Source organism: Dorea amylophila, from assembly GCF_025567265.1.
Lineage (GTDB): Bacteria > Bacillota > Clostridia > Lachnospirales > Lachnospiraceae > Dorea_A > Dorea_A amylophila.
Genome location: NZ_JAOQJW010000009.1, coordinates 60,026 through 117,696, shown reverse-complemented (window position 1 = coordinate 117,696; position 57,671 = coordinate 60,026). Strand labels below are relative to the sequence as shown.

Annotated in this window: 54 protein-coding genes (1 of these 54 cut by a window edge); 50 read left to right on the top strand and 4 right to left on the bottom strand. The window is 39.2% G+C overall.

Translation table 11 applies throughout. The features are described 5' to 3' along the window. From OCV72_RS07460 to OCV72_RS07240, 45 genes are all read left to right on the top strand, one after another. Positions 1-5,121, top strand: partial view of a SpaA isopeptide-forming pilin-related protein gene (locus OCV72_RS07460; protein WP_172677213.1) — the 3' portion only. The gene continues 318 nt to the left of window position 1, outside the view; 5,121 of the gene's 5,439 nt are visible here — the last part of the coding sequence; its start codon lies off the left edge, out of view; it ends in the stop codon at positions 5,119-5,121. Positions 5,122-5,197: 76 nt separating this feature from the next. Next, a complete protein-coding gene (locus tag OCV72_RS07455) occupies positions 5,198-5,506 on the top strand; it encodes a hypothetical protein (RefSeq protein ID WP_070098922.1) in 309 nt (102 codons plus the stop codon). Beyond that, entirely contained in the window at positions 5,503-6,627 is a 1,125-nt protein-coding gene (locus tag OCV72_RS07450; RefSeq protein ID WP_029676832.1) for a radical SAM protein, read from the top strand. The genes OCV72_RS07455 and OCV72_RS07450 overlap by 4 nt, the downstream gene beginning before the upstream one ends. Then, complete coding sequence (locus tag OCV72_RS07445) at positions 6,608-7,669, top strand: DUF3991 domain-containing protein (RefSeq protein WP_025577440.1); 1,062 nt, start codon at positions 6,608-6,610, stop codon at positions 7,667-7,669. Before OCV72_RS07450 ends, OCV72_RS07445 begins: the two co-directional genes overlap by 20 nt. Positions 7,670-7,681: 12 nt before the next feature. After that, positions 7,682-7,906, top strand: coding sequence for a hypothetical protein (locus OCV72_RS07440; RefSeq protein ID WP_025577443.1), 225 nt, complete (start codon positions 7,682-7,684; stop codon positions 7,904-7,906). A gap of 249 nt (positions 7,907-8,155) precedes the next feature. Beyond that, entirely contained in the window at positions 8,156-9,679 is a 1,524-nt protein-coding gene (gene dcm / locus OCV72_RS07435; RefSeq protein ID WP_025577444.1) for a DNA (cytosine-5-)-methyltransferase, read from the top strand. A gap of 511 nt (positions 9,680-10,190) precedes the next feature. Continuing rightward, positions 10,191-10,514 carry a plasmid mobilization protein gene (locus OCV72_RS07430; protein ID WP_025577448.1) on the top strand — a complete coding sequence of 108 codons (324 nt, stop codon included), beginning with the start codon at positions 10,191-10,193 and terminating at the stop codon, positions 10,512-10,514. Positions 10,515-10,517: 3 nt separating this feature from the next. After that, positions 10,518-11,933 (top strand): relaxase/mobilization nuclease domain-containing protein, encoded by a 1,416-nt coding sequence (locus tag OCV72_RS07425; protein WP_025577449.1) that lies wholly within the window; start codon positions 10,518-10,520, stop codon positions 11,931-11,933. Further along, the gene (locus OCV72_RS07420) at positions 11,934-12,887 is read left to right on the top strand and encodes a hypothetical protein (protein ID WP_025577451.1); all 954 of its coding nucleotides are present in this window, start codon (positions 11,934-11,936) and stop codon (positions 12,885-12,887) included. It abuts the gene before it with no gap. After that, positions 12,888-13,307: a hypothetical protein gene (locus tag OCV72_RS07415; RefSeq protein ID WP_025577453.1), complete on the top strand. Its 420-nt coding sequence runs from the start codon at positions 12,888-12,890 to the stop codon at positions 13,305-13,307. 10 nt (positions 13,308-13,317) lie between these two features. Then, a complete protein-coding gene (locus tag OCV72_RS07410) occupies positions 13,318-14,481 on the top strand; it encodes a PcfB family protein (protein WP_025577455.1) in 1,164 nt (387 codons plus the stop codon). A 42-nt stretch (positions 14,482-14,523) separates the two neighbouring features. Next, positions 14,524-16,605, top strand: coding sequence for a VirD4-like conjugal transfer protein, CD1115 family (locus tag OCV72_RS07405; protein ID WP_070100864.1), 2,082 nt, complete (start codon positions 14,524-14,526; stop codon positions 16,603-16,605). Between the two features lie 111 nt (positions 16,606-16,716). Further along, positions 16,717-17,055 carry a hypothetical protein gene (locus OCV72_RS07400; protein ID WP_021651237.1) on the top strand — a complete coding sequence of 113 codons (339 nt, stop codon included), beginning with the start codon at positions 16,717-16,719 and terminating at the stop codon, positions 17,053-17,055. A 47-nt stretch (positions 17,056-17,102) separates the two neighbouring features. After that, positions 17,103-17,939, top strand: coding sequence for a VirB6/TrbL-like conjugal transfer protein, CD1112 family (locus tag OCV72_RS07395; RefSeq protein ID WP_025577460.1), 837 nt, complete (start codon positions 17,103-17,105; stop codon positions 17,937-17,939). Between the two features lie 12 nt (positions 17,940-17,951). Beyond that, a complete protein-coding gene (locus tag OCV72_RS07390; RefSeq protein ID WP_242856463.1) occupies positions 17,952-18,896 on the top strand; it encodes a DNA-methyltransferase in 945 nt (314 codons plus the stop codon). A 17-nt stretch (positions 18,897-18,913) separates the two neighbouring features. Further along, positions 18,914-19,726 (top strand): DUF4313 domain-containing protein, encoded by an 813-nt coding sequence (locus tag OCV72_RS07385; RefSeq protein WP_081019432.1) that lies wholly within the window; start codon positions 18,914-18,916, stop codon positions 19,724-19,726. Between the two features lie 23 nt (positions 19,727-19,749). Continuing rightward, on the top strand, positions 19,750-20,250 hold the full coding sequence (locus OCV72_RS07380) for a PrgI family protein (RefSeq protein ID WP_055056111.1): 501 nt from the start codon (positions 19,750-19,752) through the stop codon (positions 20,248-20,250). Positions 20,251-20,380: 130 nt separating this feature from the next. Beyond that, a complete protein-coding gene (locus OCV72_RS07375) occupies positions 20,381-22,747 on the top strand; it encodes a VirB4-like conjugal transfer ATPase, CD1110 family (protein ID WP_025577466.1) in 2,367 nt (788 codons plus the stop codon). Positions 22,748-22,921: 174 nt separating this feature from the next. Next, complete coding sequence (locus tag OCV72_RS07370; RefSeq protein ID WP_255610470.1) at positions 22,922-23,044, top strand: hypothetical protein; 123 nt, start codon at positions 22,922-22,924, stop codon at positions 23,042-23,044. After that, the gene (locus OCV72_RS07365; RefSeq protein ID WP_055056110.1) at positions 23,028-23,549 is read left to right on the top strand and encodes a JAB domain-containing protein; all 522 of its coding nucleotides are present in this window, start codon (positions 23,028-23,030) and stop codon (positions 23,547-23,549) included. The genes OCV72_RS07370 and OCV72_RS07365 overlap by 17 nt, the downstream gene beginning before the upstream one ends. A gap of 134 nt (positions 23,550-23,683) precedes the next feature. Then, a complete protein-coding gene (locus tag OCV72_RS07360; RefSeq protein ID WP_025577469.1) occupies positions 23,684-24,280 on the top strand; it encodes a DarT ssDNA thymidine ADP-ribosyltransferase family protein in 597 nt (198 codons plus the stop codon). Positions 24,281-24,295: 15 nt separating this feature from the next. Then, on the top strand, positions 24,296-25,336 hold the full coding sequence (gene darG, locus OCV72_RS07355) for a type II toxin-antitoxin system antitoxin DNA ADP-ribosyl glycohydrolase DarG (RefSeq protein WP_207642806.1): 1,041 nt from the start codon (positions 24,296-24,298) through the stop codon (positions 25,334-25,336). Positions 25,337-25,431: 95 nt separating this feature from the next. After that, the gene (locus OCV72_RS07350; RefSeq protein ID WP_055056109.1) at positions 25,432-26,772 is read left to right on the top strand and encodes an LPD25 domain-containing protein; all 1,341 of its coding nucleotides are present in this window, start codon (positions 25,432-25,434) and stop codon (positions 26,770-26,772) included. 59 nt (positions 26,773-26,831) lie between these two features. Continuing rightward, positions 26,832-27,653 carry a phosphoadenosine phosphosulfate reductase family protein gene (locus OCV72_RS07345; protein ID WP_172704712.1) on the top strand — a complete coding sequence of 274 codons (822 nt, stop codon included), beginning with the start codon at positions 26,832-26,834 and terminating at the stop codon, positions 27,651-27,653. A gap of 147 nt (positions 27,654-27,800) precedes the next feature. Continuing rightward, entirely contained in the window at positions 27,801-28,262 is a 462-nt protein-coding gene (locus OCV72_RS07340) for a hypothetical protein (RefSeq protein ID WP_025577477.1), read from the top strand. Further along, the gene (locus tag OCV72_RS07335; RefSeq protein WP_055056108.1) at positions 28,252-30,348 is read left to right on the top strand and encodes a C40 family peptidase; all 2,097 of its coding nucleotides are present in this window, start codon (positions 28,252-28,254) and stop codon (positions 30,346-30,348) included. Before OCV72_RS07340 ends, OCV72_RS07335 begins: the two co-directional genes overlap by 11 nt. Before the next feature lie 12 nt (positions 30,349-30,360). Further along, entirely contained in the window at positions 30,361-30,567 is a 207-nt protein-coding gene (locus OCV72_RS07330) for a DpnD/PcfM family protein (RefSeq protein WP_055056107.1), read from the top strand. Continuing rightward, positions 30,564-37,451, top strand: coding sequence for an N-6 DNA methylase (locus tag OCV72_RS07325; protein WP_055056106.1), 6,888 nt, complete (start codon positions 30,564-30,566; stop codon positions 37,449-37,451). Before OCV72_RS07330 ends, OCV72_RS07325 begins: the two co-directional genes overlap by 4 nt. Positions 37,452-37,482: 31 nt before the next feature. Beyond that, positions 37,483-38,091 (top strand): septation protein SpoVG family protein, encoded by a 609-nt coding sequence (locus tag OCV72_RS07320; protein ID WP_055056105.1) that lies wholly within the window; start codon positions 37,483-37,485, stop codon positions 38,089-38,091. Positions 38,092-38,169: 78 nt separating this feature from the next. After that, entirely contained in the window at positions 38,170-38,409 is a 240-nt protein-coding gene (locus tag OCV72_RS07315; RefSeq protein ID WP_055056124.1) for a hypothetical protein, read from the top strand. A gap of 290 nt (positions 38,410-38,699) precedes the next feature. Continuing rightward, entirely contained in the window at positions 38,700-38,849 is a 150-nt protein-coding gene (locus tag OCV72_RS07310) for a hypothetical protein (RefSeq protein ID WP_155512671.1), read from the top strand. Positions 38,850-38,882: 33 nt separating this feature from the next. Then, positions 38,883-39,032 carry a hypothetical protein gene (locus OCV72_RS07305; protein WP_155512670.1) on the top strand — a complete coding sequence of 50 codons (150 nt, stop codon included), beginning with the start codon at positions 38,883-38,885 and terminating at the stop codon, positions 39,030-39,032. Between the two features lie 106 nt (positions 39,033-39,138). After that, positions 39,139-39,768 carry an ATP-binding cassette domain-containing protein gene (locus OCV72_RS07300; RefSeq protein ID WP_055221587.1) on the top strand — a complete coding sequence of 210 codons (630 nt, stop codon included), beginning with the start codon at positions 39,139-39,141 and terminating at the stop codon, positions 39,766-39,768. A gap of 1 nt (position 39,769) precedes the next feature. Next, positions 39,770-40,477: an ABC transporter permease gene (locus OCV72_RS07295; protein WP_055056103.1), complete on the top strand. Its 708-nt coding sequence runs from the start codon at positions 39,770-39,772 to the stop codon at positions 40,475-40,477. Then, positions 40,467-41,399, top strand: a complete 933-nt coding sequence (locus tag OCV72_RS07290) for a radical SAM protein (RefSeq protein WP_055056102.1) — start codon at positions 40,467-40,469, stop codon at positions 41,397-41,399. Before OCV72_RS07295 ends, OCV72_RS07290 begins: the two co-directional genes overlap by 11 nt. Further along, entirely contained in the window at positions 41,386-42,093 is a 708-nt protein-coding gene (locus OCV72_RS07285; RefSeq protein WP_055056101.1) for a zinc metalloprotease, read from the top strand. The genes OCV72_RS07290 and OCV72_RS07285 overlap by 14 nt, the downstream gene beginning before the upstream one ends. An 11-nt stretch (positions 42,094-42,104) precedes the next feature. Next, entirely contained in the window at positions 42,105-43,316 is a 1,212-nt protein-coding gene (gene metK / locus OCV72_RS07280; RefSeq protein WP_055056100.1) for a methionine adenosyltransferase, read from the top strand. Between the two features lie 125 nt (positions 43,317-43,441). Then, entirely contained in the window at positions 43,442-44,038 is a 597-nt protein-coding gene (locus OCV72_RS07275; protein WP_055056099.1) for an accessory gene regulator ArgB-like protein, read from the top strand. A gap of 195 nt (positions 44,039-44,233) precedes the next feature. After that, positions 44,234-44,770, top strand: a complete 537-nt coding sequence (locus OCV72_RS07270; protein WP_055056098.1) for a hypothetical protein — start codon at positions 44,234-44,236, stop codon at positions 44,768-44,770. Between the two features lie 52 nt (positions 44,771-44,822). After that, entirely contained in the window at positions 44,823-45,542 is a 720-nt protein-coding gene (locus OCV72_RS07265; RefSeq protein ID WP_055056097.1) for a LytR/AlgR family response regulator transcription factor, read from the top strand. Then, on the top strand, positions 45,539-46,849 hold the full coding sequence (locus OCV72_RS07260; RefSeq protein ID WP_055056096.1) for a sensor histidine kinase: 1,311 nt from the start codon (positions 45,539-45,541) through the stop codon (positions 46,847-46,849). The genes OCV72_RS07265 and OCV72_RS07260 overlap by 4 nt, the downstream gene beginning before the upstream one ends. Before the next feature lie 246 nt (positions 46,850-47,095). Then, complete coding sequence (locus OCV72_RS07255) at positions 47,096-47,656, top strand: RNA polymerase sigma factor (protein WP_055056095.1); 561 nt, start codon at positions 47,096-47,098, stop codon at positions 47,654-47,656. Further along, the gene (locus OCV72_RS07250; RefSeq protein ID WP_155512669.1) at positions 47,637-48,380 is read left to right on the top strand and encodes a hypothetical protein; all 744 of its coding nucleotides are present in this window, start codon (positions 47,637-47,639) and stop codon (positions 48,378-48,380) included. Before OCV72_RS07255 ends, OCV72_RS07250 begins: the two co-directional genes overlap by 20 nt. A 3-nt stretch (positions 48,381-48,383) precedes the next feature. Beyond that, positions 48,384-48,827, top strand: coding sequence for a hypothetical protein (locus OCV72_RS07245; RefSeq protein ID WP_055056093.1), 444 nt, complete (start codon positions 48,384-48,386; stop codon positions 48,825-48,827). Next, positions 48,811-49,800: an alpha/beta hydrolase gene (locus tag OCV72_RS07240; RefSeq protein ID WP_242856464.1), complete on the top strand. Its 990-nt coding sequence runs from the start codon at positions 48,811-48,813 to the stop codon at positions 49,798-49,800. The genes OCV72_RS07245 and OCV72_RS07240 overlap by 17 nt, the downstream gene beginning before the upstream one ends. A gap of 141 nt (positions 49,801-49,941) precedes the next feature. Here OCV72_RS07240 and OCV72_RS07235 read toward each other — a convergent pair whose 3' ends face one another. Genes OCV72_RS07235 through OCV72_RS07220 form a run of 4 tightly spaced genes read right to left on the bottom strand, consistent with a single transcriptional unit; the run spans position 49,942 to position 51,979 of the window. Further along, positions 49,942-50,085: a hypothetical protein gene (locus OCV72_RS07235; RefSeq protein ID WP_155512668.1), complete on the bottom strand. Its 144-nt coding sequence runs from the start codon at positions 50,083-50,085 to the stop codon at positions 49,942-49,944. 14 nt (positions 50,086-50,099) lie between these two features. Beyond that, positions 50,100-50,726 (bottom strand): ABC-2 transporter permease, encoded by a 627-nt coding sequence (locus tag OCV72_RS07230; protein ID WP_055056091.1) that lies wholly within the window; start codon positions 50,724-50,726, stop codon positions 50,100-50,102. Continuing rightward, a complete protein-coding gene (locus OCV72_RS07225; RefSeq protein WP_055056090.1) occupies positions 50,719-51,576 on the bottom strand; it encodes an ABC transporter ATP-binding protein in 858 nt (285 codons plus the stop codon). The genes OCV72_RS07230 and OCV72_RS07225 overlap by 8 nt, the downstream gene beginning before the upstream one ends. Before the next feature lies 1 nt (position 51,577). Continuing rightward, positions 51,578-51,979, bottom strand: a complete 402-nt coding sequence (locus OCV72_RS07220; RefSeq protein WP_055056089.1) for a GntR family transcriptional regulator — start codon at positions 51,977-51,979, stop codon at positions 51,578-51,580. 281 nt (positions 51,980-52,260) lie between these two features. Between OCV72_RS07220 and OCV72_RS07215 the strand changes: the two genes are divergently transcribed. From OCV72_RS07215 to OCV72_RS07195, 5 genes are all read left to right on the top strand, one after another. Beyond that, complete coding sequence (locus OCV72_RS07215; RefSeq protein WP_055056088.1) at positions 52,261-53,925, top strand: ABC transporter ATP-binding protein; 1,665 nt, start codon at positions 52,261-52,263, stop codon at positions 53,923-53,925. Beyond that, positions 53,897-55,387: a radical SAM protein gene (locus tag OCV72_RS07210; protein ID WP_055056087.1), complete on the top strand. Its 1,491-nt coding sequence runs from the start codon at positions 53,897-53,899 to the stop codon at positions 55,385-55,387. The genes OCV72_RS07215 and OCV72_RS07210 overlap by 29 nt, the downstream gene beginning before the upstream one ends. A 464-nt stretch (positions 55,388-55,851) precedes the next feature. After that, positions 55,852-57,174 carry a radical SAM protein gene (locus OCV72_RS07205; protein ID WP_055056086.1) on the top strand — a complete coding sequence of 441 codons (1,323 nt, stop codon included), beginning with the start codon at positions 55,852-55,854 and terminating at the stop codon, positions 57,172-57,174. Between the two features lie 58 nt (positions 57,175-57,232). Beyond that, positions 57,233-57,400 (top strand): hypothetical protein, encoded by a 168-nt coding sequence (locus OCV72_RS07200; protein ID WP_155512666.1) that lies wholly within the window; start codon positions 57,233-57,235, stop codon positions 57,398-57,400. A 44-nt stretch (positions 57,401-57,444) separates the two neighbouring features. Next, positions 57,445-57,612 (top strand): hypothetical protein, encoded by a 168-nt coding sequence (locus OCV72_RS07195; RefSeq protein WP_155512667.1) that lies wholly within the window; start codon positions 57,445-57,447, stop codon positions 57,610-57,612. Positions 57,613-57,671: the final 59 nt, after the last annotated feature.

Below are 57,671 nucleotides of genomic sequence, written 5' to 3'. Positions count from 1 at the left end.
GCAGAAGGGGACTCCGGCAATTCTTTTGATTTCAATACCCCAGGTTCTTACCAGGCATTTTATCGTGTTGATCCGTTAAGCGGAAACCCTTCCTATCAGATTATGAGAAGAATTGTGGTAGAAGCAAGGGAAAACAGTACACAGGAACCCCAGGGAGAAGTAAGCCAGCATACCGAAGATGGCTCCGGTGAGGACGGTGAGGCGGACCCTGACCCGGAGATACCGGAGGTACTGACGGAAGAACCGGAAATGCCAGATGCAGGGGCAGAGTTGATTGATCTGACACCAAAAGAGGATAAGGGAATGTTCTTATCGGTTGTTCCGGCAGCAATGGAGCAGCAAAAAGGAAGCAATGTACATCTGGTACAGGGAGAGAAAATCCCATACCCTTCTAACGTGGGGAACTATTCTACTTCCTATTTCACCGTAAATGGCCATGTGGCATATTGTCTGGAGTCTATGAAGGCTTCCCCGCCGACCTCGGATTATGTAGCCAATGAATTTGAAAGCAACCCGGAATTACAGAAAGTCCTTTATTATGGATATGGCGGTCCCGGGGACATTACTGGGGAGTATATGCCCTCTTTTGACTGGAAGACAAAGTATATTTTTACGCATTTAGCTGCCGCTTATTCTTATTGTGGCATGGACGGTTTTTATGGCTGTACCTTTGAAGATATTAAGGCAAGCGGTGTGTGGGGATATATCCAGCATATTTACAGCCTGGAAGCACCTCCGACAGCAGCAATCACGTTGTCCCCAAAGGAAGCAAAGGGTTATGAAAGTGGAAAGGAACAGCGTACCGGAGAATTTACTTTAAAAGGTGACCATAGAAACTATATTACTTTAAAAATGCCAGAGAATGTGACTTATCACAGTGGAAGTACAAAACAGACAGGAACCGTAAAGATCAATGGAAATACCACATTCTATTTCAGTGCTCCCAAAACTGTAACTGGTACATGGAACAGTGGTAAGCTGAAAGGACAAATGGGAACTCAGTGGAAGACCTTAGTATTGTCTACGGGTTCTGGTTCTCAGGATATTGGGTATGGGGCATTTTTTGAAGAAGAAAGTGCTTCTGTGGAATTTACGGTGAAGTGGCTAGACCTGGCAAGGGTAAAGGTAACAAAAAAAGATAAGAACAGTAAAGTAAATCTGTCCGGCGCTGTTTTTGGTATTTATTCAGACAGTGCATGTAAAAACCTTCTTGTACAGATGCCGGCCACAGACAGCAATGGTACTTCTGAGGTGGAACTTCCGAAAACCCAGGATACGGTATATTTAAAAGAAATTTCTGTTCCAGAAGGATATAAGCTGAATACAGAGTCTTTTAACGTGAAGCTGGAAACAGGAAAAACAACTTCTGTTGCAGTGACGAATGAGGAACAGAAAGGAAAAATCACAATCCGTAAAAAAGGTGAGGTTCTGACCGGAGTAACCGGAGAAGAGGGAAACCTGACTTTTGTATATGGAAATGCGGACTTTGCAGGGGCAGAATATAACATTTATGCGGCAGAGGATATTTACAGCCAGGATAAAGTGACGAAGGTGCATAAAGCAGGGGATTTGGTAGAAAGTCTGACAACAGGGGAAGATGGAAGCGCTGTTTCCAAAGAATTGTATCTTGGAAAATATAAGGTTGTAGAACAGAAAGCACCGGAAAATCTGGTGATTGGGAAAACAGAACAGGAACGTACCCAGTTTGTAACCTTGTCCTATGCAGGACAGAATGTAGAGCTATCCCAGGGGGAAACCGTTTTTACCAATGCAAGACCGGAGATTTCCGTAAATGTAGTGAAAAAATCGAAACATGATGATGTTACCCTGGAAGGTGCGACGTTTGGCTTGTATGTAGAAGAAGACCTGACAGCAGCAGACGGAAAGGTCCTTGTAGAAAAAGGAAGCCTGGTGGAACGTGCTGTTTCCGACAGGGAAGGAATGGCTGTGTTCCATGCAGATATTCCTTTGAATTTCCATTACAGTGTAAAGGAAATCCAGGCACCGGATAAGTACTATATGACAGATGAGGTGTATCGTTTCTTCTATGAATATAAAGACGACAGCACCTACACATATACTTTTTCCCATGATTTTAAAAATGAGGAAGTACGGGGAGAAGTTCATGTAAGTAAGATTGACCAGGATTCCCAGGGATTTATTTCCCAGGGTGACGCAACCTTAGTAGGGGCAAAATACGGATTATATGCTGCACAAGATATTGAACACCCAAATAAGAAAGATGGGATTGTCCATAAAAAAGGGGAACTTGTAGCGCAGGGTACGATTTCCAGTGAAGGAACCGTAGATTTCAAAAACCTGTATCTTGGAAATTATTTCGTAAAAGAAATAGAGCCGGCAGAAGGGTATCTGTTAGATGAAACAGAGTATCCCGTAGAGGTTTCGTATGAGGGACAGGAAGTACAGATTGTACACCGGGAGGTGACTGTAAAGGAAACTGTAAAGAAACAGGCCTTTCAGCTTATCAAGATCTCAGAAGACGGGGAGCAGACAGAAACAGAACTGGTAGAAGGAGCTGGATTTAAGGTATTCCTCATCAGTGAGCTGTCTGGTGTAAAAGACGGAAGTTTGAAGCCGGGAAATGGTTCTTATTATACCCCGGAAGATTTTATCACCTATGATTACAGCAAAGACGAAACAGCTTCTTATTGGGAGAATGGTAAAAAGATTACGGTACCAGAGCTGTTTACGGATAAGAAAGGATATTTAAAGAGTCCAGAACTTCCTTATGGAACCTATGTGGTGTTTGAGTCTACGGTTCCGGAAAATTTAAAAGGGATTCGTCCATTTATTGTACAGATTTCGGAAGACAGCCGGGAACCCCAGGTATGGCGTGTGTTTGATGACCGTCCTTTGCAGTATTACTTCAAGATTGTGAAAAAAGATGCCCAGACGCAGAAGCCGGTGCTGGATAACAGTGCAGCTTATAAGATTTATGATGTGGAAGCAGAAAAATATGTGGAAATGATCGTAAGATATCCAAAAAAAGAAGTGGTATCTGTGTTCAGGACCAACGAAGAGGGATACCTGATTACACCGGAGCAGTTAAAATGTGGCACTTACCGGATTGAAGAAGTGGAAGCACCGGAAAATTATGTACAGGTAGGATTTGAAAATGTCCTCTTAAAAGACGGGAAGGAAGTTCCGCTGAATGAAGTTGCAGACGGGGGAGCTTACCAGGAGGCAAAGAAAGCGCCGATCACCATTACCGTAGATTCTGATACCGTACACCAGGTAGAGGAGGAAACTGGTAAATTTATTGTTGTCATTGAACAGTATAATGATGAAGCAGTAGGAAGTCTTACAATCCATAAAAAAGGAGAAAAACTTTCTGGTGCTTCTAAAGTAGAAGAAAAGTTCCTGACAAAGATGAAAAACGGTGTAGCAGGTTTCGTAAATCAGGTAAGCAGTTTCTTCACTGGGGAAGAGGTCATGGAAAAAGAGAAAGGTTATGAATTTGACTATGAAGAGGGAAATATGGAAGGTGCAGAATTTGCCATTCATGCAAAGGAAACCATTTATACCCCGGACGGACAGAAAGACGAAGCAGGAAACCGCATTGTAAAATATGAAAAAGATGCCCTGGTAGCTCGTATGGTGACAGATAAAGAAGGAAAGGCAGTCCTGAATAATCTTCCTATCGGAAAATACTATGTAGTGGAAGAAAAAGCAGGTCAGAACTGCGTGCTTGACTCGGAAGCAAAAGAATTTGAAATTGCATATAAGGGACAGGAAGTAGCAGTGGATTATGTAACAATGGAACTTACCAATCAGCGACAGAAAGTTTCCCTGAGTCTTCTGAAGAAAGACGCAGAAACCGGAAAACCGCTGGAAGGAGTGGTATTCGGGCTGTATGCGCAGGAGGATATCAAAAATGCTGCCGGGGAAGTAGTTGTAGAAAAAGATGCCCTGATTGAACTGGGAACAACAGATGAAGAGGGCAAGCTGGTATTTCAGGCAGATCTTCCTCATGGAAAATACTATATTCAGGAAGTAGAGCATAAGCCGGGATACCTGCCAAATGATGAGGTGTATTCCTTTGATGCGTCTTATACAGACCAGACCCTTGAACTGCTCGCTTTTTCAGAAGAAATTTCTAATCAGCCTACCATTACGGAATTTACAAAAGTAGATTTAACCGGTGGACAGGAAATTGAAGGTGCAAAAATGCAGATTTTAGATCAGGACGGAAAGGTGGTAGAAGAGTGGGTATCTAAGAAAGAACCCCATGTAGTCTATGCACTGGAACCAGGAGAATATGTACTGCATGAAGAGCAAGCGCCTACGGAACAGGGATATGTCCGGGCAGAAGATGTGAAATTTGTTGTGGAAGAAACAGGGGACATACAAAAAGTGAAAATGGAGGACGACCATACCAAAGTTTCAATTTCCAAAACAGATATTACAGATGGAAAAGAAATTGAGGGAGCGAAGCTGCAGATTCTGGATCAGGACGGGGAAGTGGTAGAGTCCTGGACCACAGGAGAGGAACACCTGATTGAGTACCTTCCGATAGGTACTTATACTCTGCATGAAGAAGCGGCAGTTGACGGATATATTGTGGCCAATGACGTGGAGTTTACAGTAGAAGAAACGGGAGAAATCCAGAAAGTAAAGATGGAAGATGAGCGTGCTATGGGACAACTGGTTATCGTAAAAACGGATGCAGACAGCAAAGCGGCTCTGGAAGGAGTAGAATTTGTTCTGCTGGAAAAGGAAACCGGAAAAGAAGTAGGACGTTTGAAGACTGGAAAAGATGGAAAAGCAGTTTCAGAACTACTTCCAATTGGAACTTATGAAAATGGTGTTTTCAAAGAACCGATCACCTATGTGCTGAAAGAAACTGCCACCTTAAAGGGATATGAGAAGACGGAAGAAGAGTGGGAAATCGTATTTACCTATCAGAATGATAAAACACCAGTCATTGAAGTGGTAAAAGAGATCCAGAATAAAAAAATACCAGAAACACCAGGTACCGTAAAACCAGGACCAAAAACGGGTGATGATACAAACTGGTTCCTGCCTTTGCTGGCTCTTGGTGTAAGTGCAGGTATGGTAGCAGGCCTACTTTATTACAGAAAAAGACATAAAAAGGCATAGAAAATAAAAATCAGTTTTTAAACTTGGGAAAGGGCGGCTGCGGCTGTCCTTTCTTTGGCAATATGAGGTGAGAAGCATGGAAGAGAAAAAAAGAATACGGTTTATTGACAGCCATTATCATACCCTGTTCAGCATAGCAGACGGGGACTCCATAGAGATTGTATATCCAGATGGAAAAAGGGAAGAACGGGTTTGTACCTATATTGATGAATACCACACACAGGTAGGGGCAAGGGTGTTCCATATTTGTGAATTTGCAGAAATCATGGAAGCAAATGGAAAATCATATTGCCCGGCAGAATGCAAGGAAAAGGAAGAAAGAAAAGAGGCAGTCAAAGGGGAGAAGAAAACCGGAACTATCCGTATGGAAAGGAGCAGGCGTTGAGGATAGGGATTATAGATGCAGATCTTTTATACCGGAAAAGACACCGGTTTCCTAACTTGGCATGTATGAAACTTTCCGCTTATTGGAAGGAGCAGGGATTTGAAACAGAGCTTCTTTTGGATTACAGCCAGGCAGGGGAATATGACCGGCTCTATGTATCAAAAGTGTTTACGGATACCTTTGTGCCGGAACATATTTTGACGAGGGAAACAACCGTTTATGGAGGGACTGGATTTTTTTACGATAAAGCACCGGTACTTCCAGAAGCGATTGAACACCATACACCGGACTATCATTTGTATGACCAGATGGTAAAAGAACATAGCGAAGGAGAGAAAAAGAAGAAAGAGTTCCAATTTTATACGGAGTATTCCATTGGTTTCCTCACCAGGGGGTGTTTTCGGAAGTGCAGTTTCTGTGTAAACAAAAACAGCACCGGTGCAGCACCAGCAAGCCCATTGGAAGAATTTTATGACCCGTCCAGAAAGAAGTTATGCTTTTTGGACGATAACTTTTTTGCCTGTGCAGGGTGGGAAAAAATCTTTTCCAGTGTCCTGGAAACAGGCAGGCGGTTTCAATTCCGGCAGGGGCTGGATCTGAGGATTATGCAGAAAAGGCAGATGGAACTTCTGGCATCTGGAAAATTGGATAATGGTATGATTTTTGCCTTTGACCATATCAAAGATCAGGAACTTATTGTAAGAAAATTGGAACTTTTGCGGGAAGTGATCCCAGTTTCTTACCAGAAAATTAAGCTGTATGTACTGTGCGGTTATGACTGGGAAGGGACCTGGAAAGCAGATTTTTGGGCAAAGGATATTCGGGACGTTTTCATACGGATTGAGATTTTGATGCGGTATAAGTGCCTGGCTTATCTGATGCGCTATGCAGCATGGGAACAGGCACCGGAGGTTTATAAGGGAATGTATATCAACCTAAGTCGTTGGTGTAACCAGCCGGCCCAGTATTCGAAAAAGAGCCTACGGGAATTTTGTACCGGACAGGGAGAGTATAGTTCCTGTTTCCGCTACCTGACTGCTTTTGAAGCTCTGCACCCGGAAATGGCACATTATCTGGATATGAAATATGAAGAGGTGCAGTATGGGAAAATTTACGGCTGAAGAAATTCAGATTGCAAAGGCAGTGGATTTAGTGGATTTGGCGGAGCAGATAGGGATTCCATTGAAAAGGAAAGGCAGGTTCTATCAGGCAGTGGGTATGGACTCTGTGATGATCTTCAACCGGTCTTCCTGGTGCCGGTTTAGCCAAGGGGTAGGTGGCAGCACCATTGACTTTCTGGAATATTTCAGAAACATGGATTTTGTGGAGGCAGTCAAATATCTGCTGGAGTTTGCCGGATATATCCGTACTGAAACCATGCAAAAATTTCAACCGGAAAGACAGACTGAAAAAATAGAAGAAACAAAACAGAGAAAAGACATACCGAAAGAACCTTTTGTACTTCCTTCAAAATCAGAAACCAGCCGCCGGTTATATGGCTATCTGATAAAACAGCGGAAGCTGTCAAAGCAGATGATTGATTTTTGGGTAAAAAAGGGGATTTTGTATGAGAGCGGAACGTACCATAACCTGGTTTTTGTGGGAAAAGATACGGAAGGTATCCCACGTTTTGCCAGCCAGAGGGGAACCCTGGATAAATATGGAAAACCCTTTAAAGGAGATGTTACGGGGAATGACAAAACTTATGGGGTTAATCTGGTAGACCAAAACAGTGATACGCTCTATGTATATGAGGCGGCCATTGATGCCATGTCCGATATGGAACTGCGGGAAGACTATCAGAACAATATCCTGGTACTTGGAATGCTTTCCGATGGTCCTTTGGAAAAGTTCTTAAAAGATTATCCTCATATCAGGAAGATACAGTTCTGTTTGGATAATGACCTGCCGGGAAGACAAGCGGCAAAAAAATTGGCAAGAAAATATACCCTTATGGAGTATGAGGTTTTTGTACGTCTTCCACCTATGGGAAAAGACTATAATGCTTTTTTGCAGTATAAAAAGGAAAACCAAGAGCTTTCCAGCCTGGTAGAAAAGGAAAGGCCGCTTCTTACTGAAACAAAAGGGACAAACATACAAAAGATAGAAAAAATGGTAGGACACAGGAACATAGTACCATACCAGATAGCACAGGCAAGATAGGAGGGTATTCTTTTGGAAAATAGCTATGATGAGGAATGTTTCAAAAAATGGGAGATCGACGAATGCGAAGCGGAGATGGAAAAAGTAGTGCAGTGGATAGGAAAGAGGAAACTGCATGGACGTGTACGGGTTGCGTTTATCGAAGAGAGCTATGAGCGGCAGGGATACCGCATGGGGATACCCAAGCAGGCGTATGTGTCCAGGGTGCTGGCAAACATCAGGAAAGAAGAGCGGTGAGAAAGAAATAACCAATCCGAAAGTGGGGGTGTTAGGAAAGGAGGTGGTGCAGACCAACAGAATTTTTGACAGAAGGATAAACTCTGGATACGGGAAGGGGTGATTCTATGATTGTAAGGTAATGCCAGATGGATATTTCGTTTGTAGCTGTGGATTTCTCATGAAGACTATAAAAAATTTAGGAGACAGGAGGAAATAAGTGAGTAATCCTAGGTAAAATGTGTAGCTACACCTCATGAAATATGAGGAATGAAATATAGTTTGGTGAATTTTTGTGAGTTTGATAAATATGCAGCAAAGAGTTATTGTGCGATTCATGGTACAAGTGAAACATTGAATCTGGGAGATATTACAAAAGTGGACGAAAGGGAGATTGAACCGTTTAACATGATTTGTGGCGGAAGCCCCTGTCAGGATTTTTCCCTGGCAGGCAAGCAGGCAGGCGCAGTTTGGAAATGCCGAAGCTGCGGGTATGAGTATAACCCTCTGCAGGTACATTATTCCAAAAGGGACGCCTGCGGCATGTGTGGTTCCCATGATATTGATAAAACACGTTCTTCCCTTCTGGTGGAGTGGCTCCGTATGATACGGGGTGTCAAACCAATATGGGGAATTTATGAAAATGTAAAAAATATTGTAGGAAAAAAATTCCGGGATACCACATTCCGGTTGTTTGAAGAAGAACTGCATGAATACGGATACCACACCTATTGGAGTGTTCTTAATGCAAAGCATTACGGAATACCCCAGAACAGGGAACGGGTATATCTGATTTTGATACAGAAGGAAATGGATAATGGAACATTCCAGTTTCCAGAACCGCTGGAGTCCTTCCAGTGCCTTATGGATATTCTGGAGGATACGGTAGAGGAAAGATACTACTTATCCCAGGAAAAAGTACGCCGCTTGATTGAAGATATGGAAGAGAGAAAAGCGCTTTTGTTTGAGCCGGACGAAAAAAGCCTGAAGGCTTTTCGGGAAAACCGGGTAAAACGGGCCGGAAATATCAAAGGGGTGTTTGAACAGACTGGACGGGTTTATCTGCCAGACGGGTGCTGCCCTACGGTAACTGCCTGTGGTGGTGGCGGACATCAGCCCAAAATTCTTCAAGTGGGAGATATTCATACCGGCTATGGTTCAAGCGGGGTTATTTATTCCCCTTTAGGAAGCAGCGGTGCGGTTTTAGCAGGGCATGACCAGCCAAAGATTGTAGAAAAATGTCCAGGAGCAATCCGGGGCAGGTATGACCCGGAAGGCCGGATTGTGCAGACTTTGGAACTGGGAGAAAAAGAAGTCTGCCATACCCTTACTTCTGTACAAAAAGATAATATCATTCTGGTACGTCAAAAGACACAGAAAGGTTATGAGGAATGTTTGGAAAATGGTGTTGTAAATCTTAGTTATCCGTCTGTGGAAAAACGGGGAAGGGTACAGGAGCATGGGGAACTCTGCCCTACGCTTACGACATCAAATGGGATACACCGTTTAGAGTCTTTGATCCGTATCCGGAGGCTGACACCTTTAGAATGCTTCCGGCTTATGGGCTTTTCCGATGCGGATTTTTGGAAAGCAAAAGAAGCAGGCATAAGCAACAGCCAGCTTTACAAACAGGCAGGAAATTCCATTGTTGTTGATGTGCTGTACTATATTTTTCTGGAACTATACAAAGCCATGCCATATCTGTTTGAGGATATTCGGCTTTCTTCCTTTTTCAGTGGGATTGGAGCTTTTGAAAAGGCATTGGAGCGTTTGGAAGAACAGGTAAACCAATAATTTCATAAGAGAAACCCAAAGCGGCAAATGGTCCATAGAGAGTCTTCCCATACTTGTTGGAAAGAGAGAAATTGCGGAAGAAGAAGCAGCCAGCAGGGAGTCTGTGCAAAAGCGTTGATAGCAGAATGGAAGAACTGCTGCCACATCAGACACAGGAGGCTGGCAGATTTGCTAACAGAACTGGGGTTTTGTTAGCAGAAATAGAAGTAGGAAGTGGAAAAACCGATAGCAGATGTTTGGAACTGCTATCGGTTTTTCCCTATATGGAACGCAGGTCTGCTATCAGTATCTGCGTTTTGCTATCTATGTTATCCGGGGTATTAGGGGGTGCCCCCTAACAAGATGGGATTTTGTACGGTAAAATCCGTATCTTGCAGAGGACTGGCATAGCCAGTCCGGACGCCGGGAAGTTATACGGTGACCGATAGCAGGTCTTAGGAGTTGACTGCAGATAGCGTTGGAGTAGAAATCGGTAGATGAAATATGTGATAAAGATAAGGAAAGGGGGAGCATGAAAAAAGAAACAATGAAATGCAGAAAAGAAATCCGGCTGTACTCATGGGAGTTGGAAGAGTTACAAAAACAGGCAGAAAAGATGGGGCTTTCCGATTCCCAGTACCTTCGTATGCTGATTACCAACCGTCCCAGGGATTACCCGGAAATCCGTCAGGAACTGGAACGCATGAACCAGGAAATCAACCGGATTGGTGTAAACATCAACCAGATTACCCATAACAATAACAGCGCCCTTTATTCCAGGGAAGATAAACACCGTCTGTATGTGTTTTTGAAGCAGATAAAAACACTGGTAAGCCAGGTGCAGGAAAGGCTGTAGGTTATGGCAATTACAAAGTGCCTGCACATGAAACAGGCAAAAACGGGTTATCCGGCAAAACATCTGGCAAATGGTCTTCGCTATATTATGAACCCGGAGAAAACAGAACATGGCCGCTATGTCTGTGGACATAACTGTATTCCTGAACAGGCATTATCCCAGATGGTAGATACCAAACGTCATTTTGGAAAGCTGGATAAAAGGCAGGGCTACCATTTCATTCTTTCATTTGAGGAAGATGAGGTTTCGGAAGAAGAAGCCTTCCAAATGGTAGGAGAGTTTGTGACAGAATTTCTTGGGAAGGATTTTGAAGCGGTTTATGCAGTCCATAATGATACGGACCATATTCATGGGCACATTATTTTTAATTCAGTACGCTGTACTACGGGATATAAATACGATTATAGAAATGGGGATTGGGAAAACATTATCCAGCCTCTGACCAACCGGATATGCAGGGAGCATGGTTTATCTGTGCTGGATCTGGAAGAAGCCAAGGAAAAACGCAAACAAAAAGGACAGGAAGAAAAATCTCTTTCTGAACGGGACAGGCGGATCAGAAGAGATGTGGACCAGGCATTACAGGACGCAGGTTCTTATGAGGAATTTCTTGAAAATCTTTCCAGCATGGGATATGAGTTGCGGGGAAGAAAGCGCCTTTCTGTTCGGGAACCCGGAGCAGGAAGGGCAAGGCGGCTTGACCAGCTAGGGGAAGAATATACAGAGGAAAAGCTTCGGCAGCGTTTTGGACGCCTTCCAATCCCGGAAATGACCGGAGAGGAGATACCGGTAGAATGGACGTATGTGTTTATCCCATACCGGGAGCGGCATTTGACCAGATACCAGAAGGAATGTTTTCTTCGCAGGTATCGGCAGGGGAAACCAATGGCAAACTCTAAAACCTGGAAATACAGGGCAGCAATCCATGAATTGAAAAAATTGCAGGAGGAATTTGATTTTCTGGCAGCTTATCGCATACAGGATAAGGCGCAGTTGAAAGCCATTTCTGATGCAACAAAGGAACAGCTTTGGGAAAACAGCAGGGCAAGAAAGCAGCTACGAAAAGAAATGGTTCCTTATGAGGAAATGCTTCTGCTTCTCAATAAGCTGCAGGAAAAACAGATGGAAGCAGAACTTTATCAGGAAGGGTATCAGGAATTTTTTCAAGACCACCAGACATACCAAAACCTTCTTGGGCAGTTAAAAGAAATGGGATATTCCTTGTCTGATGCAGAACAGACAGACGCTTATTTCTTTGAGAAAGAGGAGCGTTTGCGGATCGAACGGAAAAAAATCTTAAAAGAAAAAAGGATTGCAGAGCGTCTGCGTGAAAAAGCAGAAGAAAAAGAAAAGTTGGAAGCACAGCAGAAGGAAAAGAATAGGAAACCGTCTGCGAGGGGCAGAGGAAAAGGAGGGTAAATGACAGTAGAAGGACAACGGTATCTGGAAGAATGCCGGAAAGTTTTAAAAGAAGAACAGATGGACGCAGTTTCTATGGGGCTGGATTTTGGTCTTCCTGTTTCAGATATTCAGAAAGTAGTTAAGAGCAACCAGGAAGCCCCGGTGATGAAAGCAATCATCATAGGGCTTATGGAAGGGATTGGGGAAATCGACTTTTTATGCGAAGGAAATTATAACCAGTTCCAGGTACGGGAAATCGTAGAGGGCTTAAAAAACGGGCTGGATCTGGAAGAGGTGAAAACCTATGCCGGAAATGAACTGCCGGCCAGCCGTATGCGGACCATGCGGATACAACTGGAAGAGTCAAAGGCAAAAAAAGAAGTTCCGAAAGATGAAGAAATGCGTTCTTATATGAAAAATCTTATGGGGATCATGGAACAATCCATTCAGCAGTTCCGGGAAAGCAATGACCGTTTTACAGCCTTGTCCTCTCTGGTAAAGGAGCATGTTGTTGAAGAGAAAAACCAGGAGATTAAAGACCTGTATGAGAACCTGCAATATAAAGATAAAAACATACAGGAATTAAAAGAAAAGCTGGCAAAGAAAGAGCAGGAAATTCAGGAGCTGAAAAAAGAAGCAGAAAAATACAGGGAAAAAACAGAAGCTGCTTCCAGGGAAACAAAAGTGGTATTGGAAGAAAAAAGCATACAAACAGCGGAAGGGCTGCAAAAAAGTAAGCGCCGGCTGCTTGGGATTGCCATGCTTGGAAAAAAAGTACCCAAAAGTGTTGTGGAGAAAATTCTGGAATATAACTTGTCCGCAGAACAGTTGGAAGAAATTCGCCAGTGTGTAGAAAGTGGGCTGGCAGATGCAGAAATTCTTCAGGTGATGGAGAACAGTCCTTCACCGGAGAGAATGAAAAAAATGCGGGAAATTATCCTTTTGATGCGGAAACGGAAGGCGGGTGTGTAAATGGCAGAACTTGAACATGTGGTAAAAATATTTTCCCTTTTGGAAGCTGCCGAAAAGGAACAGCCCTTTCTTACTAGGGAGCAGAAACAGGATTTGTACCGTATTGCTTTTCATAAGGAGTCTATGGAAGAGGTAGAAAAAATTATTTTGCAGTTACAGGCGCCTCATGCAGGAAAGGAAGAAAAAGAGCGTATTCTTTATCATTACCTTGAACCGTTTTCTCAGGTTCCGGAAAATATTTTGCAGATTGAGAATTATATTTTTCAGCTTCAGTATATGACCTATGAAAAGGAAAAAGCAAACCACATGCTGGAGGCTCTCTTAAAACAGGAAAATATCCAGTATGACCTGGAAGCCATGCTTGCAGAAGGAAAAACAAAGGCGGCTGTTTTAGCAAAAAAAGACAGGGCAATGGGATAGGAGGGAGAGCATGAGTGAAATACAAGATGCGGCGCAAATCATTAAAGTTTCCTTTGAAGGCGCAGAAATCATTCTGAAAATGGGAAATACAGGCTGGCAGTTTGTAAAAGATATTTGTGCGGTATTTAAAAAAGTTCTGGACCAGGAAAAATTGTCAGGGAAAACTTCTGTACAAAAGCTCCTGAAAATGGGAGGCGATTTGCAGGTTTTCCGTTTTGAAACAAAAGACCTGGAACGGGTAAAAGCCCTGGCAAATAAGTATGGGATTTTATATTCCATTTTGCCGGATTTGAATGAGAAGGACGGTATGAGTGAAATTTTGTTCCATTCCCAGGCAGCGCCCCGTATTCAGTCCATGATGGCAAAAATTGAACATTCCAATATTGGGACGTTAGATGAATACTATGAAAATGCAGAGCCGGATAAGGTAGAGCAGTTGGTAGAAGAAGTAAAAAAGCCTGTCCTGCCGGAGCCGAAGGAGTGTGAACTGGTTGCGCGGGAACTGGCGAAAAACCAGGTGGAGAAGATCAGTGATGTCCGTTCCCGTCTGAATATGACCTGGCTTCAGATCTGGCCGATTATCTGCTACATGGAAGAACAGGGGATTTTGGAGAAAGGGAAGGAAGGTACGGTGACACTGACCAGGACACCGGAACAGATCGAAGAATTGGTAGATTCCCAGCAGTGGAAACAGTTGTTTGGGGAAGAGGAAGCCCAAAGACGCAGCACTGGAAACAGCCAGGAAACAGAAGAAAAGATGCAGGTCATTCAGCGTATCCAAAAGGAAAAGCGGAACAATCCAGGTGTGAATGCCATTACCATAGACCAGAAGCTGGTATATGAAGAAACAGAGCATCATATCAAAACCAGGATTCCGTACCGTAAGAATGAATTTATCTGGCTGGACAAATCGGAAATTAGCTGGATTAATGACCATAAGACTATTTTTGCAGGATTGGAAAAGAAGAAGGAGTATGCAATTTTAGACCTGGAGGACCGTTTTCTTAGAAAAACTTCGGGGGAAGATTTATATAGGGAAAGCTATGATCCGGTACGCAGGGAACGTGCCAGACAGGAGCAGGAAAAGATACGCAGAAGAAGGGAACATAATTACAGGAAGACACAACAGAACCTGGAAGCAGGGAGAAGAAGCATACAGGGGCAAAGGAGGTAGAGAACCGGAGCAATTCAGAAAAAGAAGAAACAGTCCTGGGGTATGTATTTCATTGGAGGCGTAGCTTCCGGCTATGGAGGTTATCTCTTGAACGTGTGTTATCAGCCTGGAAAGGATATCAACTATTTTTTAAACCGTCTGGATCAGGTGATGGCAGCCCCGTTTGCCAATTATTGGAACGAAACTTCCTTAAAAGCAATCATTCTGGGGATTTTTGTATATGTGATCGGTATGGTCATGTATGTCACCAGCCGGAAAAACTATATGCCGGGTCAGGAATTTGGTACCGCTGTTTTTGCAGATCCGAAAAAGGTGGCAAAGCAGTTTGCGGATAAAGATGAACACAATAACCTGATCTTATCCCAGAATGTCAGGCTGTCCATGAATACCAGAAAGACTAGGAGAAACCTAAATGTCCTGGTAATCGGAGGAAGCGGCGCTGGAAAAACCTTGTTCATGGTGAAACCCAATCTCCTTCAGTTAAGCAGGGCTTCCCAGATCATTACAGATCCCAAAGGGGAGATTTTAAGATGCTGCGGAGGTATGCTGAAAGCGCATGGATACCGGATACGGGTGCTGAACCTGGTGGAAATGGAGCAGTCTAACGGATATAATCCATTCCGCTATATCCGCTCTGAAACAGATATTGTAAAACTGGTTACTAACTTGATCAATAATACCACACCGAAAAACGCACAGCCCAGTGATCCATTCTGGGAGAAAGCCGAGTCTTTGTACTTGCAGGCTATTTTTCTTTATGTGTGGCAGGAGTGTGAAATGGAGAAAAGGAATTTCCGTATGGTTTTGCAGCTTTTGAATGAGGCGGAAGTCCATGCAGACGGTTCCCCTTCTGATTTAGACCGGCGTTTCCGCAGACTGGAGAGAAAAAAGGGAAGCAACCACCCTGCTTTAATCCAGTATAATAAAGTGGTACGGGGTGCAGGAGATACGGTAAGGAGTATCATCATTTCCGCAAATGCAAGGCTGGGATTGTTACAGAACCCACAAATTTTGCGGATTCTGGATCATGATGAAATGGAGATTGAGGAGATTGGGATTGGTGTTGATGGGGACAGAAACCGGAAGACCGCACTTTTTTGTGTGACGCCGGATTCGGATAAGAGTTATGCCTTTTTAATTGGTATGCTTTATTCCCAGATTTTCCAGGAATTGTATTACCAGGCAGACTTCCATTACAATGGAAAACTTCCCATTAACGTGAATTTTATGCTGGACGAATTTGCCAACGTGCCATTGCCAGATGACTACTGCAGCCTACTTAGTACCATGCGTTCCAGAAATATTTCCTGTACCATTTTTATCCAAAACCTTGCCCAGATCAAGGCTTTGTTTGAGAAAACCTGGGAAACCATACCGGGTAATTGTGATTCCCTGGTATATCTTGGTGGGAATGAACAGTCCACGCATAAGTATATCAGTGAGTCCCTGGGAAAAGGAACCATTGATAAAAAAAGCAGTGGGGAAACCAAAGGCCGGCAAGGGAGCAGTTCCCGGAATTATGATGTGCTGGGGCGTGAGCTTTTGACACCGGACGAAACCCGAAAGCTGGATAACTCAGAGTGTATTTTGTTAATCAGGGGTTGTGATCCTATTATTGATAAGAAATACAATACTTTTGCACACTCCAGATTTTCGGAAACAGAAGATGGCGGGGGTGCGCCTTATATCCATGACAGAATGGCTGCCCAAAAACAGGCGGTACAGATTTTAAGTGAAGAATCCCTGGATTATTATAAGAAGAAAAAGGAACAGGGAGAAGATGTTCAGATTGTGGAACTGTCTTTTGATGAAATTTTTTCTTATGAGCCTATTCCTAAGAAGATTTTTTCGGAGGAAGAGCTGAAAGAGAACCAGAAGAAGAGAACGGTAGAGGAGGTGAGGCCGCCGAAGAAAACGGAAAAACCGGTACAGACAGAGGAAGAAAAACTTTCTGAATTATTGGAAAGCCATGTTTATAATGAGGAACAGTTGGGAGAAATCATGCTTGCCATTGGTGCTGGAATTTCGTATGATAAAATCCTTCAAATGGCAGATACAAAAAACAGTGCTGAAAAGATGAAGGAAATCCGTAAAAAATTTACAAAAGAAACAGCCTCGGATTAAAGAAGGCAGATTTTTGGAAACCTGTAGTTTTTGCATTACGCAGGGCAGGTTTTTAAAAATCTGTCTTTTTGCGTAATGCGGTATCAATCACATGAAAAGGAGTAAAAAGATATGAAAATCAAAGAGGTTATCAGAAAGAAACAGAACCGCTTGAAAAAATCTCTACTGGGAGTCCTGGCAGTAAGCGCTGCCACTGTTTCCCTGTTCCCCCAGACTGTCATGGCTTCCGGGGTAAGTGACGTAACACAGCCGCTTATGAATTTAAAGACACTGGTGATCAGTATTATCGGTGCGGTGGGTGTGATTATCCTGGCAAAAAACGTGATGGAATTTGCACAGGCTTACCAGCAGCAGGACAGTTCTTCTATGAACAGTGCCATTAAAGGAATTGTTGCAGGGCTTATTATGGCAGCTATTTCCTCCGTTCTTACTTTCCTGGGAATCAGCTAAAACCGTTCTTCTTTTTGAGATAAACAGATAAGAAGAGAGGTGAAGTGATGTTTAATTTAGGAGAGGCGATCCTTGCACTTTTGGAAATCGTGTTTGGATTTTGGAATAATCAGGTCAGCCTCGTATTTGAACTTTTAGGACAGTCCCCTACCGGGTTCAAAGGGGGCGGGCCCTGGGGGATCATTGAAGGGATTGAACCCCTTTTTGTTGGGATAGGCTCTGCCCTGGTAGTCCTTTTTTTCGTCATTGGGTTTTGTGCAGAGTCGGTAGATATCCGGGAAGAAATCCGGTTTGAAGCAATCCTCCGTATGTTTATCCGGGTTGCCATTGCACAGTGGCTGGTATCTTATAACATTACCATTATGAAAGCCCTGTTTACTTCCTGTGGAAACCTGGTGGGGCATTTGGGACAAAACCAGAGTGTGGAGTTATCCATTGACCCGGCGCAGGCAGAAGTGATCAAAGATTTAGGATTTGGAACCAGTATCGTGTTCCTGATACTTGCTGTTTTCCTATCTTTAATCGTTATTATCTGTGGGTTCTTCCTGCTGTACAATGTTTATTTCCGCTTTTTGAAAATTATGGTAATTGTACCTTTTGGGGCGATTGCCAGCAGTACCCTGGCTGGAAACCGGGGGCTTAGCAATACCTTTGTAGCCTATATGAAATATTTTATCAGTGTCGTTTTTGAGGCAGTCACAATGGCACTGGCAATCCTTTTGTGTAACCAGTTTATTTCCTCCGGACTTCCGACCTTTACCGGAGATTATGAGGACTGGGCCAAAACCCTGATTTATTTGGGGGAAATGACCTTTACGGTTGCGCTGACGGTAGGCACTGTAAAAGGAGCGCAGAACCTGACTTCCAGGGCACTGGGATTGTAGGAGGAAAGGATTGTGCAGGAAAAAGGGATACAGATGACACTATTTGAATATTTTCAGGACGCAGAATGCTTCAGCCTTAAAGAAGCAGTGGCTTGTGTAGAACAGGTAAAAGAGGTAAAAGAACCCAGTATCCGGGCAAGAATTTATGAGGGAATAGAAAAGGGGCTTTTTTCCAGGATAGCCAAAGGAGTCTATACGGTTACCAAAGAACAGGACGGAGAAGAGGTAACTTGTATGATGGTTCAGGGGAATGGCAGGGATTTGAGCTTTTTAAAAGATAACAGTATAGATGCCATTATTACAGATCATGCTTATGACCTGAAAAAAAGCCTGAAAGGGGGAAATCGGGATTTTGCGGCCTATGAATGTTTTCAATATACGCAGGAAGACTTTGATGAAAAATACCGGGTGTTGAAAAAAGGGTGTTTTCTGGTAGAGTTCATGCCGGAAGAAAATGGGGAAAATTATGAATACCTCTATCAGATGAAAAAAATGGCGAAAGAAGCAGGGCTTGAATATTATGCAAAAGTCGCCTGGAAAAAAGGAGATTTCGTTGCCAATACGGGAAGAAAATCTAAAAATACGGAAGAGATTGCATTTTTTACGAAAGGAAAAGCCAGGAATTTACGCCCAGATGCGAAAAAGGATAAGGCGGAGCCAGGAATATCCCACTATATGTCAGGCGCCAGGGGAATGCTTCCAACGGTCTTTGACATTGAACCGCCAGGGAAAAACTCCCGTATTCATCAGGCAGAAAAACCAGTGCAACTTTTGCAGCAGATCCTTGGATTTGTAACAGAAGAAAAGGAGTGGGTACTGGATCAGTTTGCAGGTTCGTTTTCCCTGGGGGAAGCAGCACTTTCCAGTGAACGGAATGCAATCTGCATTGAAATTAATGAAGAATATTTTGAAAAGGGAAAAGAAAGGCTTCTGTCTGCAAAGAGCAGGAGTCGGTAGGAAAGGAGGATATGTAAATGGAACAGGAAGAAAAACTCAGCCTGGATTTTGGCAATGGGGAGATCTATGAGGTCTGGCTGGAAGTTGCAACTTATCCGGCTGATAAAAACATCAAAGTTTGTGTGTTTACGGAAAAAGAGGAAGAGATATGGAAACTTTTTGAATTGACCACAGATATGGGAATTCCGCTGGAAAAGAACCAGACCTTTTTGCTCCCAGGCTATGATCTGGAGCAGATAGTAGAATTTATCAAAAAAAACGCGATTGGACAGTTAAAAGAAGAAATCTGCTGTTCTGGCTGTATGGAATATCCACTGTTTGAATTTCAGGAAGAAACTTTAAAGAAATTGGACCCGGAGGGATATGCAGCCTATGAGCAGGCATACCAGGAACGGGGAGAAGTAAAGAATCCAGAATTTCAAAAGGAAATCAAAACAGCGGATTTTCAATGGGCGTATGGAACCGAAGAACTGGCATTGCGGGTAGATTATTATGCAATGAACCAAAACCTTTATGTGGAGCTGTATAGCCGGGAAGATGGGATGTGGGAACCGTTTTCAGATTTGACCGTAAACCTTCCCGGATATTGCCTGGAGCCTGGAACTGCCTGTATCAGCGGTGATTTTAGTAAGGAAAATATCCAGTTTATTCAGGAGCATGGATTGGGAACACTGCTTCCCTGGAAAGCACAATCCGGTATGGGGCAGTATGCGGTGGTGAAATTTCATCTGGAGGAACTGCGTAAGTTTGACCAGGCTGGGGTTGCCGCCTTTTGCAATCAGCATGGATTACAGAAAACCATGCAGGAAGAGCGAAGACAGAGTAGATAAAAAACAGAGACAGGAGGTTATGTATGGAGATTGAATTAAGTGAGGACCTGCAGCATTATAAAGAATCCCTGGTTCTAGGGCTTACAGCAAAACAGTTTTTGTTTTCGGCGTTGGCATTGGGCGTAGGAACTGGGATTGTCCTGCTTTTGTATGAAAAAATCGGGATTACTTTGAGCTGTTATGTGGCAACCCCTTTTGTTGTACCTCTGGCACTGACTGGGTTTTATAACTATCATGGGCTGACATTCTGGCAGTTTGCAGGGAAGATGATTTATTTTTCCTTTTTTAACCGCCCTTTGGTGTATGGCTCTACGGAATCGGTGCAGGAACTGAAACAGATTTATATGGAAACCCGTCAGGAAGAAGAACGGGAAGTACAGCAAAGGAAAAAGGAACAGAAAAAAGAGAAGAAAGGTGGTGATGTCAACGTGGTGAAAAAGAAGGCAATCCGTATGGGGATCGTAACGGTAGTGATGATTGTACTTGGTGCGGCAGCAGCGGTGTGGTATAAGATGTACCGTTGACCAGAATATTCAATCAAGGCGTGAAATAGCGCCTGCTCTCCATTTCAGGAGAGGGATACACAGACATGTAGCGGCAGATGGAAGCTGCTGTGTTTGTGGCCCCATCTGCCTGAAAGGAGGAAATTAGAGATTGTCAATTTTTTCAGATAAGTTTGACCAGTTAAAAAAAGCAGATAAAGCAGTAAAATCCCCGAAATATCTTCAGGAAGTCATGGGGATTGGGAGAATTGCAGAAAATGGCATTTTTGAAGTAGGGAAGGGGGTATATTCCAGGACATACCGTTTTTTGGACATTAATTATGTAACCGCAGGTGCAGAAGAACAGATGCGAATCTTAAAGCAGTATTGTAAGACGGTAAATGCCATTGATGTATATTTTCTTATTACCATTTTTAATCGGAACAAAAACATGCAGGATTTCCGGGAGCATGTACTTTTCCAGGAAAAAGGAGATGGTTTTAACTGGCTGCGTGGAAGTTATAACCAGATTATTGAAAAGCGCATTGTAGATGGAAGGCAGGGGATTGAACAGGAAAAACTGCTGACTGTATGTGTAGAACGGAAATCCTACGAACAGGCAAAAGCATTTTTTGCCACTTTTGAAGCGACCTTAAAACAGAACTTTGGAGAACTTGGCTCCTGCATTGAAGAATTAAATGCAGAAGAACGGCTGCGGGTACTTTTCAATTTTTACCGTATAGGGGAAGAGGAACAATTTTCCTTTGATTTCAGACAGGCATTAAAAAAGGGCGGTGATCCTAAAAATGATATTTCACCAGGGTATATGCAGTTTTACCCAGGTTATTTTGAAACGGAACGGAAAAAATGCAGGGCATTATTCATTAAAAAATATCCTTCTTCTTTATCGGATACCTTTTTAAATGAGATTACCAGCCTTCCGGTTCATAGTATTACTACAATCTGTATTGTACCAGTACCAAAAGAACTGGCAAATAAGGTTCTTCAGAAGAAATATCTGGGCATTGAAAATGATATTTTAAAGCAGCAGAGAGTCCGTAATAAAAATAACGACTTTTCCAGTGACATTTCTCATATCAAGAAAGTCCAGAAGGAGAAGATTGTAAATCTTATGGACGACGTGCGGGAAAATGACCAGAACCTGTTTTATACAGGGGTTAATTTCTTGATCATGGCAGAGGACAAGAAGGAGTTAGACAGTGTAACCGAAACCATTAAAAATATCGGCAATGGACGCATGTGCCAGATTGAAACCCACTATTATCAGCAGAGGGAAGCTATGAATACCATACTTCCAGTGGGAAACCGGCAGATCAGCACAATGCGGACCATGCTCACCAGGGATATTGCAGCCCTTCTTCCCTTTAATGTACAGGAATTAAACGAAAAGTCCGGCGTCTGCTATGGCATTAACCAGGTTTCTCATAACCTTTGCATTGGAAACCGGAAAAAACTGGCAAATGGAAATGGAATGGTATTCGGTGTTCCCGGCTCCGGAAAATCCTATTTCAGTAAGTCGGAAATGCTGCAGGTGTTCTTAGGAACAGATGATGATATTATCTGTATCGACCCGACACTGGAATATTTTGATATTGCAGAAGCCCTGGGAAACCAGGCAGCAATCATTAACCTGTCTACCTATACAAAGAATTACATCAATCCTTTGGAGATGGACGTTTGGGCGCTGGATTTAAACGATTCTCAGGGATATATCCGGGATAAAGGGGAATTTATGCTGGGGCTGTGTGAACAGTGTTACGGGGATAATCTAAACAGTCGCCATAAATCCATTATAGACCGTTGTGTACGAAAGTTGTATATCGACATTGCAAAGGCAAGGGAAAAGCATATCCCTACCATGTCAGAATTTTATGAGTTATTGTTGGAGCAGCCAGAAGAAGAGGCAAAGGACATTGCTTTATCGTTGGAGCTGTTTGTAAATGGCTCTTTAAATATTTTCAATAACCATACCAATGTGAATGTACAGGCAAGGTTCATTGTCTATGGTACCAGGGACCTGGGGAAAGAGCTGGGAGCCATTTCCACTCTGGTCATGCTGGAAAATATCAGTGCCAGGATTGCAGAAAACGCAAAGAAAGGAAGGGCAACCTGGCTTTATATAGATGAGTTCCATACTGTTCTTGACCGGGAGTATAGTGCGAAATTTTTGTTCAGCCTCTGGAAAAAAGTGAGGAAGCAAGGGGGACTATGCACAGGAATCACCCAAAATTTGGTTGATATGCTGCAAAACTATACAGCCATGACCATGCTTGGAAACAGTGAGTTTATTGCCCTGTTAAAGCAGTCCAATGTAGACAGTCAGGAATTATCCACTGCAGCAGGAATTCCAGAAGCACAATTAAAATATGTAGATAATTCTCCTTCCGGTACGGGGATCATTAAGTATGGAAATACCTGTATTCCATTTGATAACCGTATGGAAAAAGAAGCCAATCCGCTGTATGCGCTTTTCAATACCAACCTTCACGAAAAGGCGTTGCAGACAAAGCAGGAGTAATGTAATCTGAAAGGAACTTTTTCTTTTATCTGTAAAGGAAAAGGTATGACAGACGAGAAAAAAATTAGGCAACAGCAAAAATTATAAGTCGGTAAAGTAGAAAAAGGATAGGACAAAAAGAGTGCAGTTCTTTTATCAGGCACTCTTTTTGTATATCATGGGAAAGGTGGCAGAATGGCTGAAACATATCAAATAGAAATGAATTTAGAGCAGTTGGAAAGACTTTTAAAAAATCTGCCGGAGGGAATTATGCTGGAGATTTGCTTTGGAAAGGAAGAACATGGAGAAGACACATAAAATAGATGTGGTAAGTATACGCCTGGTGGAAGAACCTCCTCTATACAGTAGCAAAGAATTAAAAAATCCCTGTGATGTGGCAGAACTCTTTCAGGATTTTTTAAAAGATTGTGACCGGGAAATGTTCTGTATTTTAAACCTTCGGACAAAAGGACAGGTAATCAATCTCAATGTAGTGGGTGTCGGGACTCTGAACAGTGTATTGATACACCCGAGGGAAGTGTTTAAATCTGCAATCCTGTCTAATGCCAGCAATATCATCCTGGCACATAACCATCCTTCGGGAAATCCGGAACCTAGCAGGCAGGACATGGACATGACAAAAAGATTGGCAGAAGCTGGGCGGCTTCTGGGGATTGAAGTGCTGGATCATGTGATTGTATCAGATGACCGGTATTTTAGCTTCCGGGAGGAAAAGCTATTGCCGGAATATTTCCAGATGGATGGGATAGCTGCGGAGCAATCCTTTCCGTATGCAAAGAGTGAAAGAGAGAAGGTACGTTAATGGGATTGACGGATTAATACGGGAACCATATAATGAGTACAATGGAAAATTTGTTTATAGAAACAAACACGTTGATGGAGAATGTAAAAATTCTGTGATTAGCGTTTAAAGTGTGTTATATTAGGAGGAGAACGATGGGATTAAAAGATGCGAAAGAAGGAAAACTTCTATATCATTTAACAGAATTAAAGAATCTGGAATCTATTATTGATTTTGGCCTTGTGCCGAGAAAGATTCTAAGGGAGAATACGGTAACATTTGGAGATGTAGCAGATCCAGAAATTATACGCAAGAGGGAAAGTCTGGGATTGGACGGATACATTCCATTTCATTTTCATCCATATTCAGCTTTTGATGTGGCTGTAAAGAAAACTCATGCGGGAGAGGAAATGATCTATATCTGTATTACCAGAAATTTGGCAAGGCGCAATAATTTCAGCATTTTACCTAAGCACCCATTGGCATTGGAAGGATGCCAGTTATATGATTATGATGAAGGTTTTGAAATGATCAACTGGGATATTCTTACCAGTGTGGGGCAAAATGACGTGGAAGCCAGAAATATAAAGATGGCGGAATGCCTGAGCCCATTGGTTATTCCTGTTGATGCATTCCAGTGCATCTATGTTTCATCTGAAGAAACTAAAAACAGAGTAACAAATTTACTGAAACAGAAAGGCGTTATCTTTCCACCGCCATTTATTACGGTGATGTCCCAATGGTTTGAATAACGAGAGGAGGTGGTTGTGTTGATTAAATACACAACTGGAGATATGTTTCAGTCTGGTGCAGAGTGTTTAGTTAATACAGTCAACTGTGAAGGCTATATGGGAAAGGGAATTGCGTATCAATTTAAACTGAAATTTCCGGAAAACAATAAAGCCTATATAAAAGCATGTAAAGACAAAACACTTCATGTCGGAACAATCCATACTTTTGTAGAGAATGGCATTACAATTGTAAACTTTCCGACGAAAGATAAGTGGCGTGAAAACTCTAAAATAAGTTATATAGAAACAGCACTGGATGTTCTGGTAGAAAGGCTTCCGAAACTGAATGTAAAGTCCGTAGCGATTCCCCCGCTGGGATGTGGTAATGGTGGTTTGGATTGGCAGACAGTAAAAGAACTGATACAAAAGAAATTAAAACCAATTGCTGATGATTTTACGGTTTTGATTTATGAGCCACAGAGAAATTATGTGCAGAAAGCAGCTACTGCACCTAAACTTACAGCAGCCAGTTTAGTCTTGATGAAACTCAAAATGGGACTGAAACGTTGTACAAAACTTCGTCTTCAAAAAGCGGCGTATTTTATGAATTTATATCTGGAAGAACCTTATTTTTCCTTTCAAAAGTATAAATATGGTCCATATGCCCATTCCATTGATATTGTTGGCAGAAATATCGGAGAGTATCAGAGTTTTTATGGATTAAATGATACAGAATCGACGTATCAGTTAGCTTATCAGGTGATATGCAGTGAAAAAACAACAAAGCTATTGAACCGCCTTTCTCCTGCAATTGAAAAGGCTGTTGCTTATGTAAATGGGATAGAGAGCGACCATGAACTGGAAGGACTTGCAACAGTAACTTATTTAGTCCAGACTTTTTCAAGAATAGATGCCAGCCAGATCGTATCTGAATTTAAACAGTGGTCAGATGACAAAGCAACCCGTTTTACTGAGGATGAAATAAAGAAATACATTGACTGCTTGGAGCAGATGGGTGTGATAGAACGGGATATTATGGGAAACTATTGCATTTCAGAGTATCTTTCTTACAGATAAACAACAATTAAAAAAGAAAATAGGAAGTAACACGAAGAGCATTATCGCTAAAAACGGTAGTGCTTTTTTTGTGCATAAAAAGGAGGTATTGCTACGTGGAAAAAGGTGAGATGGGCGAGAATGCCACCGGACGTTTGGCAACGTATTATGTGGCAGAATGTATGGAATTTAACCGCTATGGAGAATACAGGGAGGATATCCACAGTGCAGAAGAGGCAGTAAAGATCTATCAGAGTATTCCTTCTGAAAGGTTGAATGCAGGAAAAGGAATTGGGCTTCATGTGGAGGAAGAAGATGGTATTCCATTGGAATTTTCCCTGGTTTATAACGGAGAGTTGGATGTGGATCTTTTGAGAGATATCTATGATCCAAACCAATACCCAGAGGTTTTTATAGCTGCCAGGGAACTGAGTGCTTATCTTCCGGAAACAAAAGTCATTGATACCAAAGGGCTTTTAAAAGAGAAAACCTTGGAGGCTACTGTTTTTGCAGATGAAATGATAAAACTGGAAAAAAATCTTGACCCTGATTTTTACCATACCTTTTATCCGAAAGAAGCAGAACATAAGGAAGCTATTATATGGAAAGCCTTATGTCAAGATGGAAAAGAGGAATACAGCAGGTGGCTGGGAAGCAAGATATTTGAGCAGAAACCAGAGCTGAAAGAACAGGCAGACAAACTAAAGACAACACTGGAACAGGTAAAACTTATTCCGCCGGTGGACTTGAAACCCTTTGTGTATGTGCGGATCAGTGAACACCCGGACATTCCATTGGAAGAAGCCATGCCATTAAATCAAGCGGTAGAATTGTTCGGAAAGCTGGATCGGCAGGCAGTGGAAGAGAAAGATATGGCAGGTTATTACAAAACACATTTTGAAATCTGTTTTCTCTCAGAGGGGGAAGTCATGTCTTATACCGGGCGCCAGGATTTTGGTGACGGGGAAGGAAATCTGCTGGATCATGTAAAAGCATTTGCAGATTATTATCTCCATACAGAAGAAGGGCAGAAGCTTATGAAACAGACCGCCAGGACAACAGAAGAATGGGAACATGAACAACAGCAAATGAGATGGGTACTGGAGGAGATGCTTCCTACCCTTCAGTATTTCTGCAACCTGGAAAAACTGGAAACAGCGGTTCTGGAAGAACAGGAAATAGAAAAGAAAGTCCCTTTACTGACGCAGGGGGACGCATCACGAAAAGCATATCAGGAAGCCATGCTTGCCTATATCCGGGAAAGCAGGATTGCATTAAATACAGGGAAGGAGCTGCCTTGTATGCCGGATATCCGGGATTTTGCAACTGCCTGTCCGGATAAATCATACAAAGAACAGGTTATGGAAGAGATACGACAGGAAGCAGAGTCATACGGTATGACCGTAGAAGCGTATGCAGCAAATGGATATGAGCCGCCAAAAAGGGGCGGCAGATAAAATTAGGAAAGGAGGCGGAGTTTTGGCCATGTAAAAGATATCTTCCCTCCTGAAAAAAATTGGATTTAGAAAAAACAGCAATAGAACGTATCCGCACTGCCAGCCAGATGTCCCTGCAACATTATGGGCTTCCTTTGGTAGTGACGGACAGTGGAGGAAAAGACAGCGCCGTATGCAGGGAACTGGTACGGCGTTCCGGCGTGCCATTTGAACTGATGCACAACCTGACTACTGCAGATGCCCCACAGACTATTTATTATGTGAGGGAACAGTTTCAGAAGGCAGAACAGGCCGGTATAACTTGTAGTATCAATAAACCTTACTATAAAGGGCAGCGGATAACTATGTGGAGCCTGATCCCCATGAAAATGATCCCTCCTACCAGGACTATCCGGTATTGTTGTGAGGTTCTAAAAGAAAATGGTGGGGCTGGGCGTTTTATCACCACAGGTGTCCGGTGGGCAGAAAGCCGAAAGCGGAGGAAAAACAGGGGGATTTATGAAAATTTTGTCCCAAATGGAAAAAAACGTGCCATTATTTTAAATAATGATAATGATGATACCAGGCGACTCTTTGAATCATGCCTGTCAAGGGGCAAACACGTATGCAATCCCATTGTTGACTGGAGTGACCAGCAGGTCTGGGAGTATATCCAGGCAGAGAAAATACCCATGAACCCTCTTTACGAAATGGGATTTCACTGGGTTGGCTGTGTAGGCTGTCCTATGGCAGGAAAACAAAGATACCGGGAGTTCCGCATCTTCCCGACCTATGAGAGGGCTTACCGGCGGGCTTTTGCTAAAATGCTGGAGTTAAGGAAAGCTGCAGGAAGGCAGTGCAATTCCCGCTTATGGTCAGATGTAGATGCTTTTTTCCGTTAGTGGATGGAGGATCCTGGTATCCCCGGACAGTATGAATTGTCCTTTCATGAAGATACCAATGAGATTTATTATGACTATTTGTAGTGGAAGAGAGGAGGAATTATCGCAAAATATCAATTATCTTTTGGACTGCAGTATGAAGCCTGGATGCTGGAAATCCGTATTCCGGACTGGCTGGAGTTTCCTTCTAAGGAGCAGGCACTAAAATATGGTGAGCAAGCTGAGGTTTCCGTTTTCTTAAAAGCGGAAGCTATTTTTTTGCTCTTTGATGGCAGTAAGGAGAAGATTTTACCGCAGCAGACGGAACTTTATCAGTTTTCCTACCTGAAAGAAAAGACTTATGACAGACTGGGACCGCCACTTTCCCCGGAAGACATAGACCATTTGGTAGAAGTGGGGGAATTGGAGCAGGTACTGTTCAGTGAAAAATATATCCTGACAGAAGATGATTACCAGGAATTTTCCGGAAACCTTATGGAAGCCTTTCAGGAATTGGAAAAGGAGTACGGTCCACCACCCAGAGAAAAGGAACAGGGGTATCTGTTTCAGGCGCTCTGGTATCAGGCAGAAGAATTAAACCCCGGAGAGGGGGACTGCTTTGGAGATTAAGGTAAAAAAAGAAAAAGAGCCGGAGCTGAAATTAAAAAAAGAAGCCCAGGTGACGGTGCATAAGAAAAATCCTATTTTATCTGCAAAGGAAAAGAAAGCTGCTTTTACCTCTAAGCCGGTGGCCGATCTTTTAGGGCAGAGAAAGAAAAAAGAAGGGGCAGAAAAAGGGAAACAGCCGAAGCAGGGCAGAGAAGCGCTGTTTGAAAAACAAAAGGAAAAGAAAAAGCAATCCGGGAAAGAGGCAGCAATCCGGGGAGCAGCAGAAGATAGAAAACAAAATGGAAAGGCCAAAAGCACCGTATCTGTACCGGGAACCTTACAGCCGGATCAGATGAAACAGGGGGTAGCACCAAACAGTCAGCCCTCTGCTGGTTTCCAGGCGAAGGAACAGTATCGGAGGGAACAGGCTGCAAAGCTGGCGGAAACAAAAAAATCTTCCCTGGCGAAGCAGACTGCCATAAAAGGGGTACGCCGGGGAGAGGCTGCTATATTGACCCAGTTAGAGGGCGGGGAGGAAGTCAATGATTCCCTTTATGTCATGGGGACAGCAACAAAACCGGCAGAAAAGCTGTGGAAGGATCGGAATTATAGAAAGGCAGAGCAGGAATTAAAGGTAAAACAGGCAGATGGGAAGATCACCAATAAGCAGTTTTACAGACAAACAAGAGCAGTGAAAAAGAAACAGATGGAGAAACAGAAAAAACAGGCAGTCCGGCAGAGAAAAATCCAGTATATGATCAATAAGCTCACCGGAAATGGGCAGCAGGACAGTTTGGCACAGGTGGCAAAAGATATTGTAAAGATGAAAGCCTCTGTGTTTATGCTGAAGGTGGTCCAGTTTGCCGGGGCGCTTTTGGCTCCGCTGTTCAGTATTCTTCTTGTGGTGGCAATCCCTGTAGTGATTATCTTTTTCCTCTTATACTGTTCGCCACTTGGTGCGTTCATGCCAAATCCGTCTGAGGAGAACCCTACCGTCCGAGAAGTTTTAAGCGGTTACTACATGGACTTTAATACAAAACTTGGACAAAATGGGAAAGATGGGGCAGTTACCTATCTCCATGAGAAAAACGGGAATTATGTGAGTAATTACTATGATACTTTAATGGTTTATATGGTGAAGTATGGAACCGGGGATATAGGTGTGGATATGGATCAGCGGCATAAGGACAAGCTGAAGGAAATCTTTGATGAAATGAACAGTTTTGAAAACACGACCATAACCACCACCATAAAGGCAGGGGAAAGCCTGGGAAATGTTGTCACCAGCGGTTATTGCCAGTGCAGTATCTGTTGTGGACAGTGGGCAGGAGGACCTACAGCCTCCGGTGTCATGCCAAAACCGGACCATACCATTGCAGTAGATGCACAAAACCCCTTTGTCCCTATGGGAACCAGGATCATTATGAACGGGATTGAATATACCGTAGAAGATACCGGAGCATTTGACCGGTATGGGGTACAATTTGATGTTTTCTGTGCAGATCATGCAACTGCGTCTGCCTGGGGACATCAGACTTTTGAAGCGTTTCTGGCAGATGGGGACGAAAATGAGATTACGGTAACAAAGAAGGGCTGCTACGTCAAGAACCTGAATTATGAGGACTATATTGCACTTGGAAAGCTGACCGAAAAAGAAGAAGAACTTTTAAGGGAAGTCATGAGTGAGGAATTCCGAAATGAGATCCCTTCCTTTGGCGTAGGAAGTGACGTTGCAAATCTGGCACTGACGAAGGTAGGCTGCAAATACAGTCAGGAACACCGGTATGAGGAAGGATATTATGATTGCAGTTCCCTGGTACAGCGGTTGTATCAGGAGGTAGGCATTTCCCTTCCGGCGATTGCCTCTACCCAGGGAGAATTTATGGTAACACATGGGTTGGAAGTTACAGAAGGCGAACTGGAGCCGGGAGATCTGATTTTTTATTCTTATGAGCAGAATGGGCAGTTCCGCAATATTTCCCATGTGGCAATTTATGTTGGTAATGGCAGAATGGTACATGCAGCCAACAGCAGACGTGGAGTAGTGAATGACCCGTTCAATCCGTCGAACATTGGGCTGTATGGAAGACCCAGCCGCTTGCAGTAAGAAAGGAGAAGCATGGACGAAAAAGAATATGAAGTGACCATAACAGAAGTCCTGGAGAAAAAAGTAAGATACCGGGGCAGGAATGAACTGGAGGCAACTGCAAAAGCAGAAGCAGATTATTATGCAGAAAAAATCGTGCTGGGGGCAGATGATTTTTCCTATCGTGATATTTCTGCAAAAGAACTGGTACCTGTAAAAGAAAGAAGGAACAGCAGATGAAGCATATCACAAAAGTACGGGAACTGTATGAGGAAACCATACACTGGATTTCAGAGTCGGAGGATTCCTGGAAAAATTTTCTTTTCTGCATGGGGCGCTTGTATCAGTTGGACTTCTTAAATACCTGTATGGTATATGCCCAGCGCCCAGATGCGTCCGTTCTTGCAGGATATGATGCCTGGCTGGAAATGGATTTGCCGGTTGCCAGAGGAAGTAAAGGAATTGCAGTATTTCCTTCCAAAATTTTCGGGGAAGGAGTTACCCATGTTTATGATATTCAAGATGTAAAGGGACAGGGAATCCGGCCCTGGAACTGGCAGGTGAATGGGACAAACCGCAGACTGCTGGCAAGGGAGCTGTTCCCGGAAATCTACGAACAGGAAAAAAAGTTTAAAAATTCTTTAGACGCCTTTACAAGAACAAATGTTTGGTTTATGATAGAAGAGGAATATGAAATTTTAAAATCCTTGCAGAAGCTGGCTGTCCTTACCGGAGAGGGACAGGAGGTAAAAGAAAACCAGATTACAGAGTTTCTTGTAAACAGTGTCTGTTATGCGGTGGAAAGCCGCTGCGGTATCCGAGATGACACCCTGGATTTTTCTTTTATCTGCGGTTTTTCAGAGAATGAGGAGGTTCTGTACCGGACAGGACGGTTAGTATCCCATTTATCTGGGCGGATTGTGTTACAGATTGCAAGGACCATGAAGAACATAGACCTTGAAAGGAGGCAGTATTATGGAAGGGATCGCAGGAATCCAGTACAGGGAAATGAATGGCGTACAGATACCAGTCTTAGAGGGCGTGATGAGCGAGGAGAAGATACTGGCGTCCCTGAACCGTTACGGCAGGATCGCAGCACAGGAAATGAAGAGAACGGACCAGGCACAATACGAAATGATGCTCCTGTCCGGGAAACTGATGGAGCGGCTTATGAAAATCCAGACAGAAGCGGAGGAATACCACGAGAAACTGGCAGAAAGTCTTCTGAAGACCTGGACCAGAGAGGACAGGACCGACCCTTACAATACGTTGGAAATGACCAACCTTCGGATACAGGCGGACATGGAAGCGCAGAAACAGGTTATGGAGGAGATCATTCACCCCAGGATCGGATAAAACAGGAAAAAACAGAAGAGGATACAGAGAAAGGAACTGCTTCGGCGGTTCCTTTTCTGTCTGGGGAGATAGAACCTGCACAGCCGGAAAACTGGCAGAAAGAGAAAATCCTTCTGGAAATGACAGGGCAGGAGATACCATATAAAATTTATGAGTTTTACCGGAACAATCCAGAGGAAACAGACCGGGAAGCCTATCTTTATGAATTGTATGGAGATGTAAAAAGAGAAGCCCATACAAAAGACGGTATCCTGACCGCAGAAAGCGGTTCCAGTGGTTTTTATATTCTTTGGAGTGAGGGAACTTCCATGAAGGAGGCGTTCTGGTACTGGGACGAAGTTTCTTTGGAAATTGGGAAACGGATTGAAAAAGGGACCTATCTTCCTTTGTTATCTGTATCGGAGGAAGCCTTAGAAAATGGGGAAGAAACAGAGGAAGAAACCTTACAGCCAGAGAAAGTGCAGGAAGTGATTGAGGAAAAGGAACCAATCCCATTAGAAGAGATTGGCATAGCCTTTTATAAACAGAATATCCAGGCGGATATTTTAAAGAAAATGCTCTGTCTGGTCTATACGACCAATCAGCTACCGGAAGAAAAAGACCATTTTTTGAAGATGCTTTTGCTTCGGGAAGTACCGGAAGGCCAGCCTTATTATCTGGTGCGGACAGAACATGGAAGCTATGAGCTTTGTATTCAGGAAAATGGGATTAAGATCACCCTGCCGGAAAGCCAAGATTTTCTGCAGGAACTTTCCTGGGATCAGTTTGGCGGGCTTACTGCACATCTGGCAGAGGAGGACCAGATTGCCTATACCGAAGATTCAGAAACCTTAGAGCAGCAGGAGAATATGTACCGTCTGCTTCCCTGGTTTCCTGCATTATGGGAAGAATATAGCGAAATTCTTAAAAAAGAAGAGCTTTGGCAGGAAGGAAGAACCTCTGTCCAGACAGAAGGTAAGGTAGAAGCCGGAGATTATTATTACCCAGAAGGGTGGCTTCAGTTTACCGGTGGGGATAAAAGCCGGTATCAGAAAAATATCCGGGCGATCCGTATCTTAAAAACACTGGAGCAGGAAGAGAGAAATGCCACAAAAGAAGAACAGGAAATTCTTGCGGGGTATGTAGGGTGGGGCGGGTTGCCAAATGCTTTTAACAGTAAACGCCCGGAGTGGAAAAAAGAATATCAGGAATTGAAGGAACTGTTGACCGCAGAAGAATACGCCCAGGCAAGGGCCAGTGTCAACAGTTCTTTTTATACGCCGCCGGAAGTCGTGCGGGGTGTTTATAAAGCCCTGGAGCAGTTTGGATTCCAGAAGGGAAAAATTCTGGAACCGGCTATGGGGATTGGAAACTTTTTTCATGGTCTTCCGGAAAATATGCAAAAATCCCAGCTTTATGGTGTGGAGATTGATGCCATAAGCGGAAGGATTGCACAAAAGCTCCACCCTTCAGCCAGTATCCAGATCAAAGGATTTGAAAAAACGGAATTTGAGGATAACAGCTTTGATGTGATTGTGGGAAACGTGCCTTTTGGGGACTTCCGCTTGTATGATCCCCGATATAAAAAGATGAAGCTGAAAGTCCATGATTATTTTATCCGGAAAAGCCTGGACCTCCTTCGGCCAGGAGGCATTTTGGCAGTGGTAACTTCAAAAGGAACGTTGGATAAAAATGACAGCACTGTGAGAAAAAATCTGGCAGAACAGGCAGACCTTTTAGGGGCAGTCCGGCTTCCGGCAGATTCTTTTGGAAAGAGCGCCAATACCGCAGTTACCAGTGACCTTTTGTTTTTTCAGAAAAAAGCAGAGCCTTCGATTGGGGAGCCGATCTGGACTTATACAGGGCTTACAGAAGACATGGTGCCGGTGAATGAGTATTATCTGGAACACCCGGAAATGATGCTTGGGAAAATGGTCTGGTTTGAACAGTTTTTCGGGAAAGATTCCAAATATACAGCCCTGGTCAATGAAGCGGAAGACTTTGACCTGGAAAAAGGAATTTTGGACGCAGTTGGAGAGCTTCCTAAAAACTGTTATGAAGAAAGCATAGCAGAAAAAAAGAAGGAAGAGCAGGACGTCTTAGCTGCTTCTCCAGAGATACCTAATTATACGTTTACGGTGATACAGGACGAAGTATATTACCGGGAAGGGGAGTCTTTATACCGGAGCCAGGTAAAGGAAAGTGTGAAGCGTCGGATACGTGCCATGCATAAGATCCGCCTTCTGGTGCGTGAAATTTTACAGATACAGCAGGAAAATTGTTCTGACCAGGAACTGAAAAAGGCACAGGAACAGTTAAACCGTTTGTATGATGCCTTTGTGAAAACGCATGGATATTTCTGTGACCGGACAAATAAAATGGCGTTCCGGCAGGACAATGATTATCCCCTGCTTTCTTCCCTGGAAGTGGTTGACGAGGACAAAAATGTAACCAAAGCTGATATTTTTTACAAAAGGACCATACGCCCCAGAGATGTGATAGACAAAGTGGAAAATGCCCAGGAAGCATTGCATATCAGTCTGTCAGAATATAACCGGGTGGATATTCCCTATATGCTCTCTCTTTATCCGGGAAACAGGAAAGAAATGCTCCAGGAATTAAAAGGGTTAATCTACCAGAACCCGGTACTGGCAAAAGAAGAAGATCCCAATGCAGGGTGGGAAACCGCAGATGAGTATTTAAGCGGCAATGTGCGGCAGAAGCTCCGTACTGCTAGGATTTATGCGCAGAATAATCCCTTGTTTGTAGACAACGTGGAAGCACTGGAAAAGGTACAGCCAAAAGAACTGACAGCGCCTGAGATCAGTGTAAAACTGGGAACAACCTGGATTGAAAATGAGGATTACGAACAGTTTATCTATGAGCTTTTGGAAATCCCGGAGAGCAACCAGAGAAACTATTGCGCTCATAGTGGCCATGCCCTCAAGATTGAGCGCTTAGATGCAGATATGTCTTACCATATTGACAGGGGAAACTTTTTTGGAGGAACCATTCGTACCAGACAAACCTATGGCACAAGATTTATGGATGCGATCAGCATTATAGAGGAACTGTTAAACAGCCGGATTGTGACCATAAGGGATCGGGTGCAGGAAGGGGAAAAAATACGTTATGTGATCAATCGGAAGGAAACCATGCTTGCCAGGGATAAGGCGGAGCAGATAAAAGAAGCCTTCCGGGACTGGATTTTTAAGGAGCCGGAGCGCAGAAAAAAATATGTGGATTTTTACAATGAAACCTTTAACTGCGACAGACAACGAAGCTATGATGGCTCTTATTTAAAACTGCCGGGACTGAACCCTCTGCTAAAGCTGCGTCCTTATCAGAAAAATGCTGTGGCAAGGGCATTGCTGTGTGGAGGAAATACCTTGCTTGCCCATACGGTAGGCGCTGGTAAATCTCTGGAAATGATCTGCATCTGTATGGAGATGAGGAGGCTGGGGCTGGCAACGAAACCCCTTCTTACCGTTCCGAACCACCTGACCTTCCAGATGGGAGCAGAATTTTTGCGCGCCTACCCAGATGCGAAGATCCTGATTACCAGAAAAGAAGATTTTCAGAAGGAAAACCGCAGGCGTATGATTGCCAGAATGGCAACAGGGGATTATGACTGTATTATTATTGGCCATACTCAGTTCCAACGAATTGCCATTTCCCCTGACCGGCAAAGAGCCATGATGGAAGAGCAGGCAGAGCAACTGGTAGAAGCCATTAACCGGGCAAGGGAAGAAGAGGGAAAGAACTGGTCCATAAAGCAGATGGAAAGCAGAAAGAAAAAACTGCTAGAGAAAATCGAAGAACTGAACAATGAAGAAATCAAAGATGATGTGATGTACTTTGAAGAAACGGGCGTAGACGCCTTATTTGTAGACGAAGCACACCTGTTCAAGAACTTGGAAGTTTTTACGAAAATGAACAATGTTGCGGGCCTGGGTTCCAGCGGTTCCCAGAGGGCTATGGATATGCGAATGAAAATCCAGTATATCAACGAAAAAAATCAGGGAAGGGGCGTCATTATGGCAACGGGAACCCCTTTGTCAAATTCTATGGTGGAACTTTATGTGATGCAGTTATATCTGCAGGAAAGGCGGCTTCACGAAAAGGGGATTTACCATTTTGATGCATGGGCTTCTGTGTTTGGGGAAGTTACCAGTTCCCTGGAATTGGCACCGGAGGGTACCGGTTACCGGATGCGGACCAGGTTTAATAAGTTTATCAATCTGCCGGAACTGATACACCTGTTTAAAGAAGTGGCAGACATCATTCTGCCTGATATGCTGGATATTAAGCGGCCAGAATTAAAGGACGGAAAATATAAGGTTATAGTATCGGAAGCCTCTGATTATGTCAAAGAACGTATGCAGGAAATGGTGGAAAGGGCAGAAGCAATCCATAGAGGTGTGGTAGATCCAAAGGACGACAATATGCTCCGGATTACCGGGGAAGCAAGGCTCTTGGGTACAGATTCCCGGCTTTTGGACAGTTATGCTTCGGTAGATTCGGATTCCAAACTGAATAAAGCAGTAGAAAACATTTACCAGGAATATGTACAGTCCCAGGAACAGAAAGGAACCCAGATTGTCTTTTCGGATATTGGGACACCCGGACCTGGAAAAGCATTTACCGTCTATGATTATTTAAAACAGGAACTGATTACCAGAGGTGTTCCAGAGGAAGAAATCTGCTTTATCCATGATGCAAAAACAGATGAACAGAGGGACCGCATGTTTTCCGATGTCAGAGCCGGAAGGAAACGGATTATTATAGGAAGTACCGAAAAACTGGGGGTAGGAACCAATATCCAGACCAGAATGGTGGCGGCTCATCATATCGACTGTCCCTGGAAACCCTCTGATATTGAACAGCGGGAAGGGCGTATTATCCGCCAGGGGAATGAAAATGAGGAAGTCAATATTTACCGCTATGTAACAAAGGGTTCTTTTGATGCTTATTTATGGGGCATTGTAGAAACAAAACAGCGGTTTATCAGCCAGGTATTTACCAGCCGGGAACTGGCAAGGATCTGTGAGGATATAGATGAAACCGTACTAAACTTTGCAGAGATTAAAGCGGTAGCTTCTGAAAATCCCCTGATCATGGAAAAAATACAAGTAGATAATGAAGTAGCACGTCTGAGAATTTTAAAAGCTGCACATGAAGGGAAAAGGTTTGCCCTGCAAGATGCGGTCACTTTCCAGTATCCGAAAAGGATAGAAAGTCTGAAGGGAGAACTGCAATTACTTCAAAAGGATTTGGAGCGCAGGAACCAGGCTATGGAAGTACAACCGGGGTTTGCAATCACGCTGCAGGGAAAAGTTTATGAGAAACACAAAGAAGCAGGCGAAGTTCTGCGTGGGATTATAGAAGGAGTGACGGCTTTTACCAGGTACGAAGTCGGTATGTATAAGGGGTTTCAGGTATCTGTTCAGAATGATATGCTGGGGCCGAGCTTGTTCCTTCAGGGAGAGAAGGAGTATAGTGTGGAGTTAAAAAGCAGTGACTCCGGCAACATGGTTCGTATAGAAAACCGCTTGAATGCCCTTGATAAAGCAGTGGAGGAGGTTCAAAAAGAAATTAAGACCTGCGAAAATGAGATAAAAAATGCAAAGCAGGAATATGAAAAGCCCTTCCCGTATGAGGAGCTTTTAAAAGAGAATATTACCCGGCAGATGGAGATTGATGCAGAACTGGAAATCAAGGACCAGGAGGAGTGTGTGGAAGTGCAGGAGGAAACTAAAAATCTTCCATGCCAGACAGCAGTTCGGTAACGAAAAATAGAGTAGAAAAGGAGATCACAATATGGAATATAATATCAGAGTATATAAACCGGAATTGAAACAGGAAGAAGGAAAAATCAATAACCTGAAAGGATTTGCTACCATTACCTTTGATGAGGCCTTCTGTGTGAAAAGCCTTGCAATTAAAGAGTCCTCGAAAGGAAATCTGTATCTCGATATGCCCCGTTACAGAGATTATGAAACAGGGGAGTATGTTCCTTTTTTCCGGTTTACGGATAAGGAATTTCAAAAGGAAGTGTTGGATACCGTAAGGGAAGCCTATGAGAATATGACAGAAACGAAAACAGACTGTAAGGGCTGTTGGGGAGAGGAAGAGCTGTATTACAATCTGAGTGTAAATCCGGTACAGGGAAGCGATACATTTAAGGCAGATGTAGCCATTCGTCTGCAGGACGTATTGGCAATCCAGCAGCTTCATGTGATCCAGGCATGGAACGGAAAAACTTTTGTAGGTATGCCTCAGAAAAATTCTGCAAAAGGAGAGAGGGAGGATATTGCCCATGCAGTCAATGCAGAATTTAAGGCAGATCTGGAAAGTGCAATCATGGACGAATACAATAAAAAGATGGAATATGCCAAAAGCCAGAAACAGCAGCGAAGAGGGAGATAGGAGCGATTCATAAAAAGACTGGTATTTTTGGAACAATAATGGTAGAATGAAGGAAATATCAGCATGGGAGGAAACAGTATGCCAAGACGTAAAAAAGTAGAAAATCTTTCTCTTGAAGAAATGCTTATGAAGACAGAGCAGGAGATTAAAACAACAGAGGCAGAATTAAAAGAACTGCGTTTGAAAGCAAAAGAACTTAGGAAGAAGATTGAAGATAAACAGAAAGATGAAATCTTTAGCGCCTTACTTGCTTCCGGAAAAACAGTGGAAGAGGTCATGACATATTTAAAATCCGGTAATGAAGAAAAAGCGGAATAAAATAAAGGAAAATGCCGTTACGGGTGATAAACCTGTAGCGGCATTTTTTGTGGTCATAAAAATAATATTTGGTGGACAAAAATAACTATTATTTGTATTGAGTGCTATACTACAAAACATCTAATACATATGGATTAGGAATAAACACAGGGAGGTAAGAAATACATCAATGGTTTCAGAGAAAACAAGAAGTCCCACAAAAATATATTAAGCAAAAGGGAATAGAAATTTTGAAAACACTGTAAAGTGTAAAAAATAGTTAGTGAAAAGAAGAAAGGTTGGGTATAAAAATGAAAATTAACGATTTTAAAGAAAACAATGAAAATAAAAAGGAAGTTATGGAGAAAAAGATGGAAGCCTTAAAGCTGGAAAATATCAATAGTATGTGGTATTTCATTGTTGCAACTCTTAAGGCAGTTGTTGGTAGTAAGGGACACTAATAAAAAAATTGATTTAAAATGGAGGAATTAGAGATGAAAATTAATGAATTTAAAGAAAATAACGAAACAAAAAAAGAGGTTATGGATCAGAAAATGGAGGCCTTAAAACTGGAAAATATTAACAGCATGTGGTACTTCATTGTCGCTACCCTTAAAGCTGTCGTTGGTAGTAAAGGACACTAAATATAAAAAGACGAGAGATTTGTAGACTTATCATATTTTATGAGAAATAGGTGTTTATAGAATGCTTCATATATTTTATAAACACCTATTTGGAAAGGATACTGCAATGAAACTGATTAATTATAGTTTGAAAGTAGGGAAAAAAAAGCTACTTGAAAATGTAAACATTTCATTTGATAAGAAATATATAAACCATATTTTAGGAAGCAATGGCGCTGGAAAATCAAGTTTTGCTAAAACATGTGTAGGAATGTTAGAATTTGAGGGAAAAATTGAAGAAAATCAGGAGGCAATTCTTATTGGAAGCAGTAGTAATATTCCGGCAGAGTTTACTCTTGATGATGTGATAAAATTATTAAAAAAGAAATTTGAAGCACAGAAAATTATGGGTTTATATGACCTGTTAAAATTAAATAAAGTATCTAAAAACTTGCAAATCAAGAAGATGAGTGATGGTCAGAAGCAAAAAATAAAATTATTGGCGTTTTTATCAGCAGACCCTAAAGTGATTATATTAGATGAATTTACAAATGCTTTGGATAAAAATAGTTCTATAGATTTGTATGAATTCCTTATGGAATATAAGAAAACTCATGAAGCGGTTATTATCAATATTACACATAATTTATCTGATTTAGAATATATGGAAGGGAAATACTATTATATTAACAATCTGGAAATTACAGAAATTGCTTCTAAAGACGAGATTGTAGCTATGTATATAAGGGGGGAATAATATGGAAATAAGAAAAAATATAAAAAATCACTTTTTTTTATTTTATTTACTTACTGTAGCAATCTGTTTTGTTCTAGGATATGTACTACTTGTAAGTCTGGATAAGATTTCCAATCCGACAATTAGTGAGCTATACGTTAGCATTTATACGGTAATCACACAGTTTGGAATGCTTATTTTTCCAGTATTGATTATTCAGTCTTTTGTATCAGATTACAAAAATAAAAATATCCTATTTTATAAACTTATGGGATACAATTGGCTTCGCTATTTTTTGACAAAAATTGTGGTGATATTAGCTTGGATGAGTATTATTGTTTTTGGTGGAGTTATAGGTATAAGTATTGTGTATCAGGATTTCTCTTATACTTTGGCAACTTTGTTCTACTTCGAAAGTGCAATTATTTATGAAATATTATTGGCAAGTATGTGGGGATTTTTGTTTAAAAGTGTTATTGGAGCCTATGTAGTAAATTTTGCTTTTTGGTTATTTTCAATGGTGGCTTCGATTGCTAACCCCAAATTGAGCTTTTTGGTTAGGTATGACGCTTCAAATCCTGTTTTCATAAAGTTTAACCAGTACTTTAATACACGAAATAGCGATTATTTGATGATTCAAGAAAATATTTTATATTCAATAGCATTATTTGCTACTGTATTATGTATAATTTTTATTTTTAGAAGGAGATGGGAAAAAAATGGAATTTAAAGGATGTGGAATTTTATTAACTGAAAATTGTAATGCAAGATGTAAAATGTGTTGTGACTCAAGAGGGCTTGTAAGAGGTAAAACTCTTACAATAGAGGAATTAGATTTGATTCTAAAAAATATTAAGGAATGTCCGTCTATAGATCTCATTGGTGTGACTGGCGGTGAACCTATGCTATATCCTGATTTGGTAGAGCATATAATTAATTTTGATTATGGTAGAAAAGTTGGAATTACAATTAAAACTAATGGATTCTGGGGAAAGGACATCAATAAGGCAAGAAATTTTATTGAAAGAAATAAATCTAAGATAAAAATGATTTCCTTTAGTTATGATCAATTTCATAAGGAATTTATTGATTTGCAGAATATCTTAAATATTGTAGATATTGCAAATGATTTAGAGGTAAGTACGGAAATTGTTGGTTGCTTCTTAAAAGATGGTATTCAGCCAGGTGATATTATCAATGAGATGGGGGAACATGCCTTTAAGACAAATTATGCATATCAACCAGTTATTAATACCGGATCAGCAGAGATATTTTCTGATTCCCAGTTTATAAAAGTTATTGATTTGAAGAAACATGAAGCGCGCTGTATTGGACTTTTAGATCGAACATTATTGATTAATGCAAAGTTAGAAGTATATCCATGTTGCTCACAAGTCGTAGAAAATACGCTTTTATTAATGGGAAATTTACATGAAGAGAGCTTGAGTGCAATCATTCAGTCTATAGATTATAATAAGGTTTTACATAAAATCTATACAGAAGGTTTTACACCATTTTTGGAATTATTAAAGAAAAAGAATATAGAATATCCGCAGAGTTTGACTTCTCCGTGTGAGCTATGTGGATTTTTATTTAAAGATGATTGGTTTTTAAGATTGCTGAAGGAAGAAGGATATTTTGAAAATATTTAAATATGAAGAATATACCATAGCTCAGGACAGTAAAAGAGATTTTACGATTGTAGAAAAAAATAATAATTTCTTTAAATTGGATAATGCAACATTTGATTCACTGTTCGGAAAGGAAAAACTGGAGTTCGTAAAAAATGATAAAGATAATATACTATATATGATGGGAATGATTTTCATGATTCTTCTGACATTATATTTATATTTTAGAACTACAACGTATTCTATTATAGATGTAAATTTTCTTCCAGCAACTTTAGTTTTAATAATAAATATATTTATTCATGAACTTGGACATGTATTATTTTTGAAAAAATTTTATCCTAAAAGTCGAGTCAAAATAGGGTTTAAATTTATGTTTATTTGGCCTGCATTTTATGTAGATACTTCATATAGCTATATGGTTTCTAAATACAAAAGGATTGCAATTTATCTGGCTGGAAATTTTATGAATTGTATTTATGTATTGCTTGTACTATTATTTTTTCCAAAACAGCTACCGTATTGTTATTTGGTGATTTCTAATGTGCTGGTGAATTTCATTCCAATAGTAAAAAGTGATGGATATTATGCAGTTGTTACATTATTCAATAAAACAAATATAAAAAAAGACAAAGTAGCTACCACATTAGAAGATGCTATTAGAGGTATAATTATGTTTGGCGTTTTAGGGATTTTTTCATGGTTATCACAATAGGGAGGAAAAATATGGAAAAGATATTATTTACATCAGAATCAGTTACCGAGGGACATCCAGATAAAATTTGTGATGCAATTTCCGATGCGATATTAGATGCACTGATTGAAAAAGATCCAATGAGTCGTGTTGCCTGCGAAACCAGTATAACTACAGGATTAGTATTAGTTATGGGGGAGATAACAACGCAAGCATATATTGATATTCCTCAGATTGTTAGAGAAACCCTTCGTAACATTGGATACACAAGGGGAAAATATGGATTTGATGCTGATACCTGTGGAGTTATTACATGTATTGATGAGCAGTCTAAGGATATTGCACAGGGGGTAAATGAAGCATTAGAAGTAAAAGAGCAGAATGAGTGCGAAAATGCAAAAAGTATGTTAGGTGCCGGTGATCAGGGGATGATGTTCGGTTATGCAACGAATGAAACAGATGAATTTATGCCGTATGCTATTTCGTTGGCTCATAAATTAGCTAGACAGCTTGCGAAAGTCCGCAAAAATGGAACTCTTGCTTATCTTAGACCAGATGGGAAAACGCAGGTTACAGTAGAGTATAATGAGCAAGGGAAACCTGTACGATTAGAAGCGGTGGTTTTGTCTACACAGCACGATCCTGAAATATCTCAGGAACAGATACAAAAAGACATTAAACATTATGTCTTCGATTGTGTTTTACCTCAGAGAATGGTAGATTCTGAAACCAAATTTTACGTAAATCCTACGGGACGTTTTGTAATTGGTGGACCGCATGGTGATAGTGGTTTAACAGGGCGGAAAATTATTGTGGACACATATGGAGGATATGCTCATCATGGCGGCGGAGCTTTTTCTGGAAAGGATTGTACAAAAGTAGATAGGTCAGCAGCATATGCAGCTCGTTATATTGCTAAAAATATTGTAGCGGCAGATTTGGCACATAAATGTGAAATTCAACTTTCATATGCAATTGGTGTAGCAAAGCCAATCTCAATAGGAATTAATACATTTGGAACAGGTGAATTGCCAGAGGATATGTTAATTCATATTATAAGAGATAATTTTGACTTGAGTCCTACTGGTATTATAAAAATGCTTGATTTAAGACAGCCTATATATAAGCAGGTGTCAGCATATGGACATTTTGGAAGATTAGATTTAGATTTACCATGGGAAAGATTAGATAAGGTAGAGGATTTAAAAAAATATAAGAATGATACAGAAAAAGGCACTGATTAGTGCCTTTTGTTATGCGCTGGAGAAGACGAAAAAGAATTCATGGACAAAAATCCCTGAATTTATGGACATAATAAGAAAAAAGCAAAAGGTTTTGCTATAATTCATGACATAGGGAGGGATTAAAAGTGTTAAATAAAGTGTCCAGTAAACTTGCAAAAAGAATAGCAGATGGCTCGGAAAGGAGAAAAGAAGCTGTTTATACTTATGGCATAGAAATTATTTTGTCAACAATGATTGGAATAAGTTCAATATTGATTGTGTCAGGTTTATTACACGAATTTAAATTAGGTGTAATATTCCTATTGGTGTTTGCACCATTGAGAGTATTTACGGGTGGATATCATGCAGTTACATATTTTAGATGCTTTTTGATTAGTAACATTTCGTATTTATTTTTATTACTTTTTAACAATATAATTTATACAAAGCTTCCATTAGAAATATGGTTGATTTTGCTAGTATTAAGTAGTTACTATATTGCTATCCATGCACCGGTGGTTAATGAAAATCAGCCTATTGGTGAAAATAAAAAAAGTCGGTGTAAGATTATGGCTAGGAATATTTTGAACATAAATGTCTTTGCTGCATTATTTTTATCAGTAGTAGATAAAGAGATCATGGGTATGATGGTATTAAGTATTTGTTTGGTAGCAGTATTTATGCTGATTACTGATAAACCTAAATTTTTATTGTATACAAAGAAAGGAGTTATAGGACTATGAAATTTCTTGCTATGTGTATAGAAGCTTGTGCAATATGGGGAGCAAATTGTGCATCTGTTTGTCTTTCATATCAGCCTAAATTACCGGAATGTCTGAAATAAGGTAAAGTTAATACATGTATATAAATAAAAGATGCCAGAGTGTTGATATTCCGGCATCTTTTATGCTAAATGAAGTATATAGGGAGGAATAGAAATGCAGATAAGAGAGAATGGAGTATATATTGAAGCAATTAAATTAGCAGCAGGAAGTGTACAATATAAAGATATATCCGTAAAAGATACATTTATTGATGCTGTTTTTCAGTTGTATCAATACTATCAAAACACAGAAAATATTAAGTATTTAGAAACTTCAATTTTGCATATACAGGCTTATTTAGAAATGGGATTTCCGTATGAAGAAGGGAAAGATGTTTTTGACCTTGTTTTAAAAGAGTTAGGAACTACAAGAGAGTTAAAATTCCCCCAAAAATTTTACTTTGCAAAAAAGGTAAAATTGAATAAAACTCAGGTACGATCTATGATAAAAAAGTGGCCAGCATCTCCGCATCAAGAAATGAAAATAGATGAGGTAGTAGCAGATATTATAACAAAAGTAAAGCAACATGAAACAGGGATTTATTATTATAAATGCGCAGTAACAAAAGACATGTATGAATTGGTAATAAATGAAAAAGAAATGTTTTTCCATGATTTAAGGAGAGGAATTTTTTATACATTTATGATTTAACAAATCACTAGAATCTGCTATAATAAAGTGATTGCTCATAAGGAGGCGTATCATGATTTACATTGCTATATGTGATGATAACGAAAAAACAGTAGAAATATTAAAGAAAAAAGTAATGGAATTTTTAAAAAAGAGTAACGAATTTGCAGACATAACGGTTTATACTCAGAGTGAGAATTTACAATATGATATTCAGGAAGGGAAATATTATGATCTAATCCTTAGTGACATTGAAATGCCTAATATAGACGGTATGAATTTAGCTGCATATGTTAAAAGGTATTTACCGGAAGTGCTAATCATATTTATTACATCACATTTAAAATATGCCGTAGATGCATTTGAATTGTCAATCTTTAGATATATACCCAAAAACTCAATAGGCTCTAGGTTACCACAGGCGTTGAAGGATGCTATCAATATGATAAAGATACAGACAGATGAATTTTATGCAATAAAAACACCAACTAGAGTAGAAAAAATACCTTATCATAAGATTTTGTATATTCAAAGAGAAGGAAAAAATTCTGTAATAACATTATTAGATAATTCAGTGACCAAGGTAAGAAAGAGTCTTACACAGGTGTTTAAAGAATTTCGATCTGATGATTTTGTATATGTTGATCGTGGGGATATTGTTAATCTAGCCCATATTATGGGAATAAAAGATGGAATTGTAGAACTGAAGAATGGAATTCGTTTGCCAGCAAGCCAGGCAAAACTGGAACAAATAAAAACGAAGTTAAGTGACTTCTGGAGTGAACAGATATGAATATTGTATATAATGGAATTGAAATTTTAGCAAGTTCTGTTGAAGTATTTGTATTATATAAAATATATAGTATTTTGTTATATAAGCAACGAGGAAAGCAAAACTTTATATTAGATAGAGAATTAGCAATAATAGGAACTGTATTAATACAAATTTGCAATCATGTATCAATATTTTCTTATTTTACGATTATATTATTTGTATTATATATGAGTATTACCGCTAAAATTATCTACAGGAGAAAGTATATAGAACTATTTTCAATCGCAAGTTTTTATGTATTATGTTTAAGCTGTTTCGACTTTTTGATTTTTACTCTTGTATCGATTTTTTATGGTGGCTATGATACATTTACCGCGCTAGTTTCTACAAGAGGAATTTTACGTGTAGTAATGATTTGTGTTATAAAGTTTTTATGGATACTGCTGTATTTTATGATAAAGAAATATTTATATTCTTTTTCATTGAAGAAGAACTATGTATATACAATTTTAATTATATCCTGTGCGGGATTTTTGGGATTTGTATACTTAGTTAATCAAACATTTAAGGCATTTAATTATACAATGGCAGGTGTGTGGTTTGTATTTATAGCTCTTTGGTCATTACTTTTTTTTACAGTTTATTTTGTAATAGAAAGCAAAGAAGAAAAAATGAAATTAGATTTTGCAGAAATGCGAAATGAACTGCTCGAAGAAAATTATAAAACTATTAATGAAATTTATACAGGTAATGCAAAGCTATACCATGATTTAAATAACCATTTGAATGTATTATATCAGCTTTTAGATGAAGAAAAAACGTTGGAGGCAAAGAATTATATTACAGAAATAAGTCGCCCAATAATGCAATTATCGAAAACTACTTGGACAGGAATAGACGTTGTTGACGTAGTGATTAATAGTAAATTGGGAAAAATGAAGGAAAAAGGAATTACCTGTAATGTGAATGTGGAATTCCCGCAGAATACCAATATTAAACCACATGATATGTGCACAATATTGGCAAACTTATTGGATAATGCGATTGAAGCTTCTGAAAAATTGAAAATACCTGGAAATATTTCGTTGACTATACGCCGGATTAATCACTTTTTACTTATAAAGGTTTCTAATGCGTGTGAAGAAAATAAAGAGTCATTTGCACATTTTCCTTCAACAACAAAGAAAAATAGAGAATTTCATGGTTGGGGACTTCCGAGTGTAAAAGATGCAGTTGAAAAATATAATGGTACACTAAAGTGCATAAATGAGGAAAAACAATTCATAGTAAAAATTATGTTGTTTTTTGAAAAAAATACAAATTAAAATAGCCAAAGTGGGAAATTACAATCTTATTTTTATGTTTTGATGGAAAAACGTAGTAAATGAAATTAAAGACATTTAATTATATTAAAAAAGAATAGTAGGACACTTATAATCGGTGATATAGAGAATAAGAAAAGAATGTTGCAAAAGCGATATTCTTTTTTTTATTCAATATTTTGAAATAGAACGAAACCAAACTCCAATCCTTTCCGTATTGATAAAAAACAGACAGATGGGATTTGGACAATGGATGAAATTATTTTAATGAGAAAACTGAAGAGGAAAGATGAATGGGCATTGGGAAAAATCATTGATTTATATAGTTCCTATATCACATATATCGTCTGGGAATTACTGCATAAAAAAGGTACCAAGGAAGATATAGAGGAGGTGGTTGCAGATACTTTTATTTCCCTATGGCTGACAGCAGAAAGGATTAATTATAAAAAGTACAGCAGTGTCAAATCGTATCTGGGAATGATTGCAAGAAATAAGGCGAAAGATTGGTTAAGAGCTTATCGTGGAGAAATTCTGGAACTTAATGATGATATTCTTTTGATTGATGGTGATGTAGAGCACTTGATTTTACAGAAAGAGCAACAGTTGATCATTGGAAGAACATTGGAGAAATTAAGAGAGACGGATAGAAAAATTTTTATTATGTATTATTATCGGTATAAAAAAATAGAAGAGATTGCAGAAACATTAAAAATGAATCCTCAAACAGTAAAGACCCGTCTGCGGAGAGGAAGAGAAACTCTGAAAAGGATTCTTCTGGAGGAGGGATATGATGCCAGTGAAGTTTAAAATAAGTGAAATGTTTGATAATTCCTGTGAGCTATTTGAAAATGAAATGCAACATAAAAATATTGAAAGTGAGAAGCGAATAAAAGAAATTGTTTTTCTTGAGATAGGTCACACCAAAGCCAAAAGAAATCGCAGGAGATATATAGCTGTTTTGGCAGCGGCAATGGGAATTGGAGGAATCACTGTTGGGGCACATGAAGTTTTAAAATCTGCAGGTGAAATCAAAAATAATGAGGAAGTGGTTTTAGAAAATCAGAACGGACTTGCTTTATATGAAAAGGAAAACAGCGGAGCTATACAAATGGAAGTGGAAACGGACATCATTTTACCAGAAAATTTATATAAAGATGGAATTCCTATTGCAAAATATATTATGGAATTAAAAACAGAGCGTAACGGATCAGTGCCAGAGTGTTATTTGGATAACGGAACCATGATTGTTCTTATAGATTTTGATGGAGATACTTGGAATATGAAAACAGGGGATACTTTTATATTAGATTTCATACAGTCTGATAGTGATGAGAGAGGTAAAGCAAGAACATTGGAGATTGGATATATTTTTAATGGAGAGGTGATAGATGAGAAGGTTATATCAGAAACAGAAAATAAGATAATCCTGGATATTCCTAAATCAGGACAATATGGTGTATATTTAAAAAATGTATCTAGTGACAGAGTGACGATTTCGCAAGGAATATTGACTGTAGAAAGGGGAAAGTGAAAGATGAAAAAAACAAGAATATTTTTTGGAATGTTAGGGCTTATTTGCTTGGTTGCTATGCCAGTTTCAGCAGCCGATAATGTAAGAAATATAACAACTTATAGTATTTGTAGAGAAGATTTATATAAAGATCAGATAGAGGATAGAATGGTACTACAGCAAATTAGTATTGAAAGTGGGAAAACGGTATCCTTTTATGACTCCAATGGCTCTATGTTTTATGTGAGTGGAGGTACTACTGTTACTTTTCGGGTAAACTTGAATGTATCTTCCTCTGTAAAGATGGGGTATATCAATCAGAATGGAAGTAGAACTCAAAAGTATAGCGGTTCAGGAACTTCTCATAAAACATCATTTACAATACCGTCTAGTGGATATTATAGATTCTATGTAACCAATAGTGGATCTAAAACAGTAAAAGTAACGGGAGGTGAAATTAGTTTCTAAAATTATGAGAAGGAAAATATTTAAAATAATAAAGTGGTTGGCTATTGTAATTCTGATTCTATGCTGCATGGGGATCACATGGAACTATTTTTGTAAAAAGAGAGAAATACCAAAGATACAAGCAGCTTATGGCAATGCAGTTAAAGTCAATGGGAAAAAGATGACTGTGGAAATTGCTGGTTTGCAAGCAGAAGAATCCCCCGTTATTGTGTTACTCCCAGGACTGGGATCTCCTTCTCCGGTATTAGAGTTTAGACCGTTAGCTGAGAAATTAGGAAAGACATATAAAGTGATTACAGTGGAGCCTTTTGGCTATGGACTGTCTGATCCCGCAGATACAGAGAGAAGCATAGAGAATATCGTAGAGGAATTACATGCCTGTTTAGAGGAGATTGGAGTTCACCGATATTATCTGATGGCTCATTCTATTAGCGGATTGTATTCCCTGTATTATGCTAATACTTATCCAGAGGAAGTTCGTGGTTTTATAGGGATAGATTCTTCTGTACCAAAGCAAAATGAGAATGAACCCTTTGATACAACAAAATTAAATCTTCTGATGGCCTATTTAAGTAAAACAAAAAATGTGTTGGGAATTAGCCGGATATTTTCAATTGGAAATCCGGAAAAGGCTATCTATGCAGACCAGAATTATTCTTATTCACAGGAAGACTTAGAAGTTTTTCGGATACTTTCCCTTGATAACTCTTATAATAAGACTGTAATGAATGAATTAAAGCAGGTAGAAAAGAATCTGGAGATAGTACAAGATATGAAATTTCCAGAAGAAGTTCCAGTGCTAAATTTTGTTTCAGAAGATAATTGTGAAATTTTTCCAGAATGGGAGAAACTGCATAGAAGTGTGTTGAGCGATAATCAGGAAAATAGATTGGTAATGTTAAAGGGGGGACATTATCTGCATTTTGAGCAGAAGGAAAGAATAAATTATTATGTAGTTAAATTTATAAACTAGACAGAAAATGTCGGTACAGGTGATAGTAAAACCTGTACCGGCATTTTTATTTACAGAAAGGTTACTATTGAGTAGGTACGGACTATCTACTATTTACGTATGAGAAACAGAATAGTCTATTTAAGGTTTAGCACAGCTAATTTATAAAAGAAGCTGCATGATAGGAATTAAGGTTTCTGAATCAATTTCATCGTCAAGATTATTTTCAAACTTACTACTAGAGGTATTTTCCTCGTTGGTATTATTTGAGGATTCTTTAGTAGTGTTTTTTGAATTATTACACATAGGTTTTTCCTCCGTTAATTTTTTTTGTGTGCATTAATATAAAAAGACAGAGCTATACATATTGATAAAATAAAAATTGAAATACCAGTTAATATTAAAAGATGAAAGTAATTAAAATATAAAAAGTGAGAAGCCCTTTCACTAAAAATATTCACAAAAAACATAAGCGCAAAAGCAGGTATAAGCCTAAACCAAACAGCAAATTGTTGATTACGAATGTTTTCTATTTTATAGTATATGACATACTGAACACTACATAATGAAAGACATGTAATGGCAATAATAAATATTATTTTATAATAGCCCATTGAATCATCTATAGAATATTTTCGGCCCGCATAATAAAAAATAATGAAACTTAGTAATGTCGAAAGGAATATATTTATAAAAAGATAACAGTAGCGTGCTAACACCTTTTTCTTTGTAGAAACAGGAAGCATATTATAAAAACAGGATTTATAATATGAGGAAACGTTAAAAGGAACTGTTGAAAAAATAAAAGTCATCATAAAAAGTATTCCTATTGAAAAAGTTGGCATTGCTTTAAAAACTCCTAAATACACTGAGAAAAGTATTGCACATAATATTATAATAATTTGTGATGAAATAAGTCGATAGTCCAATTTGATTAATTTATTCACAATATGTATCCTCCTTTGAGTGATATAATAATATTTGTTCAAGTGTAGGTCTTTTAAAAGACAGGTTATTTGGAAGAAAATCTATATTATCAGAGCGAACTAGTCCTTCCAAATAATTGTCTTTTTGTATGAAACTAACACATTTTTTTTTGAAAAAATCTTGGTGTTGAATTGAACCGGTGATAAGAATGAAATTATCAAGTAGTTCATCATTTGTCCCCATTAATGTGCATTTCCCATCTAAAATCATATATATATAATCAGCTATGTTATCTAATTCTGATAAAATATGGGTGGAAAATAAGACACTGTGTTCGCCATCTTTTATATAGTCCTTTAATATTTGTAAAATTTCTGTTCTAACAACAGGATCTAAACCATTTGTGGCTTCATCTAAAATAAGAATTTCTGGTTTTCTGCTTAAAACGCAAGCAAACATCAGGCGGACTTTCATACCTTTAGAGAAGGTGCCTACGTTCTGGTTACATGGTAATTTCCACAAACTAATATACTCATCAAACGATAATGGGTCAAAAGTCGGATAGAAGTCTTTAAGTATTTTCTTTATTGTATGGATTTTAAAGAAATCTGGAAAATAAAAATCATCAGCAATATAACCGATTGAGTTTCTATAATCCTTTTCTGAATCAGAAAGCTTTTTTCCATTAATATATATAGTGCCAGAATCCGGTAAATATTGATCGGTGATTAGTTTTATGGTAGTTGTTTTTCCAGAACCATTAGGACCTATATATCCTATAATGTAACCTTTAGGCAATTCGAAGTTTATATTATCTAAATAGAAGTTATTAAATGTTTTTGATACATTATTTAGTTTTAAAATACACATATTATTCCTCCTTTTTTGTTTGTAATTCGTTATTGTATATTTTAGAAAAGTCCTCTATTAGTTCATTATATTCTATATCAATATATTGTGCATTGCGAATAGCCAATCTGAGATATTGGTAAATATTATTTTTGTAATAATACTGTATTTCTTTATTTTCCCTGCTACATGTTATGAACCCTTTTCCAGGTAAAGAAGTAATGAAGCCTTCTATTTGTAACTTATTATAAGCATTAGTTACTGTAATAACGCTAATGTCTAAATCTTTTGATAATTGGCGAATAGAAGGAAGAGGAGTATTGGAAGGGATTTTCTCTAAAACAATTTGCTCACGAATCTGTTCCACAATTTGCATGTAAATTGGAAGTTCGGAAGAATTGCTTATTAGTATGGTAAAGTCCATTTTGTGTTCACCTCCTTTGCGAAATATCTGTATATATATAATTATATACGGTTAATAAAAATGTGTCAAGATATAAATAAATATATAGAATGATGAAATATTGTATTATCTTTAAAATTGTATTGCATGTTTGATTAAAATTGGGAATGAAGTAAGATAAAACTTTGTCATTCAATCACAAAAATGGTATATCATGCATTTTGTCTTGTATTAAAATCCATTTTTTGTAAAATATGTTTAACAAACAAATAAATTGTTTAGACGAAAGGAGAGATATGATCATGAGTGCTTTAAAATTTGTAGGGAAGCACATGAAAAGGCATAAAGGGAAAATAATAATTAGCCTTGTGCTATCAATAGTCATATCATTGGTTTCTAGTTTGGGACCCTATATCATGAAATTGATTGTTGACGTTGGTATTCCAGAGGGGAGAATAGAGTATATTCTGATATTATCAAGTATGGCTGTTGCTGTATATTTTTTATACTCTATGGGAAATTTTTTACTATCATATATTTTTACATTACTGAGTGAAACAGTGAATCTTGATATTAAAAAAGAAATTTATAATAAATTGATGTATTATCCGCTTTCATTTTTTGGAAATAAGGAAAAGGGATATATATTGGCAAGAACTAATGAGATCAATTCGATAAAACCACTTTTTTCAAGTACTACATGTAAACTGGGTTTAAGTATTATAGAATTCGTGATTGCATCGGTCTTTTTATTTTCTATAAATACTAGTTTTACTATATGCATTTATCTGTTTTTGCCGATTTATTTTCTTCTAATAAAAATGATGATGAATAAAACCAGATATATAGTCGGAAAGAATATGGAGGAAGTAGCCACTGCAAATGGAACAATACAGCAAGTTCTTTCAGGAATTGAACAGGTAAAAATTTCCAATAAAGAAAAAACAGAGTCGCAGAAAATAAATAATTTGAATGAGCGAATAAGTAAATTATCAACAAAACAGAGCGTATTGCTTAATCTTACATCGGAATCAATAATGTTGATTTGCAATATTATTTCTGTCCTTGTACTAGTTATATCAGCTATTCACATTTCAAAAAACAATATGACAATGGGAGATTATTTTGCTTTTTCAGGATATTTGCCAAAACTATTAGCACCTGTTCAAGCGTTGGCTTCATCACTAATCAGTATTCAGCCAGCTATAGCTTCTTTGAAAAGACTAGTACAGTATTTCTCAGAAAAGATAGAGGTAGAGAACGATCTTCCATATCTGAATATAAGTAATGGACAAATAGTCTTTGAAAATATGTCCTTTAAATACGAAGAAGACAGTAAAATGATAATAAATAAGTTGTCTGTAAAGATTCCTGGGAAAAGTAAAGTACTTATTAAAGGGAGAAATGGAAGCGGAAAAACTACGTTACTTAAATTAATCATGGGATTATATACAAATTATACAGGATACATATATATTGACAATAAAGATATAAAGAATTACAGAAAAGCCAGTATTCGTAATCAAATTAGTATAGTATCTCAAAATATTTTTTTATTTTCAGGAACAGTTAAAGAAAATATTTTATATAGTGTGGATAACTTTACTGATTATGAGTTAGTTGAGGCATTAAAGGATAGTGGCTTGGCTGAAGCCTTTAGAAAAGGTCAATTAAATCTTGAAAGTAATGTAGGGGAAAATGGGATGTTACTATCAGGAGGACAAAGACAAATGATAGCAATTGCTAGGGCGATAATGAAGAAATCTAAAATATTGATATTTGATGAAGCTACATCAAATTTAGATTCAAAAAAGACTGATGATTTATATAAAATGATTCATGAAAAATTTAAAGAAAGTACATGTATTATAGTTTCGCATGATTATATAGATGGAATTCGATTTGATAAAATAATTAACTTAGATAAGGAGAATAAAAATGAAAAAACGAATGACACTGACATTTAAATCAAAAAAAGGAAACGAATATTTATATGATGATTCCACAGGCCTTATTTTACCATGGAGTAAGGAAGATGAAAAAATTTTGAAACAATTGCTAGAAGGTAATAAGACAGAAGATATACTAAAAGATGGTGATGTACACGAAAGTAAAGTGCATTATTTATCCTACTTGTTGGATCAAACTGGAGCCTTTTTGGAAGAGTGTGATATTCGCGTGAAATATCCAGGAGAAGAGGAAATTGTTGACTTTATCGGTAGTAATTTAGCAAGACAATTGATTTTATCAGTAACAGATGATTGTAATTTAAGATGTAAATATTGCATTTATTCAGACGCATATCATTTGACAAAAGATAAAAGTTGTAAGTATATGACAGAGGAAACTGCTAAACGTGCTATTGATTACTTTTTTGAGCTGATTTCACCTCAATTAAGACGTAATCCAAGAAAGAAAATAGGAATCACTTTTTATGGTGGTGAACCTCTTATGAATATGAAAACAATTAAGTACGCTGTGAGATATATTAACCAATTTTATAAAGAAAATGTTTATTATATGCTTACAACAAATGGATTGTTACTGAATGATGCGAATATAAAATTCCTAGCAGAAAACGAAATTGGTTTAGCTATAAGTATTGATGGTCCACAAAAAGAACATGATCGGTTAAGAGTTAAAATTGATGGAAGTGGAAGCTTTGAACAAATTGCAAATAATATTAAAAAGCTGAGTGAAGCATATCCTTATTATTTTCGTACAAGGGTAAATGCGGTTTGCGTTTTTGATCCTAAAACAGATATTGAAAAAGTTGAAGAATTTTACGAAGAGTTGGAAAAAACATATAACATTCCTAGAGCCATATTTGTGAATAAAGTTTCCGATAATGAAACAAATTATTATGATCAATTTTCAGATACCGATAATCAAAAATATGATGATAGAATAAAAAATTTAATGCGTAAATTTCATGAAAAGAAAGTAGCAGATAAAGAAATAAGTTCGTATTTGTCAGCTATAGCAGGTGGGGGACCAATGTCTGTAATAGTTAGGCGGAGAATTGATGAAATTCAAGGACATTGTATTAAGAGCAGTGGAGCATGTATTCCGGGACAGAAAATATGTGTTAATTCATCAGGAATATTTGATATATGTGAAAGAGTTAATGGACATAATTCTATAGGAAATGTTGAACAAGGGATTGACGGAAAAGCAGTTTTAAAAATTATGAAAGAATATAATGAGGTTGCTTTAGAAGACTGTTCTAATTGTCCGATTAAAAAGCTTTGTGGATATTGCTATTTGAATTTTGAAACAGAAAATGGATTTAAAAAGAATAAAGCTGGGTGTGCATTTCATCGTAATGTTGTAAAAACAAATTTATCACGATACGTTTCAATTTATGAAGAAAACCCAAATTGCAGATATTTTCTAGATACAGATACTGCAGAATTAGAAAATAATTAAATGTAATTCAAAGATATAGGAGCTGGAAACAACAAAGAAATGAAATGTAACAGGAAAACGTCCACCGAAAAGTGCTGTTGCAGGAAAGAAGTCAGTAATACAACAAACAAAGAATGAGCCAGTAGTCGGCAGGAATATTTTCCAGAGGGCGTGACCCTGTTTAGGAGCTGAGCTGACACCCTGGTTATGGACAGGCGGGACGAGAGAAGTTAGGACTCGGCATAGACTGATGATCCTGGTAGACATGGGAGGTTCGCTACCGTAGATGGATGGGTATACACAAGGCCATGTAGAACGAAAGACCAAGACGTTTTACTTCGTGTACCCAAAATCCTCTATTTTCGTACCAGATACAGAGAAATGTCCATTCCTATGGCTCCTTCTTCTGAGATATTAATTGATGAAAGATTAAAAAATCCTTGATTTTCAAGGAAAAAGACTTGACTATATAGGGAGGATAATATATGTTTTTCAGATTAAATGCATTTGCATTTTTGGTTGCAGGAGAAAAAGATTATAGTATTTATGATATGAAAAATAACTTTATCTATATGCTTAATCGCGAAGCAGGAATGCTTATTAAAAGGTTAGAAAATAATGTGGACCTGGATACCTTAAAAGAATATGAAAAGCACAAGAATGTGTGTATGGACTTTCTTGGGATGTTGGCTCAAAAAGGACTTGGAGATTTTTTTGAAAATGAAGTTCATATAGAAAAGTTTCGCTTTAATGCACCAATTCAGAAAAAAGGTATGCTTGAACCAGTTCCACAATATGTAAAATGTTATTTAGAGATTAGCAATGAGTGTAATTTGAAATGCTCTTTTTGTGGAAAATCAAAATATATAAATTGGCTGGGATGCCAGAGCTGTTTTAGAAATCAAAATCATCAAGAGGCTAGTATTAAATACGACAAATTAGTAAGTGAACTTGAAGAGATTGGTGTAAAAGAATTGATTTTAGGTGGAAGAGAGCCATTTTGCAAATCAGAAGTTATTTACAAACTTATAGAACAGTGCAAAAAAAACAGTAGAATAAATTTGATAATTACTACGCCTGGAAGTGTTGAAGCAAATGAAATATTAAAAGTTTCCAGTTTATATGAAAAAATAAAATTAAACATTGTTGTTTTTGCCACACGTAGATTTTCTGAGTTTTTGAGTGAAGAAATGCAGGAGTTTATACGAAAACAAGAAAAACTATTCAGCGTACTACACAAGAATAATATACCGTATTCCGTTACTTTACAGATATATGACAAAAATCGGAATTATGCAGAGGCTATTATTAGGGATATTAAAACAGAATTGGGTATAACTCCTATGATAGCTGATATTGTGGACATGGAAAAAAGAGAAAAATTGACACATATTGGAATGAATCAAAAGATGTTATCTCAGTATAGAAATCCGCGAGAATTTTATTTGAGAAAAAGTTATAATCCATGCTTATACGGTGTTTTTTCTATTGATTTATTTGGAAATGTGAATCCGTGTCCGGGAATACATAAAGCATTAGGAAATATAACCGACAATACACTGCATGAAATTCTAAGTAAAGATGACCTTTATTCTTATTGGACTTATTCAAAAGATAAAGTTGTGTATTGCAAGAATTGTTCTATGAGATATTTTTGTTCTGACTGTAGTGTGTTTGAATTAGCGTCTCACGAAAGTTCAAATGTACATAATATGTTTTGTCCGGCAAATATTGAAGAAAAAGCTAGTGATATCTCAAATGTGGAATTCGTTGGTTGGAACAAAGAGTATTTGAGCCTCGACTATTAAACGATTATAATGCTATTTTATAGCTTTATAATAAATAAACGAAAGGAGGAAATGTGATATGGGAGAAGTAATGCCAGTAGATAACTGTTCAGGTACATTGTGCTCAGGATCATGCGCAGCAGGATGTGCAGCAGGATGTCTGGTTGGTGGAGGTAGTACAATTGCCTTCGGAACGCTAGGTGGAACAGCAGGCGGAGCATTAACCGCAAATGCAAATGGTGCTTAATAAGAAAGACTGATTTTGAGTAAAACGAAAGGAGGAAATGCGATATGGGAGAAGTAATGCCAGTAGATAACTGTTCAGGTACATTGTGTTCAGGAACATGCGCAGCAGGATGTGCAGCAGGATGTCTGGTTGGTGGAGGTAGTACAATTGCCTTCGGAACGCTGGGTGGAACAGCAGGCGGAGCATTAACCGCAAATGCAAATGGTGCTTAATAAGAAAGACTGATTTTGAGTAAAACGAAAGGAGAAAATGCGATATGGGAGAAGTAATG

Coding starts and splice junctions, on each gene's coding strand:
- OCV72_RS07295 (WP_055056103.1), top strand. CDS start 39,770: ATGGAAATAAGAAAAAATATAAAAAATCACTTTTTTTTATTTTATTTA.
- OCV72_RS07260 (WP_055056096.1), top strand. CDS start 45,539: ATGAATATTGTATATAATGGAATTGAAATTTTAGCAAGTTCTGTTGAA.
- OCV72_RS07250 (WP_155512669.1), top strand. CDS start 47,637: ATGATGCCAGTGAAGTTTAAAATAAGTGAAATGTTTGATAATTCCTGT.
- OCV72_RS07200 (WP_155512666.1), top strand. CDS start 57,233: ATGGGAGAAGTAATGCCAGTAGATAACTGTTCAGGTACATTGTGCTCA.
- OCV72_RS07455 (WP_070098922.1), top strand. CDS start 5,198: ATGGAAGAGAAAAAAAGAATACGGTTTATTGACAGCCATTATCATACC.
- OCV72_RS07400 (WP_021651237.1), top strand. CDS start 16,717: ATGAAAATCAAAGAGGTTATCAGAAAGAAACAGAACCGCTTGAAAAAA.
- metK (WP_055056100.1), top strand. CDS start 42,105: ATGGAAAAGATATTATTTACATCAGAATCAGTTACCGAGGGACATCCA.
- OCV72_RS07265 (WP_055056097.1), top strand. CDS start 44,823: ATGATTTACATTGCTATATGTGATGATAACGAAAAAACAGTAGAAATA.
- OCV72_RS07445 (WP_025577440.1), top strand. CDS start 6,608: ATGGGAAAATTTACGGCTGAAGAAATTCAGATTGCAAAGGCAGTGGAT.
- OCV72_RS07245 (WP_055056093.1), top strand. CDS start 48,384: ATGAAAAAAACAAGAATATTTTTTGGAATGTTAGGGCTTATTTGCTTG.
- OCV72_RS07225 (WP_055056090.1), bottom strand. CDS start 51,576: ATGTGTATTTTAAAACTAAATAATGTATCAAAAACATTTAATAACTTC.
- OCV72_RS07215 (WP_055056088.1), top strand. CDS start 52,261: ATGAGTGCTTTAAAATTTGTAGGGAAGCACATGAAAAGGCATAAAGGG.
- OCV72_RS07300 (WP_055221587.1), top strand. CDS start 39,139: ATGAAACTGATTAATTATAGTTTGAAAGTAGGGAAAAAAAAGCTACTT.
- OCV72_RS07330 (WP_055056107.1), top strand. CDS start 30,361: ATGGACGAAAAAGAATATGAAGTGACCATAACAGAAGTCCTGGAGAAA.
- OCV72_RS07290 (WP_055056102.1), top strand. CDS start 40,467: ATGGAATTTAAAGGATGTGGAATTTTATTAACTGAAAATTGTAATGCA.
- OCV72_RS07420 (WP_025577451.1), top strand. CDS start 11,934: ATGACAGTAGAAGGACAACGGTATCTGGAAGAATGCCGGAAAGTTTTA.
- OCV72_RS07385 (WP_081019432.1), top strand. CDS start 18,914: ATGGAACAGGAAGAAAAACTCAGCCTGGATTTTGGCAATGGGGAGATC.
- OCV72_RS07305 (WP_155512670.1), top strand. CDS start 38,883: ATGAAAATTAATGAATTTAAAGAAAATAACGAAACAAAAAAAGAGGTT.
- OCV72_RS07340 (WP_025577477.1), top strand. CDS start 27,801: ATGCTGGAAATCCGTATTCCGGACTGGCTGGAGTTTCCTTCTAAGGAG.
- OCV72_RS07365 (WP_055056110.1), top strand. CDS start 23,028: ATGGAGAAGACACATAAAATAGATGTGGTAAGTATACGCCTGGTGGAA.
- OCV72_RS07195 (WP_155512667.1), top strand. CDS start 57,445: ATGGGAGAAGTAATGCCAGTAGATAACTGTTCAGGTACATTGTGTTCA.
- OCV72_RS07315 (WP_055056124.1), top strand. CDS start 38,170: ATGCCAAGACGTAAAAAAGTAGAAAATCTTTCTCTTGAAGAAATGCTT.
- OCV72_RS07220 (WP_055056089.1), bottom strand. CDS start 51,979: ATGGACTTTACCATACTAATAAGCAATTCTTCCGAACTTCCAATTTAC.
- OCV72_RS07380 (WP_055056111.1), top strand. CDS start 19,750: ATGGAGATTGAATTAAGTGAGGACCTGCAGCATTATAAAGAATCCCTG.
- OCV72_RS07270 (WP_055056098.1), top strand. CDS start 44,234: ATGCAGATAAGAGAGAATGGAGTATATATTGAAGCAATTAAATTAGCA.
- OCV72_RS07370 (WP_255610470.1), top strand. CDS start 22,922: ATGGCTGAAACATATCAAATAGAAATGAATTTAGAGCAGTTGGAAAGA.
- OCV72_RS07430 (WP_025577448.1), top strand. CDS start 10,191: ATGAAAAAAGAAACAATGAAATGCAGAAAAGAAATCCGGCTGTACTCA.
- OCV72_RS07425 (WP_025577449.1), top strand. CDS start 10,518: ATGGCAATTACAAAGTGCCTGCACATGAAACAGGCAAAAACGGGTTAT.
- OCV72_RS07395 (WP_025577460.1), top strand. CDS start 17,103: ATGTTTAATTTAGGAGAGGCGATCCTTGCACTTTTGGAAATCGTGTTT.
- OCV72_RS07255 (WP_055056095.1), top strand. CDS start 47,096: ATGGATGAAATTATTTTAATGAGAAAACTGAAGAGGAAAGATGAATGG.
- OCV72_RS07360 (WP_025577469.1), top strand. CDS start 23,684: ATGGGATTAAAAGATGCGAAAGAAGGAAAACTTCTATATCATTTAACA.
- OCV72_RS07415 (WP_025577453.1), top strand. CDS start 12,888: ATGGCAGAACTTGAACATGTGGTAAAAATATTTTCCCTTTTGGAAGCT.
- OCV72_RS07320 (WP_055056105.1), top strand. CDS start 37,483: ATGGAATATAATATCAGAGTATATAAACCGGAATTGAAACAGGAAGAA.
- OCV72_RS07235 (WP_155512668.1), bottom strand. CDS start 50,085: ATGTGTAATAATTCAAAAAACACTACTAAAGAATCCTCAAATAATACC.
- OCV72_RS07210 (WP_055056087.1), top strand. CDS start 53,897: ATGAAAAAACGAATGACACTGACATTTAAATCAAAAAAAGGAAACGAA.
- OCV72_RS07405 (WP_070100864.1), top strand. CDS start 14,524: ATGTATTTCATTGGAGGCGTAGCTTCCGGCTATGGAGGTTATCTCTTG.
- OCV72_RS07325 (WP_055056106.1), top strand. CDS start 30,564: ATGAAGCATATCACAAAAGTACGGGAACTGTATGAGGAAACCATACAC.
- OCV72_RS07310 (WP_155512671.1), top strand. CDS start 38,700: ATGAAAATTAACGATTTTAAAGAAAACAATGAAAATAAAAAGGAAGTT.
- OCV72_RS07410 (WP_025577455.1), top strand. CDS start 13,318: ATGAGTGAAATACAAGATGCGGCGCAAATCATTAAAGTTTCCTTTGAA.
- dcm (WP_025577444.1), top strand. CDS start 8,156: ATGAAATATAGTTTGGTGAATTTTTGTGAGTTTGATAAATATGCAGCA.
- OCV72_RS07205 (WP_055056086.1), top strand. CDS start 55,852: ATGTTTTTCAGATTAAATGCATTTGCATTTTTGGTTGCAGGAGAAAAA.